The following is a 57,671-nucleotide window of genomic DNA, read 5'->3' as shown; positions in this document are numbered from 1 at the left end:
GACGCCGAGGCGAGATTCACATCCACGCCGACTTTATTTACACAGTCTTCTACGACATTAGCCAATGAGCTCGCCAACTGCGCTGGCTTTACATCGTGCTGATACTGTCCCACTCCGATGGCTTGAGGATCGATTTTGACCAGTTCCGCGAGCGGATCTTGAAAACGTCGAGCGATAGAAACTGCGCCACGAATGGTGACATCCAAATCGGGAAATTCGCTGATCGCAACATCAGATGCAGAATACACCGATGCGCCTGCTTCGCTAACGACTACGGCGCGACAAGACAACCCTTCTTTTTCAATAAGCTGATTGGCGAGCTGTTCTGTTTCTCTAGAGGCGGTGCCATTACCAATAGCCAACCACTCTACATTATGTTGCGTAATGTAATTTAGAAGTGATGATATGGCTTTTTGTTTTTGTGCATCAGAAGTAAATGGGTAAATAACACCATGATCAACAACCTCTCCGAATTCATTAATAACGGCGAGCTTAACACCATTACGAAAACCTGGGTCCACGCCTATCACTCGATGAGGGCCAGCTGGAGCAGACATTAATAAGTCATTAAGGTTGTTTGCAAAAACATTAATAGCACCCTCTTCCGCTTGTTCTTTTAAAACAGAGAAAATATCACTTTCAAGTTTAGCGCTTAGCTTTTTCTCCCATGCCAAGAACAAATATCGTTTCTGATTGACACTTAACTTACATAAGGCAGCATTTCTTTCTACTTGCGGGCTGAAAATAAATGCCAAGTGATCCAGATTTAACCGAGACAGATCCACCGTTTCATTTGGTAGATTAATACTCAACTTTAAAATGGCTTCTTTTTTACCTCGAAATAACGCTAATAATCGATGAGAGGGTATCTTTTTAACCGCTTCACTATAATCAAAATAATCTCTGTACTTCTCACCTAGGTCTTTTTTGCCTCGCACTAATTTACTTTGCACTTCGCCTATGGATAACAATAAAGAACGCCCTTGCTTCAGAAGTTCCGTATCCTGAGATAAAGTTTCTATAATAATATCTAATGCGCCCTCTAAGGCTTTTTGAACCTCCATCTCCAGTGAGTTGTTCTTCATCCATTGAACTAGGTCCTTAGGCTGCTCAGATAGCGTGCCTGCCCACAAGTCTTCTGCCAGGGGTTTTAATCCAATTTCTATCGCTTCAGACGCTTTGCTTTTACGCGTTGTTTTGAATGGTGCAAAAATATCTTCTAATTCAGATTTTGTAATTGCTTGGTTAATTTTTGTTATCACGCCTTTAGGGCAATCAGGTTTATTTTCAAGTACTGTTAAAATAGACATTCTGCGTTTTTCTAATTCAACAAGATATTGCCAGCGTTCATGAAAACGCCTTAAATCCACGTCTAACATTCCACCTGTACTTTCTTTTCGATAGCGAGCAATAAAAGGAACCGTCGCCCCTTCCTCAAACATGGCTAATATATTTCGGGAATATTTTTCTTGTATAGAAAACTCTCGGCTTAATGTATTTTCAAGACGTCTCATTATTTACCCTATTTTTTACACTTTATGTAAGTTTTAATAGATTATTAAATTCGCATATTTGGTTTTTTTTCATTAGAATTCACAGGTGAAACTTGAATTGTCATGAATATTGTCCAAAATGTATTTGATAGTATGTCTCTCACATGGATGGACAGTTATCTTTCTTACGATTTAGATAACAATACAACAATTACTTTCATCCTAATACGCAAAGAAAAGAAGAAAGTTAAACAATTTCTTAACAAGAAGTCGTTCAAACAAGTAGTACCGTTTCGACACTTATTGAGTGTAAGGATGAATCTCTTTATTCGGTGTAGTACAAACAACAACCCGTTCTTAACAGATACATTAGAGGATACTTATGAGTTTATTACTTGAATTAGCAGGCAATAAAGCAAAAGCACGTGCAGCAGCAAAAGAATTAACAGTTGCTCAGCTTGAAAACCTAATCGCTGGTTTTACTAACGCATTAGAAAAAGTGAAAGAAGAAGAAGAAGCTCGTCTTGCTGAAGAAGCTGAAAAATCAGCACGCGCAGAAGAAATTGCTCAACTAATCGCTAAAAGCGGCCTGACGATGGAAGAAGTGGCTTTATTAAGCACGCCAAAAAACAGCGCTAACAAAGGCAAAACTGTTGAGCCTAAATACCGTTTAGAAGCCAATGGCCAAACTCACGAATGGACTGGCCGTGGCCGTACGCCTAAAGTATTCCAAGAATACTTTGACGCTGGTAACAGCCGTGAGAGCGTTGAAATTAAATAGTTTCAACTTCTTATGTTTAATAAAAAAGCGGCCTTTGCCGCTTTTTTATTATCTGTACTTTACACCAATGCAATTTAACGCCTGCTTTTTAGCTCAGCAACAAACTTTTTCATCAATACTGCAAACACGCCCAACATACCACCCAACAACACACTAATCACAAGAATCAAAGCCGTTTTAGGTGATTTTTTCTGTACTGTAGGTGTTGTCAACGTTAATGCTTTCACCTTGCCATTTTCGACCTGATAGATCAGTCGCTTAGCATGTAAAACACTTTCTGCTACTGTTTCGGTACTGCGTAAATCTGAGGACAAACTATCTATCATAGTGATATTTTCTTTGGCTGCCTGTAAAAAAGACTGAGTTAATTTCTCATTTGCTTTTTCCAGCTCAGCGGAGTAAACACCCATACTTTGAGGAGATGTGCCATCAGCTATTCTTAGTGTAAGTGCATTATTTTCAGCACTCCACCCAGATATCTCTCCAAGATATTTTTTAAAAACAGTCGCATCCAAGCATGTCTGATTATTCCCACAAAGATTAAACGACTCATTTGAGTAGAGGTTTACAGTGTAGCCAGCCGATACAGAAACATGAGTTTTAGCGACAACTTTAACGTAAACAAAGCCCAGACAAAAACAAACAACGACAAAAGCCAGTATGAGCATTTTTCCTTTCCAGAGTTCTAGAATAAGCTCTACTAAGTCGATCTCATCATCATTTTGGCGCGGTTTAGCACTTTGTACATCATTCATTCTCTCATCCTTTAGCAATTATGCAGTTTTATTACTTGGTATAAATCAAATCCCAAACACCGTGACCAAGTCGTTCACCACGTTGTTCAAATTTTGTTAATGGACGCCATTCAGGTCGAGGATGATATAAGCCTTTGCCTGCTGCATTCGTATAATTTTCCTGTAATTCCATGACTTCTAGCATATGCTCGGCATAAGGTTGCCAATCGGTTGCCATATGAAAGTGACCACCCTCTCGAAGTACGTTAGCCACTTGCTGGGCAAATAATGGCTGCACGATGCGTCGTTTGTTGTGTTTTTTCTTGTGCCAAGGATCTGGGAAGAATAATTGGAATGCGCTCGCGGCTTGCTCTGGTAAGCAGGATGCCATTACTTCAATCGCATCGTCACAATAAACTCGAAGATTTTTAAGCCCTTCTTCTTGCGCTAACATCATTAATTTTGCCACGCCTGGGGGATGCACTTCGATGCCAATAAAGTCTTTTTCAGGGGCGTTTTTGGCCATTTCAGCCAAGGATGTACCCATTCCAAAACCCACTTCGATGACAACGTCAGACTCACGACCGAAGATCGTTTGATAGTCAATTCTGCCATCGGCTAGCTCTAGGCCATAAAATGCCCAGTTAGCGTCATAGTTTTTTTGCTGGCCTTCGGTCATACGGCCGCCACGCACAACAAAACTACGAATAGTCCGTTTTTTGATTGGCGCTTGATTGTCTAGTTCTTGGCTATCTAGCGCTTGATTATCTAGCACTTGGCTGTCTTGTTCTTGATTGTCATTCATTGGATCTTGCATGGTTTTGATTCATACCACTTTAGCGGAAACAGTCTATCGAACGTTTTTTGATCGACGGTGAATTTTGGCGGCTATCCTACCGGAATTTAGCCTTTATGTCCTGTTTTACGTTCTACTTTGCGCCCGGTTTGGCATTAGGCTCATTATTACGATGCCACTGCCATAGGGATTTAGTCAGAAAAAACCAGCCGACGAGATAACACAATCCACCAATCGGGGTAATTGCACCAAGCCATAGCACTCCTGTTAGCGCCATCACATATAAGCTGCCGGCGAAAACCGTATTGCCGATAACAAAAAGCGCAATAATTCTTTTAGCTGAAGGCAAGTAGATCGTTAGAGCCGCGACTAACAGCCCGGCTAATGCATGATACATAAGATACTGACTGCCGGTGTGCCACCAGCTTAAGGCTTTTTCATCTAACACTTTGGTTAGGGCATGAGCACCAAATGCTCCTGCCGCCACGGACACAAAACCTTGAAAAGCGGCCAATGCGGCCCATTTAGCAGGAAAGGAAACCATAAACTATTAATTCCAGTAGATTCGTTGTTCTAATGTTCGCTGTTCTAATCGCTTGGTTATTTCAACACTTTCGTTATTTCAGCACTCTCTCTATTCCAGAACATTTACTATTCCAGAACATTGAGATAGCCATTACTGCCAATGGCGTAATAACGCCCATCTTTACCAAAGGCTAACGCCAATACACTTGAGCCAGTAGGGCGGAGCGTGTCTTTCAGATACAAATCCCACTCTTTTACTGTTTCTCCCGAACTAATATTACGCAGTGAAACACGTCGATTCACACCGCCGACTAGGAGGCTTCCATCATTCTTAGAGAAGACGGCTTGGCTAATGGTATTTTGACGCCTTTCGAGGTCGCCCGTATTAACGGTGGCGACTTCTTTACCGGTTAGCGTTGACCAGACTTTCGCGTTGCCTAGTTGTGCGGCACCAAAAGCGTATTTCCCGTCAGCCGATAACGCCACGGTTGAGATTCGGTTACTCAAGCGCCATGAGAATTTCTGTTTGCCGGTTTGAGTATCCCAAAGAATAACTTGATGTTTGTCGTCGCCAGTTAATCCTAGCGAACCGTCGGGAGTAACATCCACTGAGCGAACGATGGCTCCAGTGCGAAAGGTTTGTTTGATACCGCCATTTTTAACATCAAAATATCGCGCTGTCTGATCATCCAATCCGACTAACGCGAAGTCACCATTATTGGTGAGTTTTAATGCTTTTATATCGCCCGGCGTGTTCCAAAAACCGGCAGAATGGCCATTACTGGTATTCCATAAGACTAAGGTGCGAGCTGAACCTGTTGCGGCAAAAGCATTAGTCGGATCAATATCGACACTGGTTAATGAAGTGTATTCGCCTTTGGCATGATTCCAATTATAACGACGGTCGTTTAATGCTGTCGTCCAATAGCTACCGCCATGTTGTATCGAACCAATCACTGCGGCACTACCATCTCGGCTTAAGGCCGCCGAATACAGACCTTGAACCGCATATTCTGCGGTTCTTTCAGGTGATTTAGCAGAACACGACAGCAGTAATACTGACGTGGAGACAACAACACACAGCTTAAGCGCCTTGTTCACTATGGGCTTCATGGAGTTCCTTGATTAATCTATCTTCGTACTCAAAACGTTCTTCCATAATGGCACTCAAGGCTTGCAGCGAAAATGGCAAAGCTTCTAGTTGAGCATTACAGTGATCTTTCGTGTCATATTTATCGTGAAATTCAATGGCGAGCTGCGTGGTATGGTCGATCTCAGGTAACAGCATTTTCAATAATTTTACGGCGCTGGCATCATGAAAATCTTTGGCTTCTAAGGCTAACTGCTCGTAAACAGTAAAATGTCCTACAGAAACGTAGTCAACTAGTTGTTCGCAAAACGCTTGGATTTTAGGGGTGTCTGTTGGTGTGCATTCACCTCGTTCGCGTAAGTACATCCCCGCTTCAATCAGTTGACGGCGTTGTTCTAACCAACGATCAATGATCACATGCACTCCGCCCCAACGCTCTTGTGCTGTTTTACATCGCTCTAACATAGCGTGACTCCATTCTTGCGCTAACGAGCGACGGTAACGCCTCTCGCTAATGGTAAGTAAAAGATGTACTTGGCTTTTTATCTAGCATATTCCGAACGATTATCCCCTGCAAGCGGCTCAAATCACGGAATTGTAACGTTTCGATTCTTTATGATTAACCCTTGTTAACCCTACGAAACGCAATAAAACCATTAATAATAGCCATGCCTAGAAAAGCAATGAGAGTCCAACCCGGAATACTTAGACCTAAGAAAGTCCACACAACTTCACCACAATCTCCCGTGCCCATAATCATGGCTTTAGCAACATCCTGCCAAGGAAATGCATCTATCATATAACTCAAGCCCGGTAAGCAAGCGGGTAAATCATCAATAGGTAAGTTCTGTAAATACAAATGGCGAATAGCCAGTGCCGCTCCTAATAATGACAAAATGACGACAACAATAGACAACCACTTTCTTAAACGTTGGCTAGACATGATCGCTGAAAACAACGAAACAACACCGATTATTAACAAGACTATGCGCTGCAGCATACATAATGGACAAGGCTCTAACCCCATTTGATATTCCATGTAAAATGCCACACCCAGCAAAATAAAAGCAGCAAAACCAATAACACCATGAAAACGACGAGCTGAAAAAATAGTAAACATATAGAGCCTTCACATTCTGTCTTTTAAAGTTGAAATAGTTAGTAACGACGATGACAATATAGGAAAGTTTAAATTCCTACTGACATACGACTTTAATGACAGTTAGTATACTGACTATTAAAATGAGTACGAGACCAAATGATGTCACCGATAACAACTTTAAAACAATTTTTTGCACTGAGCTTGATACTTGCCTCTTTATTTAGCAATTTCACATTGGCTGCAGACGACGAAAAACCGAATCAACCCGCTTACGTAGAACTCACCCCAGACTTTATTGTAAATTACACAACCGCCAGCAGCCGTCTTAAGTACATTAAAACCAGCATAACCTTACAAACAGATAGCTCTCATGAGGCCATCATTCAAGCCAATATGCCACTCATCAGAGATGCTTTAGTGATGTTTTTAAGCTCGCGTACCGATGCTCAAGTCTCTGGCGCTCAAGAAAGAGAAAAGACCCGTGAAGAAGCCGCGGTGGCAGTAAACATCGCACTCAAGAAAGAAACCAATCAAGAGCCAGTCAAAAGTGTGCTCTTTGGTAGTTTCTTGACGCAATAAATACTCCTATAGAAAACCCCAGTTATAACCAAAAAAAGCCCGATTAAGTCATCTTAATCGGGCTTTTTAATGTTATCAAAAAGTCGTTAGTAAATAGCCGTTGTTAGCAAATAGTGGCTAGAAACGTTATAACTCGACGATATCGTCTGGGCTAACATAGCCTGTTACTTTATCTGTCGGCTCATTATTGAAAAACTTATCCATCTGCTCCATCACGTACTTACGAGATTCCGGCAGCATTAAATTAAGTTGTTTTTCATTAATGATCATGGTTTGCAGCATTTGCCATTCTTGCCATGCCTGCTTAGACACAGTTTGTAGAATCTCTTGCCCTCTGGCGCCAGGTAAGGGTGCGCGGTCTAACGCTTCCATGTCTTTTTGGTACTTTTTGCAAAAAACAGTGTTCGACATAAGAATAACTCGCGATTTAAAAAGGATGCTTTTCATAATGGCGTTAAAACATCAAAAATCAAGGTCTGTCACTGCAAGCATCCTCTCGAACCAAAACGCGAATACAAATTTACAGATAGCTACGCAGCACGCCGACCAAAATAAACGCGATAATCAACAAGAAAATCGAAGGGCGCTTAAACTTAAGCCATAAGAAACCCACCAGCACACAAGCCAGATCCCAACCATTGAACACGCTAGAAGAGGCAATTGGGTGATACAAAGCGGCTATCAAGATCCCCACTACCGCGGCGTTCACACTGCCTACCGCAGAGCGAAAGCGTACATTCGTCGACAAGGTTTGCCAGACATTTTGCCCACTTAGCATCAACAACAAGCCAGATGAGAAAACCGCCAAGGTCGCCACCGCAGCCCAAAGCCAATCATTCGTCCCACTCGGAGCCACCGCAGCGCCAAGAAAACTCGCCATGGTAAACATAGGGCCGGGCACCACTTGCGCAGCGGCATAGCCTAATAATAGATTTGAGTCTGATACTGTATCGGAGACAAACGCCGACAACATCGGCAGCACCACGTGACCGCCACCAAAGACCAAGGCGCCCGCTTGATAAAAGCGCGCAAACACCCCTAATAAACCACCATCGACAAAAAAGCTCGCCCCAAATATCCCCAGCGCGATAACCAAGAGCCAATAACCAAAACGTACCTTGGGTAAAGCTTCAGTATGTTCTGCTGTGGCTACTGGGCTCAACATACCCACTACAGCGGCCAACAACAAGACCACAAGACTGGCCAGCTCAAACGGTGAAAAAGTTATAAAAAAAGCACTTAATAGTGCCACCAGCATCATGCTTTTACGCTGGCAAAATGAGCGCCACATAGTAAGACACGCATCCGCTACAACCACCACAGCCAGTAACTTCAAAGTGTGCACAACACCCTCAAATAACACACTGCCTTGCCATGCCTGACCAAATTTAGCCAACAACACCATGACCACAAAAGAAGGCAAGGTAAAAGCCAAAAAGGCGGCCAGACCACCCCCATAGCCACCACGATGATAGCCGATTGCAAAACCCACTTGACTCGACCCTGGGCCTGGGACGATTTGACTTAATGCCACCCACTGAGCAAATTGAGACTCTGTTGCCCACTTTTTACGCTGCACAAACTCCTGATTAAAGTAGCCTAAATGCGCCGCCGGACCACCAAAACTGGTTAATCCTAGCATCAAAAAAGAAACAAAAATGTCCCTAAGGTGCTTAAAATATGACGTGTTATCCATTACTTTCGATTCCAATTAACGACGCTCTAAAAGAAATACGCCTGAAATAAAGGTTACTTAAATAAATATCGCTTAAATAAATGTCGCATAAATAAGAGCTAACCACTGTCTAATAAAAACGTTAACTCTTATTCATATTGTCTAAAATACTGCGGACTGGCGCTGGTAAACCCAGAGAAAACGCTTCATTCAATGAAAACCACTGGTATTTTCCGGGCTCAAATACAGCGCCAATGGGGCCAATCTCAACTCGGCTTGGCTCAATATCCAAATGGTAGTGACTAAACGTATGACGAAAAGCATTTAACGGGACTATCGTATTGGTGTTTGTTTGAAAACGCTGCTCAACGTGCAAGACAACACTTTCTTCACTCGCCAATTCAGGCAAACTCCAGAGCCCACCCCAAATACCCACTTGTGGGCGCTTTTCCATCAATACTTGATTATCGCTATTCACTAGCACCAACAATTGCAAACTTTTCTCTGGCTTAGCGGCTTTCTTAGGTTTACGGATAGGAAATTGAGCTGGGTCTTCGCTACGTCGCCCCAAGCAATCGGCTTGCAAAGGGCAAATCAAACATTGCGGTTTAGAGCGTGTGCATAAGGTTGCCCCTAAATCCATCATCGCTTGGGTATAATCGCCACAGCGTTCGCTCGGCATATAATGCTCGGCCAATTCCCACATGGCATTTTCGGTTTTCTTTTCACCGGGCCAAGTTGGTACTGCATGAAAACGCGCCAACACTCGTTTTACATTGCCATCTAAAATAGCCGCTTGAACACCACGAGAAATCGATAAAATGGCGGCAGCCGTTGAGCGCCCTATTCCTGGTAACTCGCAGACGCCTTCGACGCTTTGCGGAAACTCGCTATCCAATTCATCTACTAGCATCTTGGCGGCTTTGTGCATATTGCGGGCGCGAGCGTAGTAACCCAAGCCACTCCAATGAGCCAGCACCTCGTCCTGTTCCGCGGCGGCTAGCGCCTCTACGGTTGGGAACGAGGTCATAAACTTATGGTAATACGGAATGACCGTAGTGACTTGGGTCTGCTGTAACATGATCTCTGAGATCCAAACACGGTACGGTGTTTTGTTTTGCTGCCATGGCAGACTTTTACGCCCAAATTCGTCGAACCACGCTAATACACGGGGCGCAAAGTTTTCTACTGCTTGCATTCATTTCTCACACTGTTGTTTGGGCTTTAATAAAGTCTTATGGCCTAGAACAAGCTTTTCAGCTTATCTTTTAATTTCTCTTTCAATTTGTCTTGTGCTTCGTCAGCCTTAGCCTTTGCTTTCTCTTTCAATTCTGCTTTAGCAAGGTCGGCAAATATATGACCAAAACCTTTTATATCTGGGCGACATAAGCCCGCTGGATCATCACTGAATTTCCCTTTACAAACAACAGGAAAAGCCAAATCCGTTAATGTTTTATTGACTCGACAAGCGTGGTCTAACTCACTCCCTGCTATGGCAACATTGACTTGATAATCTAACGATTTATTCACCAGAGAAACGTCACCATCACCGGTTACCGATACACCGGCTGATGTCATCACTAGGCCAGGGGTAGAGACATTTCCGTTAACAATATGAATAGGAAAATTCATACTTTCAAATGGCGTATTGGCAGAGAAATTATTGCCCGACAAGGACTCGTTACGAATGGCTGCAATGCCTTGGCAAACTGTCTTGGTTAAGTTCATACCGTTCAGGGTGCCATTGGTGATTTCGGCTAAAAAGTCTCCATTTAAACTCGACATCAGAGCATCTACTTGATTGCCCTTTGCACTTAACTCACCTGTTAATGAGGTGGTGCCTGAGAGCTTATCAAGGTCCATAAAGTCCTTAAGCAATGGCTGAATTTGAATACCTTGTACACGCGAAGACACATCCAGTTTTGGCGTATTGGTACGAGCGTCGTACGTCGCATCAACGGTGGATTTGCCTTTGTATAAACTTACCGCAGCAGGCGATATGTGCACAACGCCATTGCCCATGGTGGCATCTAGGTTCACGCTATTCAGTTGCAGCTTTTTCACGGTTAGATTTTTAAATTCAAAGCCGAGATGACCGTTTAAAGAACGCACTAGATCCAACGGAACAAGGTCTGCGGTAGCAGCATCATTGGATCCTGATGACGTAACATCGCTGTTAGACGGTGTTGCAGCGACTGTTTTTGCACTACTTTTGCTGTCTTTAGGGTCTGCTGGAGGGGGTAAATAACGATCGATATCAAGGTTTTCACCGGTAATGTTAGCATCCCAACGAAGCGGTGATAGTTCTGCAACCAGATTGGCTTGCAGGTTGGTGTCATCCAACATGAGCGACATCGGCTGTATAACAACCTTGTCTGTACTGCCCTCTATTTTCACGTCTCCACTGGCTTTGCTCAATACTGAGTTATCAGCCATGTCTGGAATAGTAATATGCAGCTGTTTTAATACATCGCGTGGATTAAATTCCTCAACGGAAACAGACGCTGTGTATTGTGGATCGCTAAGTACTTGATACATTTTAACTTTTGCATTGAGATTGACACCCAATGTACTGAGTGACATGCCATCCATAAATAAGTTTTCTTGTGGTATGTCCATGTCCACTTGTTTTATATCTACATTGGCTTTCAATGGACTAGCAGGCAGAGCGTCGCCTTGTAATTCTGTCGACAACGACATGTTTGCTAACGAAAACACTTCACGCTCAGGAAACACGGTTAACTTAGCGGTTAGCTTGCTAGAGATGGTTAATGCATTTTTTCCATTCAGATCACTTTGTTTGATGACTGCGTCCATCACCATTGGCCATGCTTTATTCCATTGCACATCACTTAGGTTAACATTGAACGTAGCGTCTATTTTCTGATTGGTTTTTGCATCTCGATAAACGACCTGTGCGTTATCAATCTGTAATTTATCTAACTTAATATCTGGGATGACTGATTTTTTAGCCCCTGATGACGTTGCTTGGTAGGCGTTTGACGTTTGGCTATTCGCGACACTAGGCGTGGTCTTATTGGTGTTTTTTGACGCTGGCTCAAAAGATCGCTGCCAGTTTCCTCGTCCTGATTTATCTACACTCAAATTGGCTTTAAGGTTAACCAAGCGAACTTGATCCACTTGGATAGACTGCTTTAATAAGGGCAAAATCGCGAGGCCGAATTCAGCACGATCAAATTGAAGTATCTCTGGGTCGTCACCCATAGCAACGCCTATATCATCTAATTCTATGCCGAGCCAAGGAAAGAAGGACCACTGGATATCGCCATCGATACGAAGATGTATGTCTGCTTTTTCTAACGCGACTTTCTGCAATTCTGTTTTAAATGAAGCAGAATTTACAAAATACAGAGCATAAGCCAATATTGCAGCCAGCAATACAAACAGCACACCGATTACTATTCCGATTCTTTTTAGCCATGTCATAGACGTAAATCCTTAAATCCAGTTCGCTTATTTAGTTACATAATAGCACTCGAACCCTAGGTTTATCGATCCAATAGCAACAACTCATCAAAAACGGCGTGTAAAGGATAGAAGCCTGAGACCCCTCGTTCTATAATGGCGACCACTATGCTTTTCAATGGCAATTTTAAACGGCACTCAAAACCGACTGCCTAACCCGTGATGACTACGCGTCACGATTCAACGTGGAGAACACAATCAATGTCCGACCGCATTGCTAGCGTCGAGCGTAATACGCTTGAAACTCAGATCAAGGTATCCATTAATTTAGATGGTACTGGCAAATTTAATTGCTTCACGGGTGTGCCTTTTCTTGACCATATGCTCGAACAAGTCGCTCGCCATGGCTTGATCGACTTAGATATTCACGCGGTTGGTGACCTTCACATTGACGCTCACCATACGGTAGAAGATTTGGGCATCACCTTGGGCCAAGCATTTGACATTGCCGTGGGCGACAAAAAAGGCATCAAACGTTACGGCCACGCCTACGTGCCATTAGACGAAGCGCTTTCTCGTGTGGTGATCGATTTTTCTGGTCGTCCAGGCTTAGAAATGCACGTACCTTTTACGCGCGGTTCTGTGGGTGGTTTTGATGTGGACTTGTTCTCCGAGTTTTTCCACGGCTTTATCAACCACGCCAAAGTCACTCTGCACCTAGACAACCTTCGTGGTAAGAACACTCACCACCAAGCGGAAACCATTTTTAAAGCATTTGGTCGTGCCTTACGCATGGCGCTAGAAGTGGACGAGCGCATGGCAGGTCAAATGCCATCGACAAAAGGCTGTTTGTAGGATTTTTGCATGAATGACGTTAAAAAATCGGTAGTTGCCGTTATTGATTACGGCATGGGCAACCTGCACTCGGTCGCCAAAGCATTAGAATTTGTTGCGGATGAAAACACCCAAGTGGTCGTCACCAGTGACCCTGCGGTGATTGATGCCGCAGACCGTGTGTTATTACCCGGTGTCGGTGCGATCCGCGATTGTATCGGTGAAATGTACGATGCCGGTTTAGTCCCCAGTATTCGCAAAGCCATGGCCGAAAAGCCCTTTTTGGCGATTTGTGTCGGTATTCAATCTTTGATGTCCCACAGTGAAGAAAACGGCGGAGTCGATTGTTTAGACCATTTCAAAGGCAATGCGCTTTTCTTTGGTGAGCAACACAAAGACCATGACGGCAGTAAGTTAAAAGTGCCACACATGGGCTGGAACCAAGTTAAGCACACCATTGATCACCCTTTGTGGAAAGGTATTCCAGACAACGCACGTTTTTATTTCGTACATAGCTTTTACGTTGTGCCAGAAAATAAAAGTGAAGTAGCAGGGACCTGTGATTATGGTTTGGAGTTTTGCGTGGCCTTGTCTCGCAACAATGTTTTTGCGGTGCAATTCCACCCAGAAAAAAGCCATAAAGACGGTCTCCAACTATACAAGAACTTCATTCACTGGGATGGTAAGCCATCTTTGGCCAACAACGATTAGGAGCCTGTTATGGGATTAGCAAAACGTATTATTCCTTGTCTTGATGTGGACAATGGCCGAGTCGTAAAAGGCGTTCAATTTCTCGACATTCGAGACGCTGGCGACCCAGTTGAAGTGGCCAAACGCTACAACGAACAAGGTGCTGACGAGATCACGTTTCTCGACATTACCGCCAGCTCGGATGATCGCGCGACCACGGTTCATATGGTGGAAGCCATTGCCAGTCAAGTATTTATCCCTCTCACCGTGGGTGGTGGCATTCGCACCTGTGAAGACATTCGCCGTATGCTGAATGCAGGCGCGGACAAAGTCGGCATTAATACGGCGGCGGTGTTTAATCCTGAATTCGTTCGTGAAGCCGCTCAGCGTTTTGGCTCGCAATGTATTGTGGTGGCGATTGATGCGAAAAAAGTTAGCGCGGAAGGGGAAACCGACAAGTGGGAGATCTTCACCCACGGTGGTCGTAAACCAACCGGGCTAGACGCTGTTGAATGGGCGAAGAAGATGGTCGAGTACGGCGCCGGAGAAATCTTGTTAACCAGTATGGATCGCGATGGCACCAAAAATGGCTTTGATCTAGGCGTAACGCGCGCTATTAGCGAAGCAGTTCATGTGCCTGTTATCGCCTCTGGCGGTGTCGGCAATCTAGATCATCTTGTTGATGGCGTTCTTGAAGGCAAAGCCGATGCGGTGTTGGCGGCGAGTATTTTTCACTTTGGCGAATACAGCATTCAGCAGGCTAAAGATCGCATGAGCGACGCCGGTATCGAAATGCGCCTATAAGGTGTCACCTTTAAGCGCTGGTTATTGTTGAACGCTAATGGATAAACGCTAGCGGTTTGCGTTAGTGACTAAGTATTAGCTATTACGCCCATTAAAAAGGCGACTTTCTGATGAAGGTCGCCTTTTTTATTAAACTTGTCTCGTCTATTTTCTGTTGTCTAATTATTCACCGACGGTGTGAGTTCGTTTGGCGACATCACATTAAATTCGAACCAAATATCTTGTTCATTTCCATTCGTTTCAATCAAGGTTGCTTTCACTTGCCAGGTTACTTTCTGCTTCTCTGACTTTGGTAAGCGAATATTGCCGCGCCATTCAGTCGGCGCAGGCTTTTGCGTTAACATTATTGAGCTCACACCCATGTAGGTGTCTTTACAGCTTAGCGTTAATCGAACGGAGTTGGTTTTATTCGCTAAGTCTGGCGGTAAAGAAATAGACACAGGAATAGAGGTATTAACATGAATACCATTATCAAAAGCCAAAATAGCGGGCACGTCTTCGCCTGGCATAGCCACAGTGCATTCATGCTCTGTTTTATCACACTGGCCGATACTAGAAGTATCTCTTTGAGGCAGAATTCGATCTACTCCCCACGTTAGTGCCACTATAATAAGCAGCGCGAACACCAGCCAAAAAGCTATTTGTTTTAATCTAACGGTCATCATGTTTTCTCAAAATCGTCAGTCTTTAACAATGAATGAACCACCTATTTTACCGACTGGGCAATACAATAACTACCAAGGACTAAGGAGTGATTCAGCAATCTTTCGTCAGATGGGAAATGTCAGCTTGCTGCCGATAAGCTCAGCCGAGTACAATCACGGTATTTATTTTTGCCTTATTTTATAGAAGGACGACTTCTTGACTACCTTAAACGATGCTTTAAATGCGCTGGCGACTCATTGCCAACAATCAGATTCTTCAGCAGCACTAACGTTTCATCGCGGAGTAGAGCGGGAAGCGCTACGTGTCGACCGCTCGCAAGGTCGCATTTCCCATAAACCACATCCAGCGGTGCTCGGTGCGGCATTAACTCACCCTTCAATCACCACAGATTATTCTGAATCTCTGATGGAATTTATCACCAAGGTTCACCCTAGTGTAGAAGGTGTGATTAATGAGCTGGATGAGATTCATCATGTGGTCAACCATGAGCTAGCCAAGCAAGACGAATGCTTATGGCCAGCCAGCATGCCCTGCTATCTAGAAAGCAATGAAGAAGTGCCCATTGCCTACTTTGGTGAATCCAATACCGGTAAATTAAAGTATGTGTACCGTGAAGGCTTGTCCAATCGCTATGGTCGCATTATGCAATGCATCGCAGGTATGCATTATAACTTCTCTTTTGACGCGGCGTTTTGGCAGTTTTTAGCTACACATAAAGGACAAACAGTACTGACTGACATGCAAAAGCAGACGTTTCAGTCAGATAACTATTTTGCCCTCATTCGTAACTTCCGTCGCAATTCATGGGTGTTGTCATTATTGTTCGGCGCTTCTCCGGCTATTGATGAGAGTTTTCTCAAGATAAAACCGAATAGTTTGTCTAGTTTGGAAAAAAACACCTGGGTTGGTGATAAAGCGACATCGTTACGCATGAGTGATTTGGGCTATCAAAATAAAGCTCAAGCCGATTTGTTTGTTTGTTATAACGAAGTCGATACTTATATTCAGACGGTTAAAAACGCGCTGAAAACACCCTATCCGCGCTATCAAGAAATAGGCGTTAAAGTAGATGGTAAATATCGCCAACTGAACAGCAATTTACTGCAAATTGAAAATGAGTATTACAGCGATGTTCGTCCAAAGCGCGTGACACAACCAGGCGAACACCCAAGCGCAGCACTTCAAGATCGTGGTGTGGAATACATCGAAGTGCGGATTATGGATTTAGACCCAGAGTCATCCATTGGTATGAAAGCTTCGACGCTTTATTTCATCGACGTATTCTTACTGTATTGCATGCTCAGCGATGACACTTTATTAGACAGCGACGAATGTCATCAACTGCGGGTTGCCCAACAAGAAGTGGCGTCTCATGGTCGAGAGTTGGACGCTTCCTTTGATTTCGGACAAGGCCCTATTCGTCTGCGCGATAAAGCAGAAAACCTACTTAGTGAACTGAAAATCGTTGCACAGTTTCTCGTAAATCAAACAGGCAATAGCGCTTATTTAGACGCTATTAATGAGCAAGAAAATAAGCTTTCTGATGAATCCCTATTACCTTCTGCACAGCTACTCGCTAAATGTCAGCAAGCACAGGGTTTCCAGCCCGCCATGTTGTCTATCGCTAATAAGCAACAAGCCGCTTGGCTAGCGTCTCCGTTGTCCGAGAAAACGCTAACAATGTTTGCGGCTATGGCTGAAAAATCGATCGCGGAGCAGAAACACATTGAAGACAGCGATGAGGTGGATTTCGATACTTTCTTAGCGGCTTATCAAGCCTCGTAAGTGACTGCCTCTCTAAGATAAGCACAAAAAAAGCCTCAATTGAGGCTTTTTTATTATTAAGTATAGAGTTTAATGACTAAATATAAGTTTTAGTAACTAAATATCGGCTATTAAGCGTTTGGTGAAATTGGGATTTCGTCCAATTTATCAAATACCAACCACTCGGCAAGCTGTGTACGTAACTCATCAATGCCATCGTTGTTTAGCGCAGAGAAGGTTTGTACTGTGCCATCCACCCCTTGACTGTTAATCGCTTTTTGCACCATTAACATGGTCGATTTAGCTGGGCCGCGTTTTAGCTTATCGGACTTGGTAAGTAATACGTGTACTTTCATGCCATTAGATTTTGCCCAATCTAACATCATTTCATCGAATTCTTTCAGTGGATGACGAATATCCATTACCAATACCACGCCTGCCAAAGAACGACGATTCATTAGGTAATCTTGCATGTGTGCTTGCCAAACTTTTTTCATGGCGATTGGCACTTTTGCAAAACCGTAGCCTGGCAAATCAATCAATCGTCTGTCGTCCACACTTAGGCCAAAGCAGTTGATCAACTGAGTACGCCCTGGTGTTTTAGAGGTACGTGCCAATTTTTTCTGGTCAGTTAGCGTATTTAATGCCGTCGATTTACCAGCATTAGATCGACCAGCAAAAGCAACCTCAATACCTTGATCAAGTGGACATTGTGAAAGCTTTTCGGCACTTTTAATAAAGTGGGCGGAGCGGAAGATTGCGTCAAAAGGAGTCATAAGTTGGTATTCGTCAGTGGAATCGGAATTAGCGTTCACGTTTATTCATCGGTTGTATATAATGCCTGTAATTCGCTTTTTTTGCCATGTTTTCACCTGTAAATATGTGTTTAATTCAATCTTTCTCGCAGTTACTTGCACTAGGGTCAATTATGGTACGTTTGTGTCTTTGTCTTTTTATCTCATTAAGCGCCGCGTCTTATACGCTAGCTAACGACACCATAAATCAAGGTAAAACACTTTCAACAACTTGCGTGGCGTGCCATGGCGAAGATGGCAACAGCAAAATAAGCCTGTTTCCTAAACTTGCTGGCCAACAACAAGATTACTTATTAAAACAGCTTCTCGATATTCAATCCGGTAAACGCAACGTCCCGCAAATGACTGGTTTATTAACGACATACTCGCCACAAAACCTGTCCGCTATCGTCGCGTATTTTTCCACTCAAAAAACCACGCTGGGTAAAGCCTCTGCCAATAAAGTAGAACAAGGTGAAACACTTTTTCGTTTCGGCAATCCAGACTCAGGCGTACCAGCTTGTGCATCTTGTCATGGCCCTGCCGGTAAAGGTCTAAATTCCGCAACATTCCCTGCTTTAGCGGGACAGTTTGAACAATACACAAAATCACAGTTAATTCAGTTTAAAACGGGGGGTCGCCACAATGATCCGTCTGAAATGATGCAAACAATTACCAAGAAAATGACAGATAATGAAATGGATGCCGTGGCTAATTATATTCAAGGGCTTCATGAGTCGTCACAAGATCATGACAAAACGCATAAGAAATAAAAGAAATACGTCAAGCACTGTGACTAAAGCAGTAAGTTTTATGTAAACTTACTGGAATATTAGAACTTTATAGCAGACAAGCCATCGAATTAAATCGAAAATCTGGGCAACATGTTGCCAACCACTACAAACATCGATTATCAGGAGCTATCAATGAAAAAGCTGTTTTCAGCCCTAATTCTTACTTTACTCATTCCATTAACGTCCTACGCGCAGGATTACAGTGATGGACACGGCTATACAACGATCCCAACACCCGTTCGAACAGAAGATCCTAGCAAGGTTGAAGTGGTCGAAGTGTTTTGGTTTGGTTGTCCGCACTGCTTCCATCTTGAGCCTTATACACAAGCGTGGAAAAAGACCATTTCTAATGACGTAGACTTCAAATATTTACCAGCCGTATTTGGACGTAATTGGCTCGCTCATGCGAAAGCGTTTTATGTTGCTGAATTATTGGGAATTGAAGGTAAAGTACACGAAGACCTTTACAATGCCATTAATGTGAAACGTGAACGCCTAAATACAGAAGACTCATTAGCGGCATTCTTTGCGAACTATGGCGTTAGTAAAGCTGAGTTCAAGAAACAGTACAATTCATTTGCTGTTGAGAGTCGTCTTAGTCAAGCGGATGCGAAAATTCGATCTTACGGCGTTCGTGGCACGCCAACACTCGTGGTTAATGGCAAATACTTAGTGGATGCTGAAACCGCAGATGGCAGTGAAAACATCTACAAAGTCGTTAATTATCTTATTAAGAAAGAAGAACAAAACAAATAACCATTTAAGGTGAGGCTCCATGACGGATACTTCTCAAGACAAGCTAGTTAAGGCTTTACGTAAAGCCGTATCAAGGACGAGTTTACTAGCCGAAGGAAACAATCCTGAGCTGGACTCCGCTATCCGTCAAATTCGATTGATAACCAAAGGCGCCGATGCGTCGGCGATTCAAACAATTTTGAACAATGTGGAGCCTCTTCTTCTACAAGCAGACGACGCTAAGTTAGCAAAAGCTAAGGCGTTTCGAGATACGCTACACGACTTAATCGATGTCCTTGAACAACAAAATAAGACCATTCCACAAAGCGAGAAAAAAGCGTTTATTGCTTCTATTCGCTCTAATTGGGAATATTTGCCATCATGGCCTCAGTTGTTAAAAGAATATTTGGCCCTTGTTGAAAATACCCTGTCTCAAGACTCCTCTACAGAAAAAAACAAAGGCTCTCTTTTTAAACGTCTTTTAAAGCACTCCTCAACTAAAAAAAAGACAAACGACCAAGATATTCTAAAACAGATAAGCCATACCATTGTGGGTTTGCTCAATAACTTGGCCTTATCAAACGAATATGACAGTAAAATCAACGAAATCCAAAATGCGCTAAGTCAAGACCAAGATTTTCAGAATCTCCCTAGACTGTTTGATGACGTAATCACTTTAGTGATGGTTGCTATTGGTAATACTCAGGAAGGGTTAAGCTCTTACCTTAATGAATTAAATCAACAGCTTGCAGGCATAAACAGTTCTATCATTAAGAACTATAGAAGCCAGAAGAGCTTATCTGAAAGTCGAGAAGGCTTCGACGCGACCATGCAAAAGCAAGTAAAAGACACCTCAGAAGCTGTCCAGAAAGCTGACAATTTAAGCAGCCTTAAACAACTCATCAGTGAGCGTATGGTCAATATTTCTACCACCATGACGCAATATCGCGACCAAATGCACAGCCAAGAAAAAATGGCGACCCAATCGATCACCTTATTAAAAAGTAAGGTAAACCGAATGGAAAAAGACACCCTTGCTTTACGCTCTAGTTTACAAGAAAAAATGGCTCAAGCGATGACAGACTCGCTAACCAATCTACCTAATAGAGCCGCGTATTCAGATAATATATTACCCTTGTGCAAAGCAAGCCATGAACAAAAAAGAGCCCTTTGTTTGGCCGTGTGTGATATCGACTTTTTTAAGCAGGTCAATGACACTTGGGGGCATTTAGCAGGGGATAAGGTATTGCGCTTAGTCCCCAGGCAAATTCGTCATGCCTTAGCAGACACAGATTTAGCATTTCGCTATGGCGGTGAAGAGTTCGCTATTATTTTCCCTAATACGACATTAGCACAAGCGGTTCATCGAGCTGAAGAGATCCGTAAAGAAGTAGAAAAAACACCTTTTAATGTGAATGGAGAGCCCGTATCTATTACTATCTCTATCGGCTTGGCCGAGTTAGCTGAAAACGAAGATCATGAAGCACTCTTTTCTCGAGCAGATAAACAACTCTACTCAGCAAAAGAAGCAGGCAGAAACACCGTGATGGCTGATAAAACTATCCAATAAAGCAGTACCCTAGCTAAGTTATGGCAGTTACAATGCTTTACTATTATGTACGCACCACAGTTAAAGAATTTGGCGCGTCTTGGCGCCCTTAGGATGAATGAGTTTATGCAAGACGATCAGAAAAAAACCACCGACTTTGGCTTTAAAGAAATCCCTACTGATGAGAAAGTACAAGCTGTTGCTAATGTCTTTCATTCTGTTGCCACCAAATACGACATTATGAACGACCTTATGTCAGGTGGTATACATCGCTTGTGGAAACGCCACACTATTAGCCAATCTGGCGTCCGCGCGGGTAACAAGGTACTTGATATTGCCGGTGGTACTGGCGATCTAACGCTTAAGTTTTCTCGCTTAGTTGGCAGCAAAGGACAAGTTATCCTAGCGGATATCAATGATTCTATGCTGAAAGTAGGTCGTGATAAATTGGCTAACCATGGTGTGGTTGGTAATGTGCAGTTTGTTCAAGCTAACGCCGAAGAGCTGCCATTTCCAGACAATACTTTTGACTGCATCACGATTGCCTTTGGCCTACGCAATGTTACGGACAAATCTAAAGCACTGGCGTCTATGTATCGCGTTCTTAAACCCGGCGGCCGCTTATTAGTGCTTGAATTCTCAAAACCTGAATCCGAAGCACTGTCGCAAATATACGATCAATATTCTTTTCGTTTATTGCCTTTCATCGGCAAAGTGATTGCTAATGATTCGGAAAGTTACCGCTACTTAGCGGAATCTATTCGCATGCATCCTGACCAAGAAACACTAAAGGGAATGATGGATGACGTTGGCTTTGAGCGTACTAGCTATCAAAACATGACTGGCGGTATTGTCGCATTACATAAAGGGTTTAAATTCTAATATGCTAAGAAGTGCTTTGCGTTTAATTCGTATCATTTTTACGGTGATTCGTTTCCGCCTTGATGCGCTCGTTCCTTTTGATAAGCTACCTTGGTATTTGCGTTACACCATGGGGGTAGTCTGTCGATTTGGTAGACAAAGAGCACTCAAAAATCGCGGAGAACGATTGCGTTTAGCGCTAGAATCGCTTGGTCCTATCTTCGTGAAATTTGGGCAAATATTGTCTACACGCAGAGACCTTCTTGATGACGATATTGCGGACGAGCTAGCTAAGCTGCAGGATAAAGTGCCTGCATTCTCTGGTAAAACCGCTCAAGCAATTATTGAACGAGACTTAAAAGCACCAGTAAGCGAACTCTTCGCTGAATTCTCAGCCACGCCGCTTGCTTCTGCATCCATAGCTCAAGTTCATACCGCTAAGCTCCACTCCGGTGAAGATGTTGTGGTAAAAGTAATTCGACCAAATATCGAAACCACTATTCGTCAAGACATTGGCCTACTTTATACTCTGGCCCATTTTGTCGCGAAAACCAGCTCTGATGGCCGTCGCTTACGACCTGTCGAAGTAGTGACTGATTACGAATACACTATTTTGGATGAATTAGACCTTGCTAAAGAAGCCGCTAATACAGGCCTATTGCAACGAAATTTCACGGACTCCGAATTACTTTATGTGCCGCAAGTTTACTGGGACTTTTGCCATAAAAATATCATGGTTATGGAACGCATATCCGGCATTCCAGTTGCAGACATAAAAGCATTAAACGCCGCTAAGGTAGACATGAAATGTTTAGCTGAGCGTGGTGTCGAAATATTCTTCACTCAGGTGTTCTCTCACAGTTTTTTCCATGCAGACATGCATCCTGGCAATATTTTTGTCGACGTATCTAATCCGCTTAAACCCAAATACATTGCCATCGATTGCGCAATTATGGGCAGCTTAGACGATGCCGATAAGAATTATTTAGCACGCAATCTTTTGGCGTTTTTCAAACGCGATTATCGTCTCGTTGCTGAATTACATGTAGAAAGTGGCTGGGTACCAAAAGAAACGCCAGTTCATGCTTTTGAATCCGCTATTCGAAGTGTATGCGAACCTATGTTTGCCAAACCACTTAAAGACATTTCTTTTGGGCAAGTGCTAATTGGTCTATTCCAAACCGCTCGACGCTTTAATATGGAAGTCCAACCTCAACTTGTTTTACTTGAAAAAACACTGCTGAACATCGAAGGGCTTGGGCGCCAGCTTTATCCCGATTTGGACTTGTGGGTGACTGCGAAACCTTTCTTGGAACGCTGGATGCACGAACAGATGGGGCCAAAGCGCATGATAGAAGAAATGCGCAAACAAGCGCCAGAATGGGCGGGCCAATTGCCTAAAATTCCGAATTTGATTTTTTCTGCTCTGACTCAAATTTCTCACCAAGAAGAGCGCATGCAAGCACAAACAGCTGCGATACTTGAACTAGGTAAAGAAGTAAAACAAAGCAGACGCGGCATACCATTTAGACTACTGGGCATTGTCAGTCTAGGCGCGGCATGGTTAACCATAGACCCAGAGTCACTTCAATACCTTCAAAGTGCCGACATTTTGAGCGTTTCGCTCTTTTTTGTAGGCTTATACTTATTGATACTAAAACCGTAACATTCGTGAGATTATAATGAAAACCGACGTATTAGCCGAACTTGCTATCACCCTAGAACAACGCAAAACAGCGGCAGCTGATTCATCTTATGTTGCCAGCTTACACGCGAAAGGGTTGAATAAAATACTCGAAAAAGTAGGTGAAGAAAGCATAGAGACTATTATTGCAGCGAAAGATGCATTGGTTTCGAAAGATAATTCAGAAGTAATTGGTGAAACAGCTGATTTATGGTTTCACACATTAGTGATGCTTTCCCATCTTGATTTAGGTCCTGATGATGTTTTAAATGAGCTAGCGCGACGATTCAACTTATCAGGCTTGGAAGAAAAAGCTAACCGTACTAAATAGGAGTACATACATATGTTAGGTGGTATCAGTATTTGGCAATTGCTCATTGTTTTAGCAATTTTAGTTCTTATTTTTGGCACTAAAAAACTGAAAAACCTAGGTGGCGATTTAGGTGGTGCAGTTAAAGGCTTTAAAGAAGCCGTTAACAAAGAAGATGATGCAGAAGAGGAATCGAAGACAGCGCAAAGCAAAGTCATCGAGTCAGAAACTAAAAAAGACGACAAGAGCGCTTAATCTGTGTTCGATATTGGCTTCTCAGAACTATTAGTTGTATTCGTAGTGGCCTTGATTATTCTTGGCCCTGAACGGCTTCCTATTGCTGCTAAGACAGCAGGCCTATGGATTCGTAAGATTCGCCGTACTATTAGTACGGTGCAGCGGGAAATAAACGCCCAATTGGATCAAGAAGAACTACAGCAAAAAATCGAGCAGACAAACAAGCGCATTTTAAAAGAAGGCAACGACATTCAAAACATGATCACGCCTTTACCTGAATCAATGCTCGCTGAAAAAGCAGACATTGATGCTGAAAAATCCAACACTGTTGCGCAAGCAGAAGAAAATACAATCCTGCAAGGCGCATTAGAAACAGAAAACTTGGCGCCGTTATCAACTGAACCAACAAACCAACTAGAAGAAGAGAACATTACGTTAGACAATGCGATTGCTAGCAATGAGCTCAATCCATCCAAGACTCGTGACTCAGAAACTAATGCAGATAAAGTAAGTACAGATAAAATAAGCACAGACAAAGCAAGTACAGACGATAAAACCAGCACAACTGACACCTCTCGCCCTTAATTCACTGGCAGATTATTAATACTATGAGTACTGATTCTTCTTCCCAAGCGCCGCTTGTTGCCCATTTAATTGAGCTAAGAAATCGATTATTAAAATCAGTGATTGCTGTTTTAGTTATTTTTATTGGCTTATATTACTTTGCCAATGATCTTTATATGATCGTCTCTGAGCCATTGCGCCTATTATTACCAAAAGGCAGCTCACTAATCGCCACTGAGGTTGCATCGCCATTTTTAGCCCCGCTAAAACTGACATTTGCGATTTCAGTGTTAATTTCTATCCCCTATACCCTCTATCAAGCTTGGTCTTTTATCGCACCAGCTTTGTACAAAAACGAAAAAAGAATCGCCATCCCGCTACTTATATCCAGCATTATCCTTTTCTACGGCGGTGTACTTTTTGCGTATTTTGTTGTGTTGCCACTTATCTTTGGGTTTTTTACGACAGTAGGCCCTAGTGATGTGACTGTGATGACAGACATCAACAACTACCTTAACTTTGTCCTTAAGCTGTTTTTCGCTTTTGGCGTCACGTTTGAAATTCCTATTGCCACTTATCTTTTGATAAAAGCAGGCGTGACAACTGTCGCAACATTATCTAAAAAACGTCCATATGTTTTTCTTGGCTGCTTTGTCATAGGTATGCTTATTACACCACCTGACATTTTCTCTCAAACGCTGTTAGCGATCCCTATGTGGCTACTTTTTGAATTAGGCTTGTTGGCAGGAAGAACGGTAAAAGTTGAAATAGAAGAACCTGAAGACGACTCAGAGCAAGTTTAACAATCCATTGCTCCGTCAAAATTTTGTTAATAAAGCGGCTTGTTATCCACAGCCGCTTTTTTATGCTTTCGCGATGATTGAATTCAGACGCTAATCCAACATAAAGGTCACTGGACCGTCATTGGTAAAGGATACCTTCATGTCAGCACCGAAGCGGCCTGTCGCGACACGATCATACTGTGCACGGACTTTATCCACAAAATCATTAAATAAACGCTCGCCTTCAACGGGCACTGCCGCTGTGGAAAACCCAGGGCGTAGACCCTTTTTCGTGTCTGCCGCCAAAGTAAACTGAGACACTAATAAAACGCCACCGTCGACTTGCTGAACATTTAAATTCATCTTGCCATCTTGATCGGAAAACATACGATATTTGAGCAATTTATCGGCGAGGCGCTGCACATCCTGCTCTGTATCACCCTTTTCAATTCCCACCAAAACAAGCTGCCCATGATCGATCGCCCCAATGATCTCACCCTCTACCATGACACTAGCATTCAATGCTCGCTGTACTAATACCTTCATTTTCAGCTCCTTTTTCTATCAAGCACTTTAGCAAACCCCAGATAAAACAAAAGCGCCCGAAGGCGCTTCTGTCGCTCGTAGAGCCACTTGCGTGACTCTATTTGCTGCTGCTCTTTTAAACCTCTCTGACGAGTTGCTTGTTAAAGAATGGCGATGTCTTACTTACGACCGTTACGTTTACGCTCGTTTTCAGTTAAGTATTTCTTACGAACACGAATACTAACTGGTGTTACTTCTACCAATTCATCGTCTTCGATAAATTCAAGTGCTTGCTCAAGTGTTTGCTTGATTGGTGGCGTAAGCGTTAACGCTTCATCTGTACCAGAAGCACGTACGTTAGTCAGCTGCTTACCTTTAACAGGGTTAACGGCTAGATCGTTATCACGTGAGTGAATACCGATAATTTGACCTTCGTACACTTCAACCGCGTGACCTAGGAACATACGACCACGGCTTTGTAAGTTAAACAAAGAGTAAGCGGCTGTTTTACCAGTAAGCATACTTACTAATACACCATTTTTACGACTTTGAACTTCACCGTCTTTAACTGGACCGTAGTGATCAAAAACGCTTGTCAAAATACCAGAACCAGACGTCAATGTTAGGAACAAGCCACGGAAACCGATAAGACCACGTGAAGGCATCATGAATTCAAGGCGTGTACGGCCTTTACCATCTGGCTCCATGTTTGTTAGCTCACCTTTACGTAAGCCGATTTCTTCCATGATAGAACCTTGATGCTGATCTTCAACATCGATTACTACCATTTCAAATGGTTCAGATTTAACACCGTCGATTTCTTTGATAACAACTTCAGGACGGGATACGCCCATTTCGAAGCCTTCACGACGCATTGATTCGATCAATACAGACAAGTGAAGCTCACCACGACCAGAAACAATAAATTTATCTGGTGTATCGCCTTGCTTAACGCGCAATGCAACGTTGTGGATCAATTCTTGGTCTAGACGGTCTTTGATGTTACGAGTAGTGATGTACTTACCTTCTTTACCAGCAAACGGAGAATCGTTTACCATGAAAGTCATGCTTACTGTTGGCTCATCTACAGACAATGCAGGAAGCGCTTCAACACAAGTAGGATCACACAAGGTATCAGAGATACTTAGACCGTCGATGCCGTTGATACATACGATATCACCAGCAGACGCTTTGTTTGTGTCAACACGCGCTAGACCATGGTAGCCCTTCACGTTTAGTACTTTACCTTTACGCTCTTTGCCATCAGCTGATTTTACAATCACTTGTTGGTTAGGAGACAAACTACCACGTGTGATACGGCCTACACCGATAACACCAACGTAGCTGTCGTAATCCAATGCAGAAATCTGCATTTGGAATGTACCTTCTGGATCAACATCAGGAACTGGAACGCTTTCTACGATCATTTCGTACAATGGCGTCATGTCATCTGCTAGGTTATCTGGATCAGTACCAGCTTGACCGTTGATTGCAGAAGCGTAAATAACAGGGAAGTCTAACTGTTCTTCTGTTGCGCCAAGGTTATCAAAAAGATCAAAAACTTGATCCATAACCCAATCAGGACGAGCGCCAGGACGGTCAACTTTGTTGATAACAACAATAGGACGCAAACCTTGCTCAAATGCTTTAGAAGTTACGAAACGCGTTTGCGGCATTGGGCCATCAACAGCATCAACCAATAGACATACACAATCGACCATAGATAGTACACGTTCCACTTCACCACCGAAATCGGCGTGTCCTGGTGTGTCTACGATGTTGATGCGGTAATCATTCCACATGATTGACGTGTTTTTCGCCAAGATGGTGATACCACGTTCTTTTTCTTGATCGTTGGAATCCATGATGCGCTCTGAACCTTCATCTTTACGATCAAGAGTACCAGATTGACTCAATAGTTTATCAACCAAGGTAGTTTTACCATGGTCAACGTGCGCAATGATGGCTATATTGCGTAACTTGCTAATATCATTAGACATTTTAATTCTCTGCATTAAGCGTAAGCAAAAAGATATATCGCTGCTTGGCTCGAGCAGCTATGCTCTTCAAGCGCGGTGGATCTCAGTACGGGGTAAAATTCGCGCAATTGTACCCTTATATTGATGAAGATCCCATTAAAGTAACCAAAAAAGTCAACAAATAATCTTCATAGGGTATTTTTGAAGCATAAAAACATGCCCGCGATCTATTTATGACAAAGATACCTTCGGTAATAAATAGATCACGTTCATGGTCGTTTTTTTACGGTAAATAAATTCCGACGTTGGAATGCCCTTTACCTAATAAATAGGAGGCATGCATCCGACTCATTACACCCTTTCCGCAATACAATAAATGCATCACGTCTTGGTCTAATGAGGACCACGTCGAATCCAACGCAAAAAATGGTACGATTTTAACTGGACGACCACTGACTTTTAATGGGCGCTTTATCGATTCATCTGGGTGACGAATGTCTATAATAACTTCATCCGCTACAGGCATGCGCACAACAGGCACTTCGCCTTGGTATTGTTTGTCGACATCGTCCATGACATTCTGAATCGACATAACACGAGTTTCATCAATGGCTTTTTCTAATACAGCGAAGTCGAATTTTTCCTCTTCCCGCTGAACTTTTTGCATTTTTGCTCGCGTAGTCGGCTTAACAGAAATTACACCACAAAACTCAGGCATACTGGCCGCAAACGTTGCCGTACCAATATCGATCGCTTTGTCTATAATTTCTTGTTTATTAGTGGTGATCAATGGACGAATGACCAACTCATCGGTCACCTGATCAATCACCTTTAAATTAATCAAGGTTTGACTAGAAACCTGCGCCACACTTTCGCCCGTCACCAGTGCTTTCGCGTTAACACCTTCCATCACTTGAGACGCTGCTCGTAACATCATGCGTTTCAAGACAACCCCCATTTGAGAGTTATCCACTTTCGTCAAGATCTCTCCAACAACATCTTCAAAAGGAACGGTGACAAATTTTACCGTCAAACCAGAGCCGTATTTTTCCCACAAAAAATGAGAGACTTGTTTCACACCAATTTCGTGCGCATCGCCACCCAAATTAAAGAAGCAAAAATGCGTTTTCAAACCACGACTCATGGTCATATAAGTACTTACAGTGGAATCATAACCACCTGAAATCAACGACAGTACAGAATCTTGAGAGCCAATCGGATAACCACCCAAGCCTTCAACCCGCTGTTCGATCATCCAAACTCGATTATCTCGAATATCAATTGGCACCAGCACATCAGGATTTTTCAAGCGAACACTGTGCGCACCAGACTTGGCTTTCAAACAGCCACCAATATAGCGTTCTGCTTCAACAGAGGTGAAGTCGTGATGTTTGCCAACACGCTTAACTCGCACTGCAAACACGGCATCCTTTAAAACGTCGCCATAAGACACCAATGCTTCGTCCACAACACCGTCAAGGTCCACTAATGGAAACTCACGAACAAATTGAAAATGTGCGATGCCGGCGGTATTAGATAGAGCGTCAATAAAGTCATTGCGCAAATCGTCACGTTCAGACAACACCTCAATGAAATCCCAGTTCCCTGCTACCACAACATCGACATCGTGCTTTTTCAGCACCAGTTTTATGTTTTGGCGAAGTTGCTTGATAAATGATTTTCTTACAGGACGGCTTTTGATGGTTATTTCAGCGAAAAACTTAACAATAAATTTCATAAAGAGTGCGTTGCATGCCAGATAATTAAAAACGGAACTTATTATAAAGAAAAGGCTAGAAGGACGAAAACAATATATTCGCACCATTTTTGAGCACGAAGACATTTATCGCACTAAAAAGTGACAATGGTTTTTGAAATGCTCTATCGTAAAGCAATAAAATTGTGCATTTTCAAGCGCTTATTATGTTATGTTGTTGTTATTAAAGGTTTTAAATGAACGCCCAAAATTCTGGCACAACTTGTGCTTAGTTATTTACCATCAGCGCTTCACCTTGAAGCAATTTTAAATACTATGTCGGAAGAAATTTCGTTTTAATTACATTGGAGAACCAACTATGTCTAACAAGACCCTTGCCTTGATTGCTGAGCACGACGCGAAGTGGGTTGACCTTCGCTTTACTGATTTTAAAGGTAAAGAGCAACATGTAACGATTCCAGCAGTTACTGTAGACGAAGAGTTTTTTGAGAATGGCCAAATGTTCGACGGTTCTTCTATTGCAGGCTGGAAAGGCATTAATGAATCCGACATGATTATGATGCCGCAGGACGACACTGTTGTTGTTGATCCTTTCACTGAAGAGTCTACTTTGATCGTTCGTTGTAACATCATCGAGCCTTCTACTATGCAAGGCTACGATCGTGACCCACGCTCTGTTGCTCTTCGCGCTGAAGAATTCCTAAAATCAACCGGTCTTGGCGACACAGCATTTTTTGGTCCTGAGCCTGAATTCTTCATCTTTGATGATGTTCGCTGGAAAACAGACATGTCTGGTTCAACAGTAGAAATCAACGCTGAAGAAGCTGCTTGGTCTTCTAACAAGAAGATTGAAGGCGGCAACATGGGTCACCGTCCTTTCGTAAAAGGCGGCTACTTCCCAGTTCCACCAGTTGATTCTCATCACGATCTACGTGGCGCAATGTGTGGTGCGATGGAATCTATGGGCTTGGTTATTGAAGTTCATCACCATGAAGTTGCCACTGCTGGTCAAAACGAAATCGGTGCTAAATTCAACACGCTAGTTAAGAAAGCTGATGAAGTTCAAATCCTTAAGTACTGTGTTCATAACGTGGCTCACGCTTACGGCAAAACAGCGACTTTCATGCCTAAACCAATCGTTGGCGATAACGGTTCTGGTATGCATGTTCACCAATCTTTCTGGAAAGACGGCGAAAACCAATTCGCTGGTGATCAGTACGCTGGTCTATCTGATATGGCGCTTTACTACATCGGCGGTATCATCAAGCACGCGAAAGCATTGAATGCGTTCACTAACGCATCAACCAACTCTTACAAACGTCTTGTTCCTGGTTTCGAAGCACCTGTTATGTTGGCTTACTCAGCGCGTAACCGTTCTGCTTCTATCCGTATCCCATTCGTTGCAAGCCCTAAAGGCAAACGTATTGAAGCTCGTTTCCCTGATCCAACCGCTAACCCATACCTAGCGTTCTCTGCTATGTTGATGGCAGGTATTGACGGAATTAAAAACAAGATTCACCCTGGCGATGCAGCAGACAAAGATTTGTACGACCTTCCAGCTGAAGAAGCAGCCGCTATCCCTCAAGTTGCTAGCAGCTTAGAAGAAGCGCTTAAGTGTCTAGACGAAGATCGTGAGTTCTTAACTCAAGGCGGCGTATTCTCTAATGACATGATCGATGCTTACATCGGCCTAAAAGCAGAAGAAGCTCAACGTGTAGCGATGACAACTCATCCGCTTGAGTTTGAACTTTACTACAGCCTATAAGTTTAGATATTAAATAATACCCAGAAAAGCCCCGATCCAATTTGGGGCTTTTTTTTGCCCTCAAAAAAAACAAAGATTCATGACTGCACCAAAAAAAGGCACAATGACGTATCGCACCCAGGAAATAGTCTATTAAATCAACATTCCTGACCGCCCATTGTTGGTTCGTATTTTGCAGTTAATTAGAATCACTAAAGAGGCACAATTGTGTATAGCTTATTAATAGATCGTTTATCAACCGCTGTGGTACAAGTAAACCGCGAGCTGGTTATTGAATACTTAAACCCCGCGGCTGAGATGCTGCTTGCTGTCAGCCGAAAACGCATTTATGGCCAAGACTTAGGTGCTGCTTTTCGCGAAAATGAGGAAGGCATCGATTCCTTGTTATCTGCCATCAACTCAGGACATCCCTTTACTAAACGGGAAGCTGAGGTCGAGAGAGCAAATGGCGAAAAACTATTTTGCGACTACACGGTCACGCCAATTAGCAATACCAGCAACACAACTGACAGCCTTTTAATTGAACTCTACCCTAGAGATCGCATGAAGCGTATTTCTCTGGAAGACGAGCTGATTGCTAACCATCAGACCAGTAAAGAATTGGTGCGAAATCTTGCCCACGAGATAAAAAACCCATTAGGAGGTATCCGCGGAGCCGCTCAACTCATCAGCAGAGCGTTTACTGATGAAGCGCTAAAAGATTACACGCAAGTAATTATTGAAGAGTCTGATCGTTTGAGAGATTTGGTTGACCGCTTACTTGGCCCTCGCCAATTACCAAAAAACAAACCACTCAACATTCATCGGGTGATTGAAAGGGTAAAACAGCTGATTCAAGTGGAATCTGATGGCCGCATAGAAATCATTCGCGATTACGACCCTAGTATTCCAGACATCATCGGTGACGAATCTCAATTAATACAAGCCATACTGAATGTCACGCGCAATGCGATGCAGGCACTACTAGAACAGGACGAGAATAATCAGAAACAAATTAGACTGGTGACGCGTGCACTTCGTCAATTCACCATTGGTGCTAAACGCCATAGACTGGTTTGTAAAATTAGCATTATTGATAATGGACCAGGAATTCCCGAGTCTATATTAAAAACATTATTCTACCCTATGGTAAGTGGCCGAGCAGAAGGAACAGGGCTCGGGCTTTCGATATCCCAATCTGTTATTCATCAACATCACGGAATTATCGAATGTCAGAGCACCCCTCAACAAACCGAATTTAATATATTGATGCCAATTGAGACAATCCTCTCAGGCAAGGAGAAGAACCTATGACACAACAAGAAACCGTATGGATTGTAGATGACGATAGGTCTATTCGCTGGGTATTGGAAAAGACACTAGAGCAAGAAGGCATTCAATGTCGTCTGTTTGATTCGGCAGAAAACTTGGTTGATATGATAGACCAAGAACAACCTAGCGCCATTATTAGTGATATTCGCATGCCAGGTATGGATGGCTTAACGCTACTGAATAGGCTACAAACAGAGCATCCGCATCTGCCTGTCATCATAATGACAGCCCATTCAGATTTGGAAAGTGCGGTCGCTTCTTACCAAGGCGGTGCATTTGAATACTTACCAAAACCGTTTGATGTAGAAGAAGCGGTAACCCTTGTAAAACGCGCTATTCTTCATTATCAAAAAGCCATGCCTAGTGCTGATATACCGGTCGCGGAAGTAGAAGAAGTCGACAAGGATATCATCGGTGAAGCACCCGCTATGCAAGAAGTGTTTCGTGCTATCGGACGTCTTGCGAATTCCAATATCACTGTTCTCATTAATGGTGAGTCTGGTACTGGTAAAGAGCTGGTTGCTAAAGCGCTACATACTCATAGCCCAAGAGCCGCGAACCCTTTTATCGCCCTTAACATGGCCGCTATTCCCCATGATTTAATCGAATCTGAATTATTCGGTCATGAAAAAGGGGCGTTTACTGGCGCGAATACTCAACGCCGCGGGCGCTTTGAACAAGCCAACGGCGGCACTCTGTTTCTAGATGAAATCGGTGATATGCCAGCAGAGACACAAACTCGCCTACTGCGTGTTCTCGCAGATGGCGAATTTTATCGAGTCGGTGGGCACACGCCAGTTAAGGTGGATGTTCGAATCATTGCCGCAACGCATCAGAATCTAGAAAACTTGGTTCAAAAAGGCTCGTTCCGAGAAGATCTATTCCATCGCTTAAATGTTATTCGAATTCACCTCCCTAAACTGGCTGAACGCCGTGAAGATATTCCTAAATTAGCTCGTCACTTTTTAAGTCGAGCTGCCGAAGAACTGGCTGTGGAACCTAAACTGCTAACCAAAGAAACAGAGGCTTATTTAACTCGATTAGAATGGCCCGGAAACGTTCGCCAATTAGAAAACACCTGCCGCTGGCTCATCGTAATGGCTTCAGGTCGTGAAGTTTTAATAGAAGACCTTCCACCTGAATTGCTTGCTGCTACACCAAGCGAACAACCATTAGGCTCATGGGAAGATGCTCTTAAAAATTGGGTTGATAGTGCTCTAGCAAGCGGTCAAAAAGGCATTTTAGAACAAGCTGTGCCTAAATTCGAACGCATTATGATTGAGACAGCACTCGCTCACACAGCAGGTAGACGACGTGATGCGTCTCTTTTATTAGGGTGGGGACGCAATACCCTTACTCGAAAAATTAAAGAACTGGGCATAGATAATACCGAGCAAGAAGAAGATTAATTTGTTCTTAGGGAAATGGCGAAAACAAGATATATTCTTGTTTTCTGCGTCATCTCAAGTTTCTTATGTTTTCCTCTTGCTTTACCCTTGCTTTTAACATGACAATCCCAAACTAATTAAACAGAACATTAATTAGTTAAACCCACAAAACAGGACCCTGTTATGAATCCAACGCTTGAATCCATGGGCATCACCAGCACAGAAAATATCGAAAAATTTACCCTTCGCTATGAAAATGGACAAGATGTTTTAAAAGTCTATTACCGTCGCGAAAAAGGCTCTTTACTACCAAAAAGTAAAAAATTTAAATTTGGCCGCTCTACAAAAACAGTATTAGCCGATGGTGGTCAACAAACCTATCGCCAAGTGCAAGAGCCTTCTTTAATCGTTGTTCGCGCCTTAGAAGAGCTAGAAAAAATTGTTGGTAAACAGCATGAAATCAAAGTGTCTAAAGACGACCTTATCGTTGAGTTAGAGCACTTAGAAAAAGTAATGGAAAGTAAAATTGCTGACATTAAAGAAAAAATTAAAGCGTTAAAATAAACTTCTGGTTCTATTTCTAGCAGTAGCATTGGGCTCTAAGACTGATTAACTCTCTTTAATCAGTCTTCCCTTCTAGCCCAGCCACTTAAATACCATTAAAATCCTTCCTAATCTTTTTATTTTGCCTGTTTGGGTGTCCACTTCATGACATTAATATATTCTCCAGAAAAGCTTGCTGAGATAATGCGCCAAGGTGGTGTTATTGCTTATCCAACCGAAGCCGTTTGGGGATTAGGCTGTGATCCATTTAATCAATCGGCCGTGCAAAAAATACTTAAATTAAAAGCGCGCCCCGTTGAAAAAGGGCTTATTTTAGTCGCGGGAAAACCTTCTCACCTTCTCGATTGGACAAAAAAATTAAGCTTGGAATCAGCGAACCGACTAACGAGTAAGACAAGCATTCCGACTTCATGGGTTGTTCCAGATACGACAGTGGCGCCGCCATGGATTCGAGGAAAGCACGAGAGTGTCGCTATTCGGCTGTCACAGCACACTGCTGTGAGGAACTTATGCAACGCCTTTAATGGCGCCATTGTTTCAACCTCAGCAAATCCGGCCGGGCTAACTCCAGCGCTTTCAAAAGAGGAAGTGTTCGCTTACTTTGGTGACGAAATAGACGCTATTTATGATGCTTCGTTAGGGGAAAACGCACAGCCATCCCAAGTCAAAGACCTAATCAGTGATACATTATTTAGACTATAAAAAAATGGCGAGCCTCAACCAAGAGATTCGCCATTTATACATAACTAAAGAGAGTTGACGTTAATTAATGCCCGCCTAAATACGCTTCACGTACTTCAGGATTAACCAAGAGCTCAGCACCCGTTCCTGTCAAACGAATTTCTCCGTTTACCATAACGTATCCTCGGTCGGCCAGCTTCAATGCATGGTTTGCGTTCTGCTCCACTAAGAAGATGGTCATTCCTGTGCTCGCTACATCTTTCAATATTTGAAATATTTGTTTCACGATAATGGGCGCCAATCCCAAGCTCGGCTCATCCAACAACAATAGTTTGGGGCGACTCATCAATGCTCGAGCAATGGCCAGCATCTGCTGCTCACCACCAGACATGGTGGAAGCGCGTTGATTACGACGCTCTTCTAAACGAGGAAATAACTCAAACATATGCTTCATATCTTCATCAGCATGCTTCATACCGATAGGAATGGTCCCCATCAGTAAGTTTTCTTCTACTGACATACTTGGGAAAATACGACGCCCTTCTGGAGACTGAGCCAAACCATGCGAGGCAACATAATGCGCAGATTTTTGCGAAATATCTTCACCACGATAAATAATTTCTCCACTAGAAATGCGTGGCTGCCCAAAGATCGACATTAACAACGTCGACTTCCCGGCGCCATTCGCTCCGATCATGGTGACAATTTCACCTTCATCTATTGATAACGACACTTTTTTAAGCGCTTGGATTGGACCATAATGGACATCAACCTCTTTAAACTCCATCAAGGTGCTCATAGGGTCATCTCCTCACCTTCTTCTGCCCCAAGATAGGCAGCAATTACTTTAGGATTCGTTTTAATATCATCAGGGCCACCTTCAGCAATCACTTCGCCATGGTCGAGCACCACAATGTAGTCTGAAATATCCATCACCATGCCCATATCATGCTCAATCAACAACACAGTGGTATTGTGCTCATCGCGCAAGACACGGATCATTTTCGTCAGCGCTTCTGTTTCTGAAGGGTTCAAACCCGCTGCGGGCTCATCGAGACAGACAATTTCAGGGTTGGTACACATCGCTCTAGCGATTTCTAGGCGGCGCTGTTGACCATAAGAAAGCTCGCCAGCCAAACGGTTAGCAAAATCCACTAAATCAACAACTCCAAGCCAATAAAAAGCACGCTCTAATGCGTCACTCTCTGCTTGTTTATAAGCCTTTGTATTTAAAATACCACCTAATAAATTACGATTAACCCGCATGTGTTGAGCAACCAACAGGTTTTCAACCACTGACATTTCTTTAAATAAGCGAATATTTTGAAATGTTCTGGATAATCCTGCACGATTTACCAAATGCGAACCTCCAAACATCTTGTATTTTAAACGCTGAAAGAAAGCGATGGGGGAAAAGAAATCGGTTAGCCTAAACGCTTCACCCAATACTTTAATCACACTGGTTTCTTTTCCATTGGCAGACAACATAATATTGCCGCCCGTGGCTTTATAAAATCCCGTGATACAGTTAAAAACTGTGGTTTTACCCGCACCATTTGGTCCAATTAAAGCCGATACAGAGCCGCGTTTTATGTCAAAAGTCACATCATTAAGGGCTTTAATACCACCAAAGTGCATGACCAAGTTTTCTATTTTTAAAATATTTTCTTGGCTCATTTAATCACCCCTTCTCTCGCGGCAAAACCATTTCGCGTCACACGAACGAGACCTCGAGGTTTCCAAATCATCATCACCACCATCAAAATACCAAACAACAAAACACGATACTCAGCCACTTCCCTCAGCATCTCAGGCAATACCGTCAAACAGAAGGCGGCAATCACCACACCCAACGTTGACCCCATACCACCCAATACCACGATCGCTAAGATCAGTGCAGACTCGAAGAAGGTAAACGAAGATGGACTCACAAAGCCTTGATACGTCGCAAAGAAAACACCGGCCAAACCTGCTGTTGAAGCCCCCAACATAAAGGCTGATAATTTAACTAGAACATGATTTAAACCCAAAGAACGACAGGCAATTTCGTCTTCACGCAATGCTTCCCAAGCTCGACCAATCGGCATTTTTACAAGACGATGCTTAATAAAAAGAACAGCCCAGACAACGGCAAACAAGACCAAATACACAAACATGTATTTGTAGCCTGAATCGTATGGGAGGTTGAAAAATTCATGGAACGTTTCACCGTGTGCAGATCGCCGCTTAAACTCTAAGCCAAAGAATGTAGGAAGAGGGGCAGATATGCCGTTTGGACCATGAGTTAGTGATACCCAATTGGTTAATATTAGGCGGATGATCTCACCAAAACCTAAGGTAACTATCGCTAGATAATCACCATGCATTCTCAGCACCGGAAAACCAAGGATTGCTCCAGCAAAAGCAGCGGCAATCGCGGCAATTGGCAACATAGACCAAAAACCCAAACCTAAGTTTTCATAACCTAATGCTAATGAGTATGCTCCTATTGCATAAAAACCAACAAAACCAAGATCCAATAAGCCAGCCAAACCGACCACGATATTCAGACCCAGTCCCAATAACACGTAAATAAGACCTAATATCAGCACCGTCAGAATGTATTTAGAAGCGATAAAAGGAATCAGAAAACCAATCACCATTACTAAAGGAATAACCCAAATCATTTTAGATTTATGGTTTGGTGGGTTTACGGTTACGCCATCATGATTGTTGGCGTATTTGAAGAGCATTGCTTGGCCCTTTGCCGTCTGAAAATAGTAAGACATAAAGAGACGGCCAACAAAGACAATCGATACAATCCAACCCACGCGTTGGAAATCAATATCAAACTTATACCCATCAAGAACGATCCCCATAATAGGGCCGAAGACCACTAACGCCATTAAGGCAGCAACCACTGCATCAATGAAACATTGTTTATAGTTCATACCTGCTGTTTGGCTCATTTATACTTTCTCCACTGCTGGTTTGCCTAAAAGACCACTCGGACGAATAATCAAAATGAGGACTAACAAAGAGAAAGAAAAAACATCTTTATAATCAGAGCTAACTAAGCCAGCAAACAATGATTCAGAAAGACCAAGAATAAGCCCACCTAACATGGCACCGGGTAATGAACCAATCCCACCCAATACTGCGGCAGTAAAGGCTTTTATCCCCATGATAAAGCCGATATAAAAGTCAAATGCGCCATAATCTAGCGTCACTAAAACCCCAGCCAATGCGGCCATAGCAGAACCAATAACGAAAACGGACGAAATAACTTTATCTGTATCAATACCTAAGATGGACGCCATCTTACGGTCTTGCTGAGTCGCTCGACACATGCGCCCCAACTTTGTTTTTTGGATGATATAGGTAAGAATCCCCATGCCGGCTAATGCGATAAGCAAAATCAACACTTTCATATAAGTAATCTGTACGTAACCATCACCAATATGAAAACGAAAAGCCCCCGTGATGAGTGTTGGAACACCTTGTTGATTTGGGCCCTGACTCAGCTGCACGTAGTTCTGCAAAATAAGAGACATACCAATGGCTGAAATTAAAACAGAAAGGCGGCTAGAGTTACGCAAAGGTCGATAAGCAACACGCTCTATCACCCAGCCATAAGCGCCTGTAATAACAATAGTAAAAACCAATGCGCCAAAAATAATAAAAGGAAAAGATTCAACACCAAAAAAAGTGAGTAGTGCGATCGAAATGGCGGTGAGATAAGCAGAAACCATGTAAACGTCGCCATGGGCGAAGTTAATCATGCCAATAATGCCGTACACCATGGTGTAGCCTATCGCTATAAGCCCATAAACTGAGCCAAGCGTTAAACCGTTTACCAACTGCTGGAGAACGATATCCATCGTATAACCTCGTGGGAATGTAAATCGAAGATCAAGCTCGCCGAAGTATTCACCTCGGCGAGTTGTGAAATAAGCTAATTAGGAAAATTAGTCTATTTGATGATATTTACCTTTATCATCCCACTGATACATTACGTAATCGGATACGGTCAGATCGCCTTTCGCATCAAACGCTTTTTTACCCATTACTGTATCGATAGAATTAGCATGCAACCACTCAGCACCCTTGATTGGATCTAAGTTCGCATGACTAAGCGCTGCTGCGGCCACTTGCATCGCAGTATATGAGTAAAGCGTATAGCCTTCTGGCTCATAACCCTCAGCACGGAACTCTTTAACCACTTCTTTACCTGATGGGTAAGACATTGGGTTAGCACCAAATGTCATCATTACGCCTTTAACGTATTGTGGCCCACCGGCAACGGTAACAAATTCATCAGACACAATGCCGTCACCAGACATGAAGATCGCTTTTGAACCTTGTTCACGAAGCTGACGAACTAATGGGCCTGCTTCAGAATGCAAACCACCGAAGTAAACAACATCGGCATTGACAGAACGAATCTTAGTCACGAGTGCGTTAAAGTCTTTTTCACCTCGAGTCAAACCTTCGTACATGACTTCTTTAGTACCATATGCATTAAGAGATGCTTTCATTGCATCCGCTAGGCCTTTGCCATAGGTGTCTTTATCATGAATGATAGCAACGCGCTTTGCGTGAAGCTTATCAACGATATAGGTTGCTGCAACATCACCTTGTTGGTCATCACGGCCGCACACACGAAATACGTTAGGAAGACCACGATCTGTGATTGTCGGGTTGGTAGAAGCAGGGGTAATCATTAGTACACCCGCTTCCGCGTAGATATTTGAAGCAGGTTGTGTAGAAGAAGAACAGAAATGTCCAATAACCGCCACAGCATCATCAGAGTCAACTAATCGGTTAGCAATAGAAACCGCTTGTTTTGGCTCACAAGCGTCATCCGCTTTGACAAGCTTAATCATTTCACCATTAATGCCGCCCGCTTTATTGATATCTTTGGCTGCTTGTTCCGCCCCTTTCCATAGCTGCTCACCAAAGGCGGCATAAGCCCCTGTATGAGGTCCTGCTACACCGATAACAACATCAGCTTGTGCCAGTGTTGCAGCACCCGCTATCGCCATAGAAATTAACGTTTTCTTTATAACCGCATGTGACATAAGAAGAGCTCCAACTTGTTTTGTTTATCGTTATTATATTAAAGCAAGATGCGTTCCAACAATTTTCAACCCATAAAACAGTAGAAATAGTGGAGTTTTTTATGCGATATCACAAATAATGTGCACCGCATTAAGGCACAACATTAATGTTTGATCAGTCTTTGGTCAATAGAGAGGCACTAAAATAGAACAAATAATCATCAGATGTAGCAATACAAACAAACTAAATACTAAAAAGTTATTGAAGATAAGTTTTTTATACTTTAAAAAAAGGTAAATGCACCAAAAACAGCTTGGCTCACTATTTTTTGAAAGGGCCTTATAGTTGCCAGAAAGCTGACAAAGAAGATTAATATTGAAACTAGCTTACAAAGATGACCCTGCAAATCAAAAAAAAACAATTTGATCTTTATATTCATAAAACCTAGTAATTAAAAACCCACAAAGAACGCAAAGCTTTTGCTTCAACTTCTTTGTAGGTAGGAGGAGGAATTCGAGTTATTGTTGAATGGGACTATTATGTAAAACCGTCGTGAGAGGCACTAATCTAACGCCTTCTTTTTCTAACTTAACCAAACGTTTTTTCAAATACGCCATAGTTTCTGGGTATGGGTGACCAATCGCCAACGCAACACCACTGTGTTTTGCCTCTTTAACCAGTCGTGAGAACTGCCTATCAATTGCTTTCTCAGTACGAATATTATCTAGGAAAATATCTCGACTTGTTGTTTTTAACCCATGCTTTTGGGCTGTTTCTTTCGCAACACTATGAGATGACGTTAAGCTATCAATGAAAAACAAAGAGCGCTTTTTCAACACCTCCATCACCCAGTCCATCGAGTCTTGCTTTGCGGTTAACAAGCTCCCCATGTGATTATTCACCCCTTTGATGCCAGGCAAACTGTCTATGTCTTTTATGAGAGCTTTCTTAAGCTGCTCTTCTGTCATTTTTGCATACAATCCACCTGGCCCAAGCTTAAGCTCTCGCACATTTTCCATGGGCGCATGCAGTAAAGTGACGCGGTGTTGTTTTTTCGCCTGAGTAGCTGTTTTATGAGCGAAAGGCGTTAATGGAAGAATGGCCAATGCGACGTTTTTAGGTAACGCCAAGGCTGACTCCATTCCTTGTCGGTTATAACCAAGGTCGTCGATCAAAATCGCAATCCTAGGTAAAGGATGCCTATTATGTCGCGGCTCTACTATCGATGGTGCATCTGTATTCACCCCTTCAAGCGTTGACTGGGTCGCTTTCGAATAAGGCGGAGTAATAACCAACTTTGATCCGAGAGAGTCAAGCTTATCCGAGTGCGTTATCTCGTTTACTATTGGCCCTAACCAATCTTCGGAAGCAGGATTTGACGCTTCATTTTCAACATTAACGTTAGGACCTAATAAAAATATACCATGAGCCAAAGGTGTCACCTGATCTGGCTCAACTGGATTTTCTGCGGATTGAGCTTGATTACACATCAAGCCAACCAAAAGAAAGGCACACAAGCGCATGCCCTTCTTGATACTAATTACATTCACTGTCTTTTCTCTCAAGGATGATAGTCAAACTTTGGTAACGTTTTCAAAATAGTCACCGCTTGAAATAACTGAAAGTCCGTTTTAGCTAAATCAGCCAGTTCAAATTTAACATCGGTATTTGTTCTATCTGCACCACCTGTGCCATTACCAAGATGTCCTTTTAACTCTGACTCTTTAACAACGAAGTGGTCTTTATCTAACGTTAATTTCGCCTGAGGAACAACAAGATCAGGCGTAATACCTTGCGCTTGGATAGATCGACCATTGGGCGTGTAATAAAGAGCCGTAGTGAGTTTCACTGCCGCCCCATCAGACAAAGGCACCACGGTTTGTACCGACCCTTTACCAAAAGTCTCTGTGCCCATAATCACACCCCGTTTATGATCTTGTAAGGCACCTGCAACAATCTCAGAAGCCGATGCTGAGCCATCATTGACCAAGATGACTAAAGGAACCGTAGGTAATCGTGTATTTTTTGTTGTTGCTCTAAATTGGCTGCTTGATGATTTATGACGGCCTTCGGTATAAACAATCATGCCTTTATCAATAAAAGCATCCACCACACCAACCGCAGCCTGTAGTACACCGCCTGGATTATTTCGAAGATCTAACACAACACCTTTGATTGCTTGTTCTTTTTTCAGCTTATCAATGGCTTTATAAAACTCGGTATCAGTATCACCTTGAAACTGACTAATGCGCAAATAAGCAATGCCTTTGCTTAACCATTTAGTGCTAACACTATTATCTTCCACTAAACGACGTTCAAGATTGTAATGTTTGATTTTGCCATCGCGCTCAATATCCAATGATATTTTGGTTCCCACCTCGCCTCGCATTAGGTTCATTACATCTTGAAAACCAAGGCTGGTGATAAAAGTGTTGCCCACTTTTACGATAACATCACCGGATAAAATACCTGCCTGCTTCGCTGGTGAGCCATCTATCGGTGATACTACAACCAACTTATCACCTTTCATTTCCACTTCCACACCGACGCCTGCGTAGTTACCTGACGTCAACTCGTCAAAATCGGCGACTTCATCTTTCGTCATGTATTCAGAATGTGGATCAAGCGCAGATACCATGCCCTTTAACGCTTTGTTCAATATCTGCTGATCCGTTAACTTATCCACATAACCTTCACGAATGGTTTCAAACGTTTCTACAAATGCTTGTATTTCAGTAAGAGGTAACGTCGATTTATCGTTAGCAACGGTCTTCTGTGCAGCGATGCTCTGCTGTACAGAAAAGGTCATCAGTATTAAAACCAAACCTCGACTTAAGGAATTCATCATTTTTTTTCCTGCTGTTGTGTCATATATATAAAAGACACTCTATTGGCGCATAGATCAACTAGATCTCACCCAAGAAAGTGGTGATAAAGGCGTACCATTGTGTCGAATGGCAAAAAACAAAGCCGATTCTGAACGACCCCCAGAACTGCCTACCGTGGCGATTACATCATTGGCATTTACCCATTCACCAACTTCTTTCAACAAACTTTGGTTATAACCATAAAGAGACATATAACCATTTCCATGATCAACAATCATTAGAAAACCAAAACCTCTGAGCCAATCAGCAAACACAACTCGACCGTTAAAAATCGCATGTACCTTAGTGCCTTCTTTCGCTTCGAGCGTGACACCACCAAGATTAACCTTTCCGTCAGTCGGCAAACGAACCAGTTTTCTAAGCGGACTAACTAGCTTGCCTTTCTGTGATGAAAAAGGCACATCTTGATCAGGCAGTTTGACATCTGCAAGCGCTTCTTCTAAACGCTTCAGCATTTCTTTCAGATCTTTTTGGTTTTGCACAAGCTGCTGAGAACGTTGATTCCCCTTAGCCAAATCTTTGTCTAGCTTAGCTAACAAAACACGACGTGCCGCTTTTTCTTTCACTAAGCCTGCACGTTGTTCATTCAAAGACGCTTCTTCTTGGGCTTGCTGAGCGCGCTTTTGGCGAATGCTCTTCTCGACCAAATTAAGGTCATTTACTTCGTTGGCATAACCATTAATAAGAGATTGTCGAGCGGTAGAAAAATAGCGGTTATATTGTAATAAGCGCATCGACTCTTCAGGTTCAGACCCATTTAAAAGTAATTTAATGCCTTCTTGCTTGCCAGAACGATAAACCGCCCTTAATTGGGCGGCTATTTGGTCATTTTGTTTCTGAATACTGAGCTGAAAAGACTGCTGCTGCTGTTTTAATTTCCCGAGCTGCTGCTCTCCTTTTTTAAGGCTCTCTTGCAGATCGTTGATTTTTTTAAGCAAACCTTCTATCGCTTTTTCTTTGCTCTCTAGGCCTTTCTCAACATCCGAGCGTTGGGACTTGGTCTCTTTCAACCAGCCATTCAGTTTTTTTAAATCTTTCTGCAATGTTTGAATTTGTTGCTTAGCCTCCGCTGGCGTTTGAGGCTCTCCGGCTGCCCAGCTAATGCTGGACAACAAGAGCAACGCAATGCAGAACAGGTGACGACATACTAAAGCCATCAATACCTCACTGACGAGTGAGCAGACTAACACCACTCATTTCTTCAGGTTGTTTCATGCCCATCATATCCAATAAAGTCGGGGCAATATCACATAATGCTCCTGCTTTAAGACCAAGACCTGGTGTTGGGGAAACTAATACTAAAGGAACTGGTCCAGTCGTGTGAGAAGTCAAAGGCTGTGAACCATCGTTACTTAGCATTTGCTCGGCATTACCATGATCCGCGGTAATCAAACACTGTCCACCATTCACTTTCAATGCTTCGATAATGCGCCCTAAACAAGCATCGACTGCTTCAACGGCTTTTACCGCTGCGGCAAATACACCGCTATGGCCAACCATGTCGCCGTTAGCAAAGTTACAAATAATAGTGTCGTATTTGCCTGCTTCAATCACTTCCACCAGCTTGTCCGTCATTTCTGGCGCACTCATTTCTGGTTTTAGATCATAAGTTGCTACATTAGGAGAAGGGATCAATTCGCGATCTTCACCATCAAAAACAGACTCCCTACCGCCATTAAAGAAAAAAGTAACGTGGGCGTACTTTTCTGTTTCCGCGATGCGCAGTTGTTTTTTACCTGATTTTGATAGCACTTCACCAAGCGTATTGCTCAGTGCAATAGGAGGAAACGCAACGTCTGCAGCAATATCAGCAGCAAACTCAGTAAAGGTTACAAATGCGGCATAGGCAGGTCGTGTTTTACGTTTAAAACCGGTGAAATCATCTTCGGTAAAGGCACGAGTCAATTCACGCGCACGATCTGGGCGGAAGTTAGCAAACACAATGGCATCGCCATCTTCAATGCTCACTGGCGCGCCAATCGTCGTCGCTTTTACAAATTCATCATTTTCACCGCGATCATAGGCAGCTTGAACCGCTTGTTCTGCAGATTCTGCTTGGAACTGCCCTTCGCCTGATGCGATAGCGTTATAAGCATTTTCAATTCGATCCCAATGATTATCGCGATCCATAGCAAAATAACGACCAACTAACGTGGCTATTTTACCAACGCCCAACTCGGCTAATTTGGCTTCTAATTCAGCAATAGGAGTTTGCGCTGAACGTGGTGGCGTATCTCGGCCATCGGTAAAACCATGTACATACACTGCTTTTGCGCCGCGTTTTACCGCTAGTTCGCACATTGCCATGATTTGCTCATGATGGCTGTGTACGCCACCGTTCGAAAGCAAGCCTAGAATATGCACGGCTTTATCCGCTACGACGGCTTTGTCTACCGCAGAAACAAGTGCTTCGTTTGTAAAAAAAGAACCTTCTTCTATGGCTTTGCCAATGCGAGTGAAATTCTGATAGACAATTCGTCCTGCGCCCAGATTCATATGGCCTACTTCAGAATTGCCCATCTGGCCATCTGGCAAACCCACGGCCAACCCTGAAGTTTTAATTAAAGAGTGCGCACGATTGTTCCACAAGCGATCCCAATTGGGTGTGTTGGCTGCTTCAATAGCATTCGATGCAGATGTTTCGCTGTATCCCCATCCATCAAGGATGAAGAGTGCTGTCGTCTTTTTATTCATGGTAATTCGTCCCGTAAATTGTACATGTCTATGGATTGATACTATCACAGGCATGTAATTTAGTTACAGACTGCAAGTACTATTCCGCCTATTAATTCTCTTTATTACGCCGTCTGCTTCGCTAATAACCAATCACGAAAAATCACGACTTGTTCCAAATCTGCTTTGTCCGCAGGGTAAGAAAGTAAATATTCATGTGGCGTAGCAACAGCATCGCCAAATGGCGCCACAAGTTCACCCGCTCTTAAGCTGCCCTCTGCCAGTATGCTAGGAATAACAGCAACCCCCATGGCGTTTTTCGCCGCTTCAATCAACATATGAAAATGTTCAAAAGACGTCCCCGCAAAAGAGCCATTTTCTAGCCCTTGAGCGACCATCCAATCCGGCCAAGCATTAATACGAGCGGAGGAATGCAATAATGGGAACATCACCACGTCCCCACATTCCCATTCAGCCTGATGATCACTCTTCTGGTAGTTTTCTAATAAACGAGGAGAACAAACGGCGATGACTTTTTCTTGCATCAGTTGATGAGATACCGCTCGTGGCCAGTGATCACCACCGTAGTGCAGAATAATATCAATGCTTTCTGGGTCTACTTTTGCGGCGTCATCTAAAGATCGAACTTTGATTTGAAATTGGGGATGCTGTTGTTGAAATTCCGCTAAATGGGGAACTAACCAATGAGAAGCAAATGTAGGTAATGCAGAAATGGTTAAAGTGGTTTTTTCATCTTCTCGATGTAACATTCGCAAACAAGCGTTTTCCATTCCATCTAGCAAAGGTACGACTTCTTTATAATAAGCGGCACCGGTTCCGGTCAAGACCAAACGTTTATTTAGACGAATGAATAAATCTCGTGATAAAAATTCTTCGAGGTTACGAATCTGACGACTCACCGCGCTCTGAGTTAGGCATAACTCTTCTGCTGCACGCGTAAAGCTAAGATGCCTAACCGACGCTTCAAAACACTTTAGCGCGGTTGACGACGGGATATATCTCCGCATTCTGGGCCACTTTATTTTCAAGATGTAAGAGGAATGACAAGTACTTTACCTTAAGCTAATTAGGCAAACAAAGGAATGCTCGATAATTGCGCATTCCTTTGTTTTTATTGTCAAATCATCCGATTAACTAATCAAGGGCATGTGTTTTTTGACCAAGGTGATAGGTCTGCGCGCCAACTTCATAAAATAATCGTTTTAGCTCTCTAAGTGGTATATTGCGTAATATCGTCGTTGGAACAGACAAGGACTCACGCTTCCCAGCAAACCATTCCGCCAATTCTTTACCCATCATAGTACCTGGTCCAATACCTCGACCACTGTATCCCGCTACACTAAATAATCCGCGCTGGAGTTGCTGGCAATGTGGTAGGTGGTCTTCACTGTAGGCAATTTGCCCGGTCCATGAATAATCCCATTCAACATTGCTTAAGAATGGAAACAATTCGCTGACCCGTTGTGACGCCCAATTTGCTAGCACACCTCCTTCTCCTCCCATGCCGCCAAAAACTAAACGCCCTTGCTGATCAAGACGAAAAGAACTCATCACCGTACAGGTATCCCAAACTCCCTCACGGTTGGGTAGGATTTGTTCAAGCTGAGAGGACGTTAATGGTTTGCTGGCTAATTGACTGTAAAAAATAGGCACGAATTTTCTCGCCTGCTCTTTCACCCCATGCTCGCTGTAAGCATTCGTGGCTAAAACCACCGTCTCTGCTCGCACTTCACCATGAGATGTTTGGACAATCCAACCATCTTGTGTCGGCTGCACACTAGTGACTGGAGAATAGTCGAAAAGCTTAGCGCCTTCTTTGATCGCTGCGTGCGCCAAACCATGAGCATAAGAAAGAGGCTGAATCGTACCCGCTCTTGGGTCAAACAACGCTGAATTAAACTTACTAGAACCAATGCGTGATTGCGCTTCAGCGCTCTCCAACAATTGCACCGGGGCACCGCGTGTTTGCATTTGTTCACAACGACGCTGTAACTGAGCTAAACCTTGCTTACCTACACCGGCATGCAAGGTACCATTACGCACCGCTTCACACTGTATGTCGTACTCTTCAATTAATGCATAGACCAGATCTGGAGCACCGGCCAAAGTGTTGTATAACGTTCGGCCCGCTTCTGGGCCAATGGCACTATCTAGCTGATCTGGCTCAAGCCAGACTCCTGCGTTTGCCAAACCGACATTACGCCCAGAACCACCAAAGCCAATTTCATGAGCCTCAACCACGATCACAGAAATACCTAATTTGCCGAGATGCAGTGCAGTTGATAAACCCGTAAAGCCCCCACCAACAATGACTACCTGCGCGTTATGACTACCTTGCAAAGGTATCAGGTCTGGCCCTGCTATCGCACTTGCTCGCCACAATGAATCACATAAACGTTCCGCCATATCCACGACCTTAAAAGTCGACCAAGCCGACCTTAAAAATAGAGCAAATAATCGAAGTGTGTACATCCAAACTTATTAACACGAGTAAAGGTGAACCTATGCTCACCTTTACTGTCATCTCTTCAAGCAATCATCACTCGAAAACAATACCTTGGGCTAATGGCAGATCACCACCATAGTTGATCGTGTTCGTCGTACGGCGCATGTAGTTTCTCCATGCGTCAGAACCTGATTCGCGACCACCTCCGGTTTCTTTTTCACCACCAAATGCGCCGCCAATTTCTGCCCCAGAAGTCCCAATATTGACATTGGCAATACCACAATCAGAGCCTTCTGGTGACATAAACATTTCAGCCTCTCGCAAACTTTCTGTGAACACGGCAGAAGACAAACCTTGAGGTACTTCGTTTTGAATATCGATCGCCTCATCGAAATTGCGATAGGTAAGAACATAAAGAATCGGGGCAAACGTTTCTTCATGAACAATTAGTGCATCGTGAGCAATACGGACTATTGCAGGCCTAACGTAAAAGCCACCAGCAGGGACACCTTCTGTTACACGCTCACCACCACACACAACCTCTCCGCCTTGCTTTTTCGCCGTTACTAACGCCGCTTGCATGCGAGAAAAGCTGCCATCATCGACCAAAGGACCTACTAAGGTTCCGTCTTCCAGTGGGTTGCCAACGCGTAACGACCCGTAAGATTTCGCCAATCGTTCAACCAAACCATCAACAATCGACTCATGAGTAATCAATCGACGCAGAGTAGTACAGCGCTGACCAGCCGTTCCTGCTGCTGAGAATACAATGGCACGCAGCGCCAAATCCAAATCTGCGGTTGGCGACACTATCATCGCGTTGTTGCCACCAAGCTCAAGCAAAGAGCGACCAAGGCGACCCGCTACCGTCGTTGCTACCGCGCGCCCCATGGTGGTTGATCCAGTTGCAGAAACTAGCGGGAAAGTATCGTTTGCGGCAATCGCTTCACCCAGATCACGATCACCAATCATGACGGAGACCACGGCTTTAGGAATGTCAGGCATATCCGCTAATACATTTTGAGCAATTTGATACATTGCCAATGCACAAAGAGGCGCTTTTTCGGATGGTTTTAATAGAACAGGGTCACCACACACCAAACCTAACATGGTGTTCCATGCCCAAACCGCCATAGGGAAGTTGAACGCGGTAATCACAGCAACAGGACCAAGCGGTTGCCATTGTTCCATCATGCGGTGACCTGGTCGTTCAGAGACAATCGACAAACCATGCAGCATACGAGATTGACCCACAGCAAAGTCACACACATCGATCCATTCTTGAACTTCACCCAAGGCTTCAGGGACAATTTTGCCCGCTTCTAAAGAGATAACCTGAGCAAGCTCTTCTTTGTATTTGCGTGCTTCTTCACCGATGCGACGCACCAACTCACCGCGACGTGGCGCAGGAATCGTACGCAATACTTTAAATGCCTCTTTTAACTCCGCACTGACTGTCTCAAGTTGCTCAGGTGTCGCATTGTTAAATTGAGACAGTTTAGCCCCATCAATCGGGCTATAAGCAGAAAACTCAGCGCCTTTACCCAATGCAAGTGTATTACCCGTGAGCACGCTGTAAAAAATATCGCCTTGTTTTAATGTATTAACACCTAGTGTTTCTAAGCAAGTGAGTGACATGATGAACCTCTGTAATACTTGTGTTGAAAAATGAATGAAACGTCTGTTAAAAAAATAAGTCGTTTGCGGCTTTCCAACACCTTACTCAGCTTCACCATCGGTGAGAAATATCGTTTTTCTGTGGGTGCTCTAGTTTTTACCTATAGCCTGCTCCATACTCAAATAAACAAAAGCGACACAGAGGAAATATTTATGGATGTTCGATCACTTCGATATTTTATTGCTGTTTTTGAAGAGCGCAGTTTAAGCGCCGCAGCGAAACGTTGTTTTATTGCACAACCGTCGATTTCCACCACACTGTCACAACTGGAAGAGGATTTAGACACTAAATTATTTGTTCGTCACTCTAAAGGCGTTGCACCAACAGACAGTGGCACTCAACTTTATCCCCATGCTTGCCGAATGGTAAATGAACTCAACGACATAAAGGACATGTTCCGTAAGAATGCCAAGCCATTAACCTTGTCCATTTCTTTAGCTCCATTTCTTTCTGGAACCCTAATCAGCCAAGTAATAAAAACCATGCTTGATGAAATTCCTGGGCTCACGCTAAGTTTGGTAGATGCCTCCGAGAGCGCTGACTTACGATTTACTTGTGATAGCTACACAAAAAACGACGATGTCTTTTACCCACTATGGGAAGATGATTATGTCGTGGCTATGCCCGTCGGCTACTGGTTAGCGGATTACACATCCATTTCCATCAAGCAAATTGATAAACAACCTTTTGTTTCTCGGACGCCTTGCGACATTTTGGAATCGTGGAACTTCATCATGCAAAAACAAGGGCTTACTACTGATGTGAGAGCGCAAGTCAAAACAGAAGAATACGCACTAGATCTAGTGGCAGCAGGGCTAGGAATCTCATTGATTCCGGAGCATTCAGCGCGAGGCCGAGGAGACATTGTCTTGCGGACATTGAATGATATTGCACTGAAACGTGTGGTTGGTTTGGCGCATAATAAAGACCGCAGCTTTCCCGCTTACGTGATAAACACCATTTTAATGTCGAAGAATAAATTCTTTGGCAAAAAAAGCGCCATTAAATCGAGAGTCGCATAATTTTTTCGCATGACAAAATGCATTTTTACCCTTTGCTGATAAAACACGCTATCCAGTAAAGTCACACAAACGGCCAATCATTTTTTAGAGGTAAGTTATGCAAGCACCACAATTTTTCGATTCTCTATGGCAACATTATATCACCATGACGCCTCAGGCTAATCGCATTCAGGCCTTGTTTAAAAGCCACGGTGAAACCGTATTAAATGACCACATTGCGTTCCGGACTTTTGCTAATTCGCCAATTTCTTTAGAAAAGTTAGAGCCTCAATTAGAAAGTATGGGATATCAAGCCTATGGCGCTTTTCGTTTTGAAAACAAACACCTAGTTGCCCGCTGTTACAAGCACCCTGATCATAATGATTGGCCTAAGATTTTTCTCTCAGAACTGCTCGTTAATGAGTTACCAGAAAGCTGTCAGCGTATTATCAACACCATGATCGATCAAATTCCAGAAGACGCCGTTCAGTCTCCTGCCATTTTCTGGTCAGGTCTATTATGGGAAAAACCGACTTTAAATCAGTACGATACGCTAACTGAACACAGTGAATACGCCGCTTGGTTTGCCACTATGGGTTTGCAAGCTAACCATTTTACAGTCAGCGTTAACTTACTTGAGACATTCACGACTCTTGAAGAAGTGAATCAGTTGCTATTAAGCGAAGGTTATTTGTTGAATGAAGTTGGCGGTGTCATTAAGGGCTCACCAAGTGTGTACTTAGAGCAATCTTCGACCATGGCCGACAAAATTCATTACACCTTCTCTGACGGCAAAGAAAAAACGATCCCTAGCTGCTTTTATGAATTTGCTCGTCGTCATAAAACAAATGACGGAACATTATTCGATAGTTTTATTGAAGGTAATGCCGACAAGATATTTGACTCAACAAACACTAAGTAACGTCAAACTAAGCTCAATCATTGCATTCGTTAAAAGCCAGTTGGCTATTTAAAAAGGCTTGTATCAGCCTCGATAAATAGCCAATTGGCTTTTTTTATCATTGTTGTCAAAGTGTAATGTTTTTCTAAGAAACTACATCCTCCTATCAGGAGTATGTACCCGCTAAGCTGGCCGTGTATAATGCTGGCAGTTTTTTTACAGGTCTTACCGTTATGATGATGAATCAATTTATTGAATTTGCGACTGCTCACTGGGAAATGGTTGCTGTATTTTTGGCAATCCTAGTGACTCTTGTCTTTTCTGAAACTAAAAGTGGCCCAAAAGGATTATCTCCTTCTGCAGCAACAAACCTAATGAACACGGAAGAGGCGGTGATTTTAGATATCCGTCCAGAAAAGGAATTTAAAACAGGTCATATTACCGGCGCGATAAACATCCCTGCCGCTAAAATCAAAGATAGCTTAGCAAAGCTTGAGAAACACAAAGATGCCCCTATTATTGTAGTATGCAAATCTGGTGTCCACTCTGGCGCAAGCTCGAAAGAGCTGAAAAAAGCAGGCTTCAGCAAGATATACAAACTCCAAGGCGGCATCTCCGAGTGGCAAACATCTAACTTGCCTCTAGTGAAAAAATAAGAGAGACGATTATGGCGACTGTAACAATTTACTCTAGTGACTATTGTCCGTTTTGTACTCGTGCAAAACAGTTATTAGCCAAAAAGAACATTGCATTCGACGAAATTCGTGTGGATGGACAACCTAAAAAACGCCAAGAAATGATGGCGAAAAGTGGTCGTCATACCGTCCCTCAAATTTGGGTTGGTGATACCCATGTTGGTGGTTGTGATGATCTTTTTGATTTAGAAAGAAACAAAACACTTGATCGTTTACTCGCCAGCTAATACAGCACGGCGTTAAACCATTAAATAAAAACGGCGCTGCTACCTTTCGCAGTGGATCGGAATACTCAACATAAGAAAAAGGAATAATAATGGCTGATAATAACGAAGCGGCAGTAAACCAAGAAGAACAAGGTCCTCAGCTTTCTCTGCAACGTGTTTTTCTAAAAGATATTTCTTTTGAATCACCACGTTCACCGATGATTTTCCAAGAAGAATGGCAACCAGAAGTTGGCATGGAACTTAATACCCGTAGTCGCCAAGTTGGTGAAAACGTGTATGAAGTTGTTCTGGACATTACATTGAATGTGAAAAATGCTGATGAGCCTGCTTACCTTGTACAAGTTCAACAAGGTGGCCTATTCGTTATTGCAGGTCTTGATGATCAACAACTTCATCATGCACTAGGCGCTTTCTGCCCAGCAACATTATTCCCTTATGCTCGCGAAAATGTTGACGCAACTATCGTTAAAGGAAGCTTCCCAGCAGTTATGCTTGCACCGATTAACTTTGATGCGCTTTATTTAGAGAACCTGCAATCACAGCAAGCAGAAGAAACGACAACAACGCAGTAGCCATTACTCGCATTATTGTTTATAAAAGGAGGCTCAGCGCCTCCTTTTTTGTGGCATAGTGTAATCATCTCGATCATTTTTATAGCGACCTAAAAATACGGCGTTGACCATCATGACAAAAAAGAAGAAAAAAACCTGCCCATATTGTTTAAAAGCTCGCTGGCTTCTACTTTACTTGGCTTGCATGGCATTGATCGGCTTATTGTTCATTAATCAGTTTTTAGGTAAAGGGCACTAATGTGAAGTGGGCTGTGATATGGATTAGTTTCACTTTACTAACCGGTTGTGCAACTTATAAACAAGAAATAGATCAAGGCCTTACTCTCGCCAAACAGGGGCAATGGAAAAGTGCGGAAGGAAAATTTTCCGATGCGCTGCATGATAGCCCTCAAGATCAATTACTCTACTTCCTCGAAATGGGCGCTTTAGCACAAAACCAAGGCGACTATAAACGTAGCAACGAGTTACTTGCACAAGCCGATATCTTAAGTGATACCTTCTTTCAACAGAATTTCAAAAATCGTGCATGGGCTTTGTTAAGCAACCCTAGACAAGAAGACTATCGAGGTAGCCCACTAGAACGCGTCTATATCAGTTATTTTAAATCGCTTAACTATCTCGCCTTGTCCTCACAAGCCAAAGACCGCGATCAAAAAGAGAAATTACTCGATGCCGCCCTTGTAGAAGCTCGCCGTATCGATAACAAACTTAATGAAATTCAAGCTCAAAAACCGACTTATCAAGATCTAAACGCAAAGGCTAACCAAGCTTTTTATATGAAAGCGCTAAGTTGGTTAGGTAACTTTTATAATGGTGGCCGCAGCACTGAAAAATACGCGTATCGAGATGATGCTTGGGCCCGATATATGGAAGGCTTACAGTACGAAATAAGCCAACAATACGACGATGCTCGTATCAGCTATCAGGACGCTGCCAAACTCTACGAAGAAGGGTATGCAAAGCAATACAGTCTCTCTAATATAACGGCTGAACGCGCCTGGTTAGATAGTATTCGCATGATGCGTAAAGGCGGTGATTGGAGTAAGGATGATATCGATAAACTGATTGCGGCCAAGCTGTCACCAAAGATGCAAACGGCACTTGCCTCCTACAAAAAAGACGATGGCGAGTTAGTTATTCTCGAAAATGAAGGCTTCGTTCCAGACAAAAGTGAAATGACCTTACAACTGTATGCAGACCCGAGCGCTTACTCTTTAGTGCTCCAGCCACTTGGGGGAAGCGACCAAGGACAGCAAAACGATGCCTTTCGTTGGTTTACTATGGTGTATTCAGACATCAGTCCTTTAAACCTCATCGCCAACTACAAAGCAGGCGGTGCTTGGGGAGCATTAGGAGGTGTTTTCACTAAGCGTGTTATCCTTGGCCCAGCAGTGTGGCGACAACTAGAAGCCGCTCATTTAGACACCTTACTGACTCAACAATTTATCCGTGTCACCGTTCCTTATTACCGCCGCTTTAAGCTTGATGACCAGACACCTATTTTAAGTCTAAATGGGCAAGACGGTGAACTGCCGCCTATGAACACGATTCGCATGACATCGCTGGCTGATATTGCCTTACAAGAACAGTTGTCCGAAGCACAACGAGATATATACGAAGGATTAGTACGCGAATTATTAAGAAGCTGGCTGGCTGATAGAATCGCCCGAAGCGTGAAAGACAATACGGCTAGCTTAATATTAAGTTTGATTGGGCAAGTCGCAGTTTTTGCTTCGTCTGCCGCCGACACTCGCAATTGGCTAACGCTCCCAGCACAGATCAGATTAACCCGAGAGCCGTTACCTCCGAATACCTATGAACCAAACTATTCAGTGGATAAACAACATTTTTCACATGAGAAATTTGCTTTAAAACCGAATGAAATAAAAGTGTGGAACTTACGTAACCCCTACTAAACTTAGTATAACCGCCTAATATATTGGGCAGAAAACAAGGACTCAAATTATGCGAATAATAGCTCAATGGAAACACTTGCTGGTAATACTGCTTGCCGTCACCTTGGCCGCTTGCTCTAGCAGCGTAAAGCGTATCGATACCAACACAGAAGTCGCACTTTCTGATCGATGGAATAATATCGATTCAAAACTGGTTGCTGATGCCATGATCAATGACATGCTGAGTTTTCCTTGGTACCGAGATTACAGTTTTTCGAAAAAAGGCAAGCCAACTATTATCATTCAAACCATTCGCAATAAAAGTTCAGAACATATTCCGGTGGATACCTTTGTAAACGACATTAAGCGCAGCTTACTACGTGCTGGCAAGGTCAATTTCGTCGTCTCTGGCGCAGAACGTGAAGACATTCGTACAGAGAGAAGCGACCAAGAAATGAACGCCGCGCCCGACACCGCTGCAAAATTCGGTCTTGAACAAGGTGCTGGCTTTGCACTTTCAGGAACCATCAATTCCATTGTCGATTCTAATGGCGATCAACGCGTTACCTTTTATCAAGTGGATTTGACATTGATTAATATGACCACCAATGAAGAAGTGTGGAATGGCCAGAAGCAAATCAAAAAACTGGCGACTAAGGGCGGCTTCTTTTAACCATGAAAAAAGCGTCACTCCCCCGCACCCTTAGTTGGTTGCTGGTTGCATCATTTAGCGTTGTCAGCCTTACTGGCTGCCTTAGCGCCCTACCAGAGGATGGTCTAGTCAAAACAGATCCATCCAGTGTTCCTGATTGGGTGCTATCTCCTCCAAGGGACAGCTCACACCTTTATGGTGTGGGCAGCGCACCGCGTATCGACAATCTTGCTTTAGCCTTTTCGCAAGCGGAACAAAATGGCAATGCTCAGATTGCCCAACAGCTGCGTACGCAAGTCAGCCAGATAAACACCCAAGACACTCAGGTTTCTTCTACATCAGGCCAAGGTGAGCAAGTTGTTCGTGTTCAAAGTGCTTACACTCAAGTGAAAACAGCGCCTATTGAGCTGGAGCAAACCGTTAATGAGCAGCGTTTTGCAGGGCATGATTACGTTTATGTACTGCAGTCTATTGATCGTCAACGTATTGTGGCTAAATTAAAAACAACCCTTCAAGATACCGATGACAAAATTCGCAGTGCAATGGCAAGATTAAGCACCACGAGTGATGAGCCAGCCGAGGTGAAAGATTGGCGAACCTACATGGGATTAATTCCATTATTTGCCCAACGCAAGACCTATCAAGACGAATTAAATCTGTACTCTACACAAGAGTCATTAATCGGTCACGCCGATCACACTATTCAAAACGCTGAACGCCAATTGAACCAAGCGCTAAGCCAGTATGGATTTGATGTATCGACAACAAATAAAGCAAATCAACTTGCTAGCGAACTGTCCAAATATGGTTTAACCGCAAAAAATAACGCTGTTTTCACGCTCTCTTCGCAGACCTCAAACCATACACAAACCCAAAATGGCCGCTACTATGTGTTTGAAGAAGGCACTTTGTCCCTAACCGGACCAAGTGGTAGCCGGCTCGCCACCTGGAATGTCAGTGCTAGAGGCATAGATAAAAACAAAGAAAGCGCTAAAAACAAAGCCTCAGCAGACTGGTCTAAGAAAGCGGTCTCTTTCTTGTTCACTTGGTTGACTGGCCAAAAGTAGCTTTCAGATGTCAGATGCACGGAAAACGAACAAAGTAAAAAAGATAAAGCGGCATACATTAATCTCATCATCTTTTGACAATAATAGCCTAAAGTCATGATGATTTTTGATGTTTAGTTTTTCTCATCTATAAGCTGAGTATTGATCGTTTGTACAAGAATCACTCTCCCTCTACTATTAGCATCGTAAAGAAAATACGATTCTAATATAGGGGATATAACATGAATACTGATTTAAAATACGATAACACTGGTAATATCGACACTGATTATTATGTTGAAAAAGCATACGAAATGCGCCGCTACTATTTAGCGCTAGCATTCAAAAAAATGTTTTCTGCCATAAAAAAAACCATTGTTAGTTTAATTCCAGTACGTTCTGCTCAAGGCCACACAGCTCACTAATCATTAGTGCTAATATCATTAGTCGACTTCCGTTGTCACAAACAACCGTTGTGAAGACTAAGAACCCAATGTTCCCGATCGTAAGGTAAGAATAAAAATACCGATCAGGCTACGGGGTGCTGTTTTACTTCCTAGACGACGTAGTTGTCCGCAATTCAAACCCAGCTATTTGAACTCAGTTATTCATACTTACACCTGAATTCAAGTCCGAAGTGCGACACTTTTCATTTCAAGCAACCAAGCATAATTCCTTGAAAATCATAGCTGGTTGCTTGAACCCTAGACACTTTCTTGGGCGATTGTTTATTCGTC

57 protein-coding genes (1 of these 57 running past the window's edge) are annotated in these 57,671 nt (G+C 43.1%); 29 read left to right on the top strand and 28 right to left on the bottom strand.

The annotated features are described in order from the left end of the window. Positions 1-1,514 carry the 5' portion of a Tex family protein gene (locus E0D70_RS14945; protein ID WP_133013081.1) on the bottom strand. The gene continues 658 nt to the left of window position 1, outside the view, so the window shows 1,514 of its 2,172 coding nt (coding positions 1-1,514); it begins with the start codon at positions 1,512-1,514; its stop codon lies off the left edge, out of view. Positions 1,515-1,875: 361 nt separating this feature from the next. Here E0D70_RS14945 and E0D70_RS14940 point away from each other — a divergent pair, with 361 nt between their 5' ends. Further along, positions 1,876-2,274, top strand: a complete 399-nt coding sequence (locus E0D70_RS14940) for an H-NS histone family protein (protein ID WP_133013080.1) — start codon at positions 1,876-1,878, stop codon at positions 2,272-2,274. Positions 2,275-2,348: 74 nt separating this feature from the next. Here E0D70_RS14940 and E0D70_RS14935 read toward each other — a convergent pair whose 3' ends face one another. The 6 genes from E0D70_RS14935 to E0D70_RS14910 form a co-directional block, all read right to left on the bottom strand. Beyond that, entirely contained in the window at positions 2,349-3,029 is a 681-nt protein-coding gene (locus tag E0D70_RS14935; RefSeq protein WP_133013079.1) for a Wzz/FepE/Etk N-terminal domain-containing protein, read from the bottom strand. 31 nt (positions 3,030-3,060) lie between these two features. Then, positions 3,061-3,825, bottom strand: coding sequence for a tRNA (guanosine(46)-N7)-methyltransferase TrmB (trmB, locus tag E0D70_RS14930; protein WP_165942915.1), 765 nt, complete (start codon positions 3,823-3,825; stop codon positions 3,061-3,063). A 112-nt stretch (positions 3,826-3,937) separates the two neighbouring features. Next, the gene (locus tag E0D70_RS14925) at positions 3,938-4,348 is read right to left on the bottom strand and encodes a DUF423 domain-containing protein (RefSeq protein WP_133013078.1); all 411 of its coding nucleotides are present in this window, start codon (positions 4,346-4,348) and stop codon (positions 3,938-3,940) included. Positions 4,349-4,455: 107 nt separating this feature from the next. Continuing rightward, a complete protein-coding gene (locus tag E0D70_RS14920; RefSeq protein WP_133013077.1) occupies positions 4,456-5,442 on the bottom strand; it encodes a WD40 repeat domain-containing protein in 987 nt (328 codons plus the stop codon). Further along, positions 5,414-5,884: a sigma D regulator gene (gene rsd, locus E0D70_RS14915; protein WP_133013076.1), complete on the bottom strand. Its 471-nt coding sequence runs from the start codon at positions 5,882-5,884 to the stop codon at positions 5,414-5,416. Before rsd ends, E0D70_RS14920 begins: the two co-directional genes overlap by 29 nt. Positions 5,885-6,038: 154 nt before the next feature. Further along, positions 6,039-6,539: a disulfide bond formation protein B gene (locus tag E0D70_RS14910; protein WP_133013075.1), complete on the bottom strand. Its 501-nt coding sequence runs from the start codon at positions 6,537-6,539 to the stop codon at positions 6,039-6,041. Between the two features lie 138 nt (positions 6,540-6,677). Here E0D70_RS14910 and E0D70_RS14905 point away from each other — a divergent pair, with 138 nt between their 5' ends. Next, a complete protein-coding gene (locus E0D70_RS14905; protein ID WP_133013074.1) occupies positions 6,678-7,100 on the top strand; it encodes a flagellar basal body-associated FliL family protein in 423 nt (140 codons plus the stop codon). Positions 7,101-7,226: 126 nt separating this feature from the next. Here E0D70_RS14905 and E0D70_RS14900 read toward each other — a convergent pair whose 3' ends face one another. The 4 genes from E0D70_RS14900 to E0D70_RS14885 all read right to left on the bottom strand — a co-directional run bounded on the left by E0D70_RS14900 (position 7,227) and on the right by E0D70_RS14885 (position 12,222). Further along, positions 7,227-7,511, bottom strand: a complete 285-nt coding sequence (locus tag E0D70_RS14900) for an oxidative damage protection protein (RefSeq protein ID WP_133013073.1) — start codon at positions 7,509-7,511, stop codon at positions 7,227-7,229. A gap of 109 nt (positions 7,512-7,620) precedes the next feature. After that, complete coding sequence (gene chrA / locus E0D70_RS14895; RefSeq protein WP_133013072.1) at positions 7,621-8,796, bottom strand: chromate efflux transporter; 1,176 nt, start codon at positions 8,794-8,796, stop codon at positions 7,621-7,623. A 121-nt stretch (positions 8,797-8,917) separates the two neighbouring features. Then, on the bottom strand, positions 8,918-9,973 hold the full coding sequence (gene mutY, locus E0D70_RS14890) for an A/G-specific adenine glycosylase (protein ID WP_133013071.1): 1,056 nt from the start codon (positions 9,971-9,973) through the stop codon (positions 8,918-8,920). A 44-nt stretch (positions 9,974-10,017) separates the two neighbouring features. After that, on the bottom strand, positions 10,018-12,222 hold the full coding sequence (locus E0D70_RS14885; RefSeq protein ID WP_133013070.1) for an AsmA family protein: 2,205 nt from the start codon (positions 12,220-12,222) through the stop codon (positions 10,018-10,020). A 240-nt stretch (positions 12,223-12,462) separates the two neighbouring features. Between E0D70_RS14885 and hisB the strand changes: the two genes are divergently transcribed. Genes hisB through hisF form a run of 3 tightly spaced genes read left to right on the top strand, consistent with a single transcriptional unit; the run spans position 12,463 to position 14,529 of the window. Continuing rightward, positions 12,463-13,056 carry an imidazoleglycerol-phosphate dehydratase HisB gene (gene hisB, locus E0D70_RS14880; protein ID WP_111637746.1) on the top strand — a complete coding sequence of 198 codons (594 nt, stop codon included), beginning with the start codon at positions 12,463-12,465 and terminating at the stop codon, positions 13,054-13,056. Between the two features lie 9 nt (positions 13,057-13,065). Continuing rightward, a complete protein-coding gene (gene hisH, locus E0D70_RS14875; RefSeq protein ID WP_133013069.1) occupies positions 13,066-13,746 on the top strand; it encodes an imidazole glycerol phosphate synthase subunit HisH in 681 nt (226 codons plus the stop codon). Between the two features lie 9 nt (positions 13,747-13,755). Continuing rightward, on the top strand, positions 13,756-14,529 hold the full coding sequence (gene hisF / locus E0D70_RS14870; RefSeq protein WP_133013068.1) for an imidazole glycerol phosphate synthase subunit HisF: 774 nt from the start codon (positions 13,756-13,758) through the stop codon (positions 14,527-14,529). A gap of 158 nt (positions 14,530-14,687) precedes the next feature. Here hisF and E0D70_RS14865 read toward each other — a convergent pair whose 3' ends face one another. Next, positions 14,688-15,194, bottom strand: a complete 507-nt coding sequence (locus tag E0D70_RS14865; protein ID WP_133013067.1) for a hypothetical protein — start codon at positions 15,192-15,194, stop codon at positions 14,688-14,690. Positions 15,195-15,390: 196 nt separating this feature from the next. On the opposite strand from E0D70_RS14865, the gene gshA reads away from it, so the two are divergent. Then, positions 15,391-16,980 (top strand): glutamate--cysteine ligase, encoded by a 1,590-nt coding sequence (gene gshA / locus E0D70_RS14860; protein ID WP_133013066.1) that lies wholly within the window; start codon positions 15,391-15,393, stop codon positions 16,978-16,980. 110 nt (positions 16,981-17,090) lie between these two features. Here gshA and yihA read toward each other — a convergent pair whose 3' ends face one another. Further along, positions 17,091-17,735 (bottom strand): ribosome biogenesis GTP-binding protein YihA/YsxC, encoded by a 645-nt coding sequence (yihA, locus tag E0D70_RS14855; RefSeq protein ID WP_133013090.1) that lies wholly within the window; start codon positions 17,733-17,735, stop codon positions 17,091-17,093. 152 nt (positions 17,736-17,887) lie between these two features. Between yihA and E0D70_RS14850 the strand changes: the two genes are divergently transcribed. The 9 genes from E0D70_RS14850 (at position 17,888) to tatC (ending at position 25,290) form a co-directional block, all read left to right on the top strand. Then, positions 17,888-18,526, top strand: coding sequence for a c-type cytochrome (locus E0D70_RS14850; RefSeq protein WP_133013065.1), 639 nt, complete (start codon positions 17,888-17,890; stop codon positions 18,524-18,526). Between the two features lie 153 nt (positions 18,527-18,679). Continuing rightward, positions 18,680-19,303: a thiol:disulfide interchange protein DsbA/DsbL gene (locus tag E0D70_RS14845; protein WP_133013064.1), complete on the top strand. Its 624-nt coding sequence runs from the start codon at positions 18,680-18,682 to the stop codon at positions 19,301-19,303. A gap of 19 nt (positions 19,304-19,322) precedes the next feature. Then, a complete protein-coding gene (locus E0D70_RS14840; RefSeq protein WP_133013063.1) occupies positions 19,323-20,852 on the top strand; it encodes a GGDEF domain-containing protein in 1,530 nt (509 codons plus the stop codon). Positions 20,853-20,957: 105 nt separating this feature from the next. Beyond that, positions 20,958-21,713, top strand: a complete 756-nt coding sequence (gene ubiE / locus E0D70_RS14835; protein ID WP_133013089.1) for a bifunctional demethylmenaquinone methyltransferase/2-methoxy-6-polyprenyl-1,4-benzoquinol methylase UbiE — start codon at positions 20,958-20,960, stop codon at positions 21,711-21,713. 1 nt (position 21,714) lies between these two features. Further along, positions 21,715-23,358 (top strand): ubiquinone biosynthesis regulatory protein kinase UbiB, encoded by a 1,644-nt coding sequence (gene ubiB, locus E0D70_RS14830; protein WP_133013062.1) that lies wholly within the window; start codon positions 21,715-21,717, stop codon positions 23,356-23,358. 16 nt (positions 23,359-23,374) lie between these two features. After that, the gene (locus tag E0D70_RS14825) at positions 23,375-23,707 is read left to right on the top strand and encodes a phosphoribosyl-ATP diphosphatase (protein WP_133013061.1); all 333 of its coding nucleotides are present in this window, start codon (positions 23,375-23,377) and stop codon (positions 23,705-23,707) included. A gap of 12 nt (positions 23,708-23,719) precedes the next feature. Next, the gene (gene tatA, locus E0D70_RS14820) at positions 23,720-23,941 is read left to right on the top strand and encodes a Sec-independent protein translocase subunit TatA (RefSeq protein ID WP_133013060.1); all 222 of its coding nucleotides are present in this window, start codon (positions 23,720-23,722) and stop codon (positions 23,939-23,941) included. Positions 23,942-23,944: 3 nt separating this feature from the next. Then, on the top strand, positions 23,945-24,508 hold the full coding sequence (gene tatB, locus E0D70_RS14815) for a Sec-independent protein translocase protein TatB (protein ID WP_133013059.1): 564 nt from the start codon (positions 23,945-23,947) through the stop codon (positions 24,506-24,508). Between the two features lie 23 nt (positions 24,509-24,531). Beyond that, complete coding sequence (tatC, locus tag E0D70_RS14810; protein ID WP_133013058.1) at positions 24,532-25,290, top strand: twin-arginine translocase subunit TatC; 759 nt, start codon at positions 24,532-24,534, stop codon at positions 25,288-25,290. A 90-nt stretch (positions 25,291-25,380) separates the two neighbouring features. Here tatC and dtd read toward each other — a convergent pair whose 3' ends face one another. The 3 genes from dtd to thiI all read right to left on the bottom strand — a co-directional run bounded on the left by dtd (position 25,381) and on the right by thiI (position 29,511). After that, positions 25,381-25,815, bottom strand: a complete 435-nt coding sequence (gene dtd, locus E0D70_RS14805; RefSeq protein ID WP_133013057.1) for a D-aminoacyl-tRNA deacylase — start codon at positions 25,813-25,815, stop codon at positions 25,381-25,383. A gap of 158 nt (positions 25,816-25,973) precedes the next feature. After that, positions 25,974-27,794: a translational GTPase TypA gene (typA, locus tag E0D70_RS14800; protein WP_133013056.1), complete on the bottom strand. Its 1,821-nt coding sequence runs from the start codon at positions 27,792-27,794 to the stop codon at positions 25,974-25,976. Between the two features lie 262 nt (positions 27,795-28,056). Continuing rightward, on the bottom strand, positions 28,057-29,511 hold the full coding sequence (gene thiI / locus E0D70_RS14795) for a tRNA uracil 4-sulfurtransferase ThiI (RefSeq protein ID WP_133013055.1): 1,455 nt from the start codon (positions 29,509-29,511) through the stop codon (positions 28,057-28,059). 337 nt (positions 29,512-29,848) lie between these two features. Here thiI and glnA point away from each other — a divergent pair, with 337 nt between their 5' ends. The 5 genes from glnA (at position 29,849) to tsaC (ending at position 35,220) form a co-directional block, all read left to right on the top strand. Beyond that, positions 29,849-31,255, top strand: coding sequence for a glutamate--ammonia ligase (glnA, locus tag E0D70_RS14790; RefSeq protein WP_133013054.1), 1,407 nt, complete (start codon positions 29,849-29,851; stop codon positions 31,253-31,255). A 207-nt stretch (positions 31,256-31,462) separates the two neighbouring features. Further along, positions 31,463-32,548: a nitrogen regulation protein NR(II) gene (gene glnL, locus E0D70_RS14785; protein ID WP_133013053.1), complete on the top strand. Its 1,086-nt coding sequence runs from the start codon at positions 31,463-31,465 to the stop codon at positions 32,546-32,548. Then, on the top strand, positions 32,545-33,975 hold the full coding sequence (ntrC, locus tag E0D70_RS14780) for a nitrogen regulation protein NR(I) (RefSeq protein ID WP_133013052.1): 1,431 nt from the start codon (positions 32,545-32,547) through the stop codon (positions 33,973-33,975). The genes glnL and ntrC overlap by 4 nt, the downstream gene beginning before the upstream one ends. Positions 33,976-34,137: 162 nt before the next feature. Then, on the top strand, positions 34,138-34,518 hold the full coding sequence (locus E0D70_RS14775; RefSeq protein ID WP_133013051.1) for a DUF3461 family protein: 381 nt from the start codon (positions 34,138-34,140) through the stop codon (positions 34,516-34,518). A gap of 144 nt (positions 34,519-34,662) precedes the next feature. Further along, complete coding sequence (gene tsaC, locus E0D70_RS14770; RefSeq protein WP_133013050.1) at positions 34,663-35,220, top strand: L-threonylcarbamoyladenylate synthase type 1 TsaC; 558 nt, start codon at positions 34,663-34,665, stop codon at positions 35,218-35,220. Positions 35,221-35,284: 64 nt separating this feature from the next. Here tsaC and E0D70_RS14765 read toward each other — a convergent pair whose 3' ends face one another. The 12 genes from E0D70_RS14765 to amaB all read right to left on the bottom strand — a co-directional run bounded on the left by E0D70_RS14765 (position 35,285) and on the right by amaB (position 49,905). Then, positions 35,285-35,998, bottom strand: coding sequence for an ABC transporter ATP-binding protein (locus E0D70_RS14765; protein ID WP_133013049.1), 714 nt, complete (start codon positions 35,996-35,998; stop codon positions 35,285-35,287). After that, positions 35,995-36,876: an ABC transporter ATP-binding protein gene (locus E0D70_RS14760; protein ID WP_133013048.1), complete on the bottom strand. Its 882-nt coding sequence runs from the start codon at positions 36,874-36,876 to the stop codon at positions 35,995-35,997. Before E0D70_RS14760 ends, E0D70_RS14765 begins: the two co-directional genes overlap by 4 nt. Next, positions 36,873-38,147: a high-affinity branched-chain amino acid ABC transporter permease LivM gene (gene livM, locus E0D70_RS14755; RefSeq protein ID WP_133013047.1), complete on the bottom strand. Its 1,275-nt coding sequence runs from the start codon at positions 38,145-38,147 to the stop codon at positions 36,873-36,875. The genes E0D70_RS14760 and livM overlap by 4 nt, the downstream gene beginning before the upstream one ends. Further along, on the bottom strand, positions 38,148-39,059 hold the full coding sequence (locus tag E0D70_RS14750) for an ABC transporter permease subunit (protein ID WP_133013046.1): 912 nt from the start codon (positions 39,057-39,059) through the stop codon (positions 38,148-38,150). A gap of 87 nt (positions 39,060-39,146) precedes the next feature. Continuing rightward, on the bottom strand, positions 39,147-40,259 hold the full coding sequence (locus E0D70_RS14745) for a branched-chain amino acid ABC transporter substrate-binding protein (RefSeq protein ID WP_133013045.1): 1,113 nt from the start codon (positions 40,257-40,259) through the stop codon (positions 39,147-39,149). A 498-nt stretch (positions 40,260-40,757) separates the two neighbouring features. After that, positions 40,758-41,789 carry a divergent polysaccharide deacetylase family protein gene (locus E0D70_RS14740; protein WP_240537153.1) on the bottom strand — a complete coding sequence of 344 codons (1,032 nt, stop codon included), beginning with the start codon at positions 41,787-41,789 and terminating at the stop codon, positions 40,758-40,760. Between the two features lie 11 nt (positions 41,790-41,800). Then, positions 41,801-43,087, bottom strand: a complete 1,287-nt coding sequence (locus E0D70_RS14735) for a S41 family peptidase (protein ID WP_133013044.1) — start codon at positions 43,085-43,087, stop codon at positions 41,801-41,803. A 54-nt stretch (positions 43,088-43,141) separates the two neighbouring features. Further along, on the bottom strand, positions 43,142-44,284 hold the full coding sequence (locus tag E0D70_RS14730) for a murein hydrolase activator EnvC family protein (RefSeq protein WP_133013043.1): 1,143 nt from the start codon (positions 44,282-44,284) through the stop codon (positions 43,142-43,144). Between the two features lie 7 nt (positions 44,285-44,291). Beyond that, positions 44,292-45,821 carry a 2,3-bisphosphoglycerate-independent phosphoglycerate mutase gene (gene gpmI, locus E0D70_RS14725; RefSeq protein WP_133013042.1) on the bottom strand — a complete coding sequence of 510 codons (1,530 nt, stop codon included), beginning with the start codon at positions 45,819-45,821 and terminating at the stop codon, positions 44,292-44,294. 104 nt (positions 45,822-45,925) lie between these two features. Then, the gene (locus E0D70_RS14720) at positions 45,926-46,828 is read right to left on the bottom strand and encodes a LysR substrate-binding domain-containing protein (protein WP_133013041.1); all 903 of its coding nucleotides are present in this window, start codon (positions 46,826-46,828) and stop codon (positions 45,926-45,928) included. A gap of 127 nt (positions 46,829-46,955) precedes the next feature. Then, complete coding sequence (locus E0D70_RS14715) at positions 46,956-48,227, bottom strand: NAD(P)/FAD-dependent oxidoreductase (RefSeq protein WP_133013040.1); 1,272 nt, start codon at positions 48,225-48,227, stop codon at positions 46,956-46,958. Positions 48,228-48,360: 133 nt separating this feature from the next. Beyond that, the gene (gene amaB, locus E0D70_RS14710; RefSeq protein WP_133013039.1) at positions 48,361-49,905 is read right to left on the bottom strand and encodes an L-piperidine-6-carboxylate dehydrogenase; all 1,545 of its coding nucleotides are present in this window, start codon (positions 49,903-49,905) and stop codon (positions 48,361-48,363) included. A 192-nt stretch (positions 49,906-50,097) separates the two neighbouring features. Between amaB and E0D70_RS14705 the strand changes: the two genes are divergently transcribed. The 9 genes from E0D70_RS14705 (at position 50,098) to E0D70_RS14665 (ending at position 57,359) form a co-directional block, all read left to right on the top strand. Next, positions 50,098-50,967, top strand: a complete 870-nt coding sequence (locus tag E0D70_RS14705; RefSeq protein WP_133013038.1) for a LysR family transcriptional regulator — start codon at positions 50,098-50,100, stop codon at positions 50,965-50,967. Positions 50,968-51,064: 97 nt separating this feature from the next. Then, entirely contained in the window at positions 51,065-51,868 is an 804-nt protein-coding gene (locus tag E0D70_RS14700) for a DUF1338 domain-containing protein (protein WP_133013037.1), read from the top strand. A 212-nt stretch (positions 51,869-52,080) separates the two neighbouring features. Continuing rightward, positions 52,081-52,503 carry a rhodanese-like domain-containing protein gene (locus tag E0D70_RS14695; protein WP_338068576.1) on the top strand — a complete coding sequence of 141 codons (423 nt, stop codon included), beginning with the start codon at positions 52,081-52,083 and terminating at the stop codon, positions 52,501-52,503. A gap of 11 nt (positions 52,504-52,514) precedes the next feature. Continuing rightward, a complete protein-coding gene (gene grxC, locus E0D70_RS14690) occupies positions 52,515-52,769 on the top strand; it encodes a glutaredoxin 3 (RefSeq protein ID WP_133013036.1) in 255 nt (84 codons plus the stop codon). An 89-nt stretch (positions 52,770-52,858) separates the two neighbouring features. Then, entirely contained in the window at positions 52,859-53,341 is a 483-nt protein-coding gene (gene secB, locus E0D70_RS14685; protein ID WP_133013035.1) for a protein-export chaperone SecB, read from the top strand. Positions 53,342-53,580: 239 nt separating this feature from the next. Then, the gene (locus E0D70_RS14680; RefSeq protein WP_133013034.1) at positions 53,581-55,257 is read left to right on the top strand and encodes a COG3014 family protein; all 1,677 of its coding nucleotides are present in this window, start codon (positions 53,581-53,583) and stop codon (positions 55,255-55,257) included. Positions 55,258-55,306: 49 nt separating this feature from the next. After that, positions 55,307-55,909 carry a penicillin-binding protein activator LpoB gene (locus E0D70_RS14675; RefSeq protein WP_133013033.1) on the top strand — a complete coding sequence of 201 codons (603 nt, stop codon included), beginning with the start codon at positions 55,307-55,309 and terminating at the stop codon, positions 55,907-55,909. A gap of 2 nt (positions 55,910-55,911) precedes the next feature. Then, a complete protein-coding gene (locus E0D70_RS14670; protein WP_133013032.1) occupies positions 55,912-56,955 on the top strand; it encodes an LPP20 family lipoprotein in 1,044 nt (347 codons plus the stop codon). A 221-nt stretch (positions 56,956-57,176) separates the two neighbouring features. Next, positions 57,177-57,359: a hypothetical protein gene (locus tag E0D70_RS14665; protein ID WP_133013031.1), complete on the top strand. Its 183-nt coding sequence runs from the start codon at positions 57,177-57,179 to the stop codon at positions 57,357-57,359. Positions 57,360-57,671: the final 312 nt, after the last annotated feature.

Origin of the sequence: Marinomonas flavescens, assembly GCF_004352835.1 — a bacterium.
In the GTDB taxonomy this organism is placed as follows: domain Bacteria; phylum Pseudomonadota; class Gammaproteobacteria; order Pseudomonadales; family Marinomonadaceae; genus Marinomonas; species Marinomonas flavescens.
Note: the sequence above shows the minus strand (reverse complement) of the source record. Positions and strands in the feature narration are given on the sequence as shown.

Excerpts from the sequence above, each read along its gene's own strand:
- E0D70_RS14940 (WP_133013080.1), top strand. The coding sequence starts at position 1,876 with ATGAGTTTATTACTTGAATTAGCAGGCAATAAAGCAAAAGCACGTGCA.
- E0D70_RS14935 (WP_133013079.1), bottom strand. The coding sequence starts at position 3,029 with ATGAATGATGTACAAAGTGCTAAACCGCGCCAAAATGATGATGAGATC.
- trmB (WP_165942915.1), bottom strand. The coding sequence starts at position 3,825 with ATGCAAGATCCAATGAATGACAATCAAGAACAAGACAGCCAAGTGCTA.
- E0D70_RS14925 (WP_133013078.1), bottom strand. The coding sequence starts at position 4,348 with ATGGTTTCCTTTCCTGCTAAATGGGCCGCATTGGCCGCTTTTCAAGGT.
- E0D70_RS14920 (WP_133013077.1), bottom strand. The coding sequence starts at position 5,442 with ATGAAGCCCATAGTGAACAAGGCGCTTAAGCTGTGTGTTGTTGTCTCC.
- rsd (WP_133013076.1), bottom strand. The coding sequence starts at position 5,884 with ATGTTAGAGCGATGTAAAACAGCACAAGAGCGTTGGGGCGGAGTGCAT.
- E0D70_RS14910 (WP_133013075.1), bottom strand. The coding sequence starts at position 6,539 with ATGTTTACTATTTTTTCAGCTCGTCGTTTTCATGGTGTTATTGGTTTT.
- E0D70_RS14905 (WP_133013074.1), top strand. The coding sequence starts at position 6,678 with ATGATGTCACCGATAACAACTTTAAAACAATTTTTTGCACTGAGCTTG.
- E0D70_RS14900 (WP_133013073.1), bottom strand. The coding sequence starts at position 7,511 with ATGTCGAACACTGTTTTTTGCAAAAAGTACCAAAAAGACATGGAAGCG.
- chrA (WP_133013072.1), bottom strand. The coding sequence starts at position 8,796 with ATGGATAACACGTCATATTTTAAGCACCTTAGGGACATTTTTGTTTCT.
- mutY (WP_133013071.1), bottom strand. The coding sequence starts at position 9,973 with ATGCAAGCAGTAGAAAACTTTGCGCCCCGTGTATTAGCGTGGTTCGAC.
- E0D70_RS14885 (WP_133013070.1), bottom strand. The coding sequence starts at position 12,222 with ATGACATGGCTAAAAAGAATCGGAATAGTAATCGGTGTGCTGTTTGTA.
- hisB (WP_111637746.1), top strand. The coding sequence starts at position 12,463 with ATGTCCGACCGCATTGCTAGCGTCGAGCGTAATACGCTTGAAACTCAG.
- hisH (WP_133013069.1), top strand. The coding sequence starts at position 13,066 with ATGAATGACGTTAAAAAATCGGTAGTTGCCGTTATTGATTACGGCATG.
- hisF (WP_133013068.1), top strand. The coding sequence starts at position 13,756 with ATGGGATTAGCAAAACGTATTATTCCTTGTCTTGATGTGGACAATGGC.
- E0D70_RS14865 (WP_133013067.1), bottom strand. The coding sequence starts at position 15,194 with ATGATGACCGTTAGATTAAAACAAATAGCTTTTTGGCTGGTGTTCGCG.
- yihA (WP_133013090.1), bottom strand. The coding sequence starts at position 17,735 with ATGACTCCTTTTGACGCAATCTTCCGCTCCGCCCACTTTATTAAAAGT.
- E0D70_RS14850 (WP_133013065.1), top strand. The coding sequence starts at position 17,888 with ATGGTACGTTTGTGTCTTTGTCTTTTTATCTCATTAAGCGCCGCGTCT.
- E0D70_RS14845 (WP_133013064.1), top strand. The coding sequence starts at position 18,680 with ATGAAAAAGCTGTTTTCAGCCCTAATTCTTACTTTACTCATTCCATTA.
- E0D70_RS14840 (WP_133013063.1), top strand. The coding sequence starts at position 19,323 with ATGACGGATACTTCTCAAGACAAGCTAGTTAAGGCTTTACGTAAAGCC.
- ubiE (WP_133013089.1), top strand. The coding sequence starts at position 20,958 with ATGCAAGACGATCAGAAAAAAACCACCGACTTTGGCTTTAAAGAAATC.
- ubiB (WP_133013062.1), top strand. The coding sequence starts at position 21,715 with ATGCTAAGAAGTGCTTTGCGTTTAATTCGTATCATTTTTACGGTGATT.
- E0D70_RS14825 (WP_133013061.1), top strand. The coding sequence starts at position 23,375 with ATGAAAACCGACGTATTAGCCGAACTTGCTATCACCCTAGAACAACGC.
- tatA (WP_133013060.1), top strand. The coding sequence starts at position 23,720 with ATGTTAGGTGGTATCAGTATTTGGCAATTGCTCATTGTTTTAGCAATT.
- tatC (WP_133013058.1), top strand. The coding sequence starts at position 24,532 with ATGAGTACTGATTCTTCTTCCCAAGCGCCGCTTGTTGCCCATTTAATT.
- dtd (WP_133013057.1), bottom strand. The coding sequence starts at position 25,815 with ATGAAGGTATTAGTACAGCGAGCATTGAATGCTAGTGTCATGGTAGAG.
- typA (WP_133013056.1), bottom strand. The coding sequence starts at position 27,794 with ATGTCTAATGATATTAGCAAGTTACGCAATATAGCCATCATTGCGCAC.
- thiI (WP_133013055.1), bottom strand. The coding sequence starts at position 29,511 with ATGAAATTTATTGTTAAGTTTTTCGCTGAAATAACCATCAAAAGCCGT.
- glnA (WP_133013054.1), top strand. The coding sequence starts at position 29,849 with ATGTCTAACAAGACCCTTGCCTTGATTGCTGAGCACGACGCGAAGTGG.
- ntrC (WP_133013052.1), top strand. The coding sequence starts at position 32,545 with ATGACACAACAAGAAACCGTATGGATTGTAGATGACGATAGGTCTATT.
- E0D70_RS14775 (WP_133013051.1), top strand. The coding sequence starts at position 34,138 with ATGAATCCAACGCTTGAATCCATGGGCATCACCAGCACAGAAAATATC.
- tsaC (WP_133013050.1), top strand. The coding sequence starts at position 34,663 with ATGACATTAATATATTCTCCAGAAAAGCTTGCTGAGATAATGCGCCAA.
- E0D70_RS14765 (WP_133013049.1), bottom strand. The coding sequence starts at position 35,998 with ATGAGCACCTTGATGGAGTTTAAAGAGGTTGATGTCCATTATGGTCCA.
- E0D70_RS14760 (WP_133013048.1), bottom strand. The coding sequence starts at position 36,876 with ATGAGCCAAGAAAATATTTTAAAAATAGAAAACTTGGTCATGCACTTT.
- livM (WP_133013047.1), bottom strand. The coding sequence starts at position 38,147 with ATGAGCCAAACAGCAGGTATGAACTATAAACAATGTTTCATTGATGCA.
- E0D70_RS14750 (WP_133013046.1), bottom strand. The coding sequence starts at position 39,059 with ATGGATATCGTTCTCCAGCAGTTGGTAAACGGTTTAACGCTTGGCTCA.
- E0D70_RS14745 (WP_133013045.1), bottom strand. The coding sequence starts at position 40,259 with ATGTCACATGCGGTTATAAAGAAAACGTTAATTTCTATGGCGATAGCG.
- E0D70_RS14735 (WP_133013044.1), bottom strand. The coding sequence starts at position 43,087 with ATGATGAATTCCTTAAGTCGAGGTTTGGTTTTAATACTGATGACCTTT.
- E0D70_RS14730 (WP_133013043.1), bottom strand. The coding sequence starts at position 44,284 with ATGGCTTTAGTATGTCGTCACCTGTTCTGCATTGCGTTGCTCTTGTTG.
- gpmI (WP_133013042.1), bottom strand. The coding sequence starts at position 45,821 with ATGAATAAAAAGACGACAGCACTCTTCATCCTTGATGGATGGGGATAC.
- E0D70_RS14720 (WP_133013041.1), bottom strand. The coding sequence starts at position 46,828 with ATGCGGAGATATATCCCGTCGTCAACCGCGCTAAAGTGTTTTGAAGCG.
- E0D70_RS14715 (WP_133013040.1), bottom strand. The coding sequence starts at position 48,227 with ATGGCGGAACGTTTATGTGATTCATTGTGGCGAGCAAGTGCGATAGCA.
- amaB (WP_133013039.1), bottom strand. The coding sequence starts at position 49,905 with ATGTCACTCACTTGCTTAGAAACACTAGGTGTTAATACATTAAAACAA.
- E0D70_RS14705 (WP_133013038.1), top strand. The coding sequence starts at position 50,098 with ATGGATGTTCGATCACTTCGATATTTTATTGCTGTTTTTGAAGAGCGC.
- E0D70_RS14700 (WP_133013037.1), top strand. The coding sequence starts at position 51,065 with ATGCAAGCACCACAATTTTTCGATTCTCTATGGCAACATTATATCACC.
- E0D70_RS14695 (WP_338068576.1), top strand. The coding sequence starts at position 52,081 with ATGATGATGAATCAATTTATTGAATTTGCGACTGCTCACTGGGAAATG.
- grxC (WP_133013036.1), top strand. The coding sequence starts at position 52,515 with ATGGCGACTGTAACAATTTACTCTAGTGACTATTGTCCGTTTTGTACT.
- secB (WP_133013035.1), top strand. The coding sequence starts at position 52,859 with ATGGCTGATAATAACGAAGCGGCAGTAAACCAAGAAGAACAAGGTCCT.
- E0D70_RS14675 (WP_133013033.1), top strand. The coding sequence starts at position 55,307 with ATGCGAATAATAGCTCAATGGAAACACTTGCTGGTAATACTGCTTGCC.
- E0D70_RS14670 (WP_133013032.1), top strand. The coding sequence starts at position 55,912 with ATGAAAAAAGCGTCACTCCCCCGCACCCTTAGTTGGTTGCTGGTTGCA.
- E0D70_RS14665 (WP_133013031.1), top strand. The coding sequence starts at position 57,177 with ATGAATACTGATTTAAAATACGATAACACTGGTAATATCGACACTGAT.